Source organism: Methylobacterium sp. J-068 (genome assembly GCF_022829445.1).
Taxonomy (GTDB): Bacteria; Pseudomonadota; Alphaproteobacteria; order Rhizobiales; family Beijerinckiaceae; genus Methylobacterium.
Genome location: NZ_JAKSXY010000122.1, coordinates 335,769 through 391,458, shown reverse-complemented (window position 1 = coordinate 391,458; position 55,690 = coordinate 335,769). Strand labels below are relative to the sequence as shown.

The 55,690-nt window shown below is 68.7% G+C and carries 54 protein-coding genes (2 of these 54 only partly in view); 37 read left to right on the top strand and 17 right to left on the bottom strand.

The window, feature by feature from the left end; genetic code table 11:
* From MKK54_RS22125 to MKK54_RS22105, 5 genes are all read right to left on the bottom strand, one after another.
* Positions 1-216, bottom strand: partial view of a metallophosphoesterase family protein gene (locus tag MKK54_RS22125; protein WP_244014274.1) — the beginning only. 315 nt of this gene lie to the left of the window's left edge; the window shows 216 of its 531 coding nt (coding positions 1-216); its start codon is at positions 214-216; its stop codon lies beyond the left edge, outside the window.
* Positions 217-247: 31 nt separating this feature from the next.
* On the bottom strand, positions 248-1,348 hold the full coding sequence (locus MKK54_RS22120; RefSeq protein ID WP_244014271.1) for a TonB family protein: 1,101 nt from the start codon (positions 1,346-1,348) through the stop codon (positions 248-250).
* A 4-nt stretch (positions 1,349-1,352) separates the two neighbouring features.
* A complete protein-coding gene (gene tolR, locus MKK54_RS22115; protein WP_244014269.1) occupies positions 1,353-1,862 on the bottom strand; it encodes a protein TolR in 510 nt (169 codons plus the stop codon).
* Positions 1,863-1,986: 124 nt separating this feature from the next.
* A complete protein-coding gene (locus MKK54_RS22110; RefSeq protein WP_244014267.1) occupies positions 1,987-2,679 on the bottom strand; it encodes a MotA/TolQ/ExbB proton channel family protein in 693 nt (230 codons plus the stop codon).
* Positions 2,680-2,735: 56 nt separating this feature from the next.
* On the bottom strand, positions 2,736-3,167 hold the full coding sequence (locus tag MKK54_RS22105) for a Tat pathway signal protein (RefSeq protein ID WP_244014265.1): 432 nt from the start codon (positions 3,165-3,167) through the stop codon (positions 2,736-2,738).
* A 559-nt stretch (positions 3,168-3,726) separates the two neighbouring features.
* Here MKK54_RS22105 and MKK54_RS22100 point away from each other — a divergent pair.
* Positions 3,727-4,164 (top strand): Hsp20 family protein, encoded by a 438-nt coding sequence (locus MKK54_RS22100; protein WP_244014263.1) that lies wholly within the window; start codon positions 3,727-3,729, stop codon positions 4,162-4,164.
* A gap of 97 nt (positions 4,165-4,261) precedes the next feature.
* Complete coding sequence (locus MKK54_RS22095) at positions 4,262-4,546, top strand: DUF1150 family protein (RefSeq protein WP_244014261.1); 285 nt, start codon at positions 4,262-4,264, stop codon at positions 4,544-4,546.
* On the opposite strand, the gene MKK54_RS22090 is transcribed toward MKK54_RS22095, so the two are convergent.
* On the bottom strand, positions 4,533-5,330 hold the full coding sequence (locus MKK54_RS22090) for an alpha/beta hydrolase (RefSeq protein ID WP_244014259.1): 798 nt from the start codon (positions 5,328-5,330) through the stop codon (positions 4,533-4,535). The two genes, MKK54_RS22095 and MKK54_RS22090, sit on opposite strands and share 14 nt — an antisense overlap.
* 183 nt (positions 5,331-5,513) lie before the next feature.
* On the opposite strand from MKK54_RS22090, the gene MKK54_RS22085 reads away from it, so the two are divergent.
* Complete coding sequence (locus tag MKK54_RS22085) at positions 5,514-6,746, top strand: glycosyltransferase family 4 protein (protein ID WP_244014256.1); 1,233 nt, start codon at positions 5,514-5,516, stop codon at positions 6,744-6,746.
* A gap of 214 nt (positions 6,747-6,960) precedes the next feature.
* Positions 6,961-7,482, top strand: coding sequence for a translation initiation factor IF-3 (gene infC, locus MKK54_RS22080; protein ID WP_238280755.1), 522 nt, complete (start codon positions 6,961-6,963; stop codon positions 7,480-7,482).
* A 235-nt stretch (positions 7,483-7,717) separates the two neighbouring features.
* Here the strand turns inward: infC and MKK54_RS22075 are convergent, their stop codons facing one another.
* Together MKK54_RS22075 and MKK54_RS22070 are read right to left on the bottom strand one after the other, a co-directional pair.
* Positions 7,718-10,048, bottom strand: coding sequence for a glycogen debranching N-terminal domain-containing protein (locus MKK54_RS22075; protein WP_244014254.1), 2,331 nt, complete (start codon positions 10,046-10,048; stop codon positions 7,718-7,720).
* 149 nt (positions 10,049-10,197) lie between these two features.
* Positions 10,198-11,331: a glycosyltransferase family 4 protein gene (locus MKK54_RS22070; RefSeq protein WP_244014252.1), complete on the bottom strand. Its 1,134-nt coding sequence runs from the start codon at positions 11,329-11,331 to the stop codon at positions 10,198-10,200.
* 410 nt (positions 11,332-11,741) lie between these two features.
* Between MKK54_RS22070 and MKK54_RS22065 the strand changes: the two genes are divergently transcribed.
* From MKK54_RS22065 to MKK54_RS21960, 22 genes are all read left to right on the top strand, one after another.
* A complete protein-coding gene (locus MKK54_RS22065; RefSeq protein ID WP_244014249.1) occupies positions 11,742-12,107 on the top strand; it encodes an NADH-quinone oxidoreductase subunit A in 366 nt (121 codons plus the stop codon).
* A 60-nt stretch (positions 12,108-12,167) separates the two neighbouring features.
* Positions 12,168-12,755, top strand: coding sequence for a NuoB/complex I 20 kDa subunit family protein (locus MKK54_RS22060; protein ID WP_238280751.1), 588 nt, complete (start codon positions 12,168-12,170; stop codon positions 12,753-12,755).
* A gap of 15 nt (positions 12,756-12,770) precedes the next feature.
* The gene (locus tag MKK54_RS22055; RefSeq protein WP_244014247.1) at positions 12,771-13,418 is read left to right on the top strand and encodes an NADH-quinone oxidoreductase subunit C; all 648 of its coding nucleotides are present in this window, start codon (positions 12,771-12,773) and stop codon (positions 13,416-13,418) included.
* Between the two features lie 16 nt (positions 13,419-13,434).
* Positions 13,435-14,625 carry an NADH-quinone oxidoreductase subunit D gene (locus MKK54_RS22050; protein ID WP_244014244.1) on the top strand — a complete coding sequence of 397 codons (1,191 nt, stop codon included), beginning with the start codon at positions 13,435-13,437 and terminating at the stop codon, positions 14,623-14,625.
* Between the two features lie 19 nt (positions 14,626-14,644).
* Positions 14,645-15,700, top strand: a complete 1,056-nt coding sequence (nuoE, locus tag MKK54_RS22045; protein ID WP_409564224.1) for an NADH-quinone oxidoreductase subunit NuoE — start codon at positions 14,645-14,647, stop codon at positions 15,698-15,700.
* Position 15,701: 1 nt separating this feature from the next.
* Positions 15,702-17,003, top strand: a complete 1,302-nt coding sequence (gene nuoF, locus MKK54_RS22040) for an NADH-quinone oxidoreductase subunit NuoF (RefSeq protein ID WP_244014242.1) — start codon at positions 15,702-15,704, stop codon at positions 17,001-17,003.
* Between the two features lie 4 nt (positions 17,004-17,007).
* On the top strand, positions 17,008-17,520 hold the full coding sequence (locus MKK54_RS22035; protein WP_244014239.1) for a hypothetical protein: 513 nt from the start codon (positions 17,008-17,010) through the stop codon (positions 17,518-17,520).
* Between the two features lie 2 nt (positions 17,521-17,522).
* A complete protein-coding gene (gene nuoG / locus MKK54_RS22030) occupies positions 17,523-19,604 on the top strand; it encodes an NADH-quinone oxidoreductase subunit NuoG (RefSeq protein ID WP_244014237.1) in 2,082 nt (693 codons plus the stop codon).
* Between the two features lie 12 nt (positions 19,605-19,616).
* Positions 19,617-20,639 carry an NADH-quinone oxidoreductase subunit NuoH gene (gene nuoH / locus MKK54_RS22025; protein WP_244014234.1) on the top strand — a complete coding sequence of 341 codons (1,023 nt, stop codon included), beginning with the start codon at positions 19,617-19,619 and terminating at the stop codon, positions 20,637-20,639.
* Between the two features lie 24 nt (positions 20,640-20,663).
* A complete protein-coding gene (gene nuoI / locus MKK54_RS22020; RefSeq protein ID WP_056434372.1) occupies positions 20,664-21,152 on the top strand; it encodes an NADH-quinone oxidoreductase subunit NuoI in 489 nt (162 codons plus the stop codon).
* Positions 21,153-21,339: 187 nt separating this feature from the next.
* Positions 21,340-21,960: an NADH-quinone oxidoreductase subunit J gene (locus tag MKK54_RS22015; RefSeq protein ID WP_244014232.1), complete on the top strand. Its 621-nt coding sequence runs from the start codon at positions 21,340-21,342 to the stop codon at positions 21,958-21,960.
* Positions 21,961-21,985: 25 nt separating this feature from the next.
* Positions 21,986-22,291, top strand: coding sequence for an NADH-quinone oxidoreductase subunit NuoK (gene nuoK / locus MKK54_RS22010; RefSeq protein WP_238280743.1), 306 nt, complete (start codon positions 21,986-21,988; stop codon positions 22,289-22,291).
* A gap of 146 nt (positions 22,292-22,437) precedes the next feature.
* A complete protein-coding gene (nuoL, locus tag MKK54_RS22005) occupies positions 22,438-24,534 on the top strand; it encodes an NADH-quinone oxidoreductase subunit L (RefSeq protein WP_244014229.1) in 2,097 nt (698 codons plus the stop codon).
* A 31-nt stretch (positions 24,535-24,565) separates the two neighbouring features.
* Positions 24,566-26,089, top strand: coding sequence for an NADH-quinone oxidoreductase subunit M (locus MKK54_RS22000; protein WP_244014227.1), 1,524 nt, complete (start codon positions 24,566-24,568; stop codon positions 26,087-26,089).
* A gap of 13 nt (positions 26,090-26,102) precedes the next feature.
* Positions 26,103-27,545 carry an NADH-quinone oxidoreductase subunit NuoN gene (gene nuoN, locus MKK54_RS21995; protein ID WP_244014225.1) on the top strand — a complete coding sequence of 481 codons (1,443 nt, stop codon included), beginning with the start codon at positions 26,103-26,105 and terminating at the stop codon, positions 27,543-27,545.
* 4 nt (positions 27,546-27,549) lie between these two features.
* Positions 27,550-28,329, top strand: a complete 780-nt coding sequence (locus MKK54_RS21990; protein ID WP_244014223.1) for a biotin--[acetyl-CoA-carboxylase] ligase — start codon at positions 27,550-27,552, stop codon at positions 28,327-28,329.
* Positions 28,330-28,342: 13 nt separating this feature from the next.
* Complete coding sequence (locus MKK54_RS21985; RefSeq protein ID WP_244014221.1) at positions 28,343-30,016, top strand: ribonuclease J; 1,674 nt, start codon at positions 28,343-28,345, stop codon at positions 30,014-30,016.
* A 69-nt stretch (positions 30,017-30,085) separates the two neighbouring features.
* Positions 30,086-30,490 carry a methylmalonyl-CoA epimerase gene (mce, locus tag MKK54_RS21980; protein ID WP_244014219.1) on the top strand — a complete coding sequence of 135 codons (405 nt, stop codon included), beginning with the start codon at positions 30,086-30,088 and terminating at the stop codon, positions 30,488-30,490.
* A gap of 6 nt (positions 30,491-30,496) precedes the next feature.
* Positions 30,497-30,832: a DUF1467 family protein gene (locus MKK54_RS21975; protein ID WP_244014217.1), complete on the top strand. Its 336-nt coding sequence runs from the start codon at positions 30,497-30,499 to the stop codon at positions 30,830-30,832.
* Between the two features lie 409 nt (positions 30,833-31,241).
* On the top strand, positions 31,242-32,567 hold the full coding sequence (proS, locus tag MKK54_RS21970) for a proline--tRNA ligase (RefSeq protein ID WP_244014215.1): 1,326 nt from the start codon (positions 31,242-31,244) through the stop codon (positions 32,565-32,567).
* A 7-nt stretch (positions 32,568-32,574) separates the two neighbouring features.
* Positions 32,575-33,879: a lipoprotein-releasing ABC transporter permease subunit gene (locus MKK54_RS21965; protein ID WP_244014213.1), complete on the top strand. Its 1,305-nt coding sequence runs from the start codon at positions 32,575-32,577 to the stop codon at positions 33,877-33,879.
* 13 nt (positions 33,880-33,892) lie between these two features.
* Entirely contained in the window at positions 33,893-34,606 is a 714-nt protein-coding gene (locus MKK54_RS21960) for an ABC transporter ATP-binding protein (RefSeq protein ID WP_244014211.1), read from the top strand.
* Between the two features lie 27 nt (positions 34,607-34,633).
* On the opposite strand, the gene MKK54_RS21955 is transcribed toward MKK54_RS21960, so the two are convergent.
* Complete coding sequence (locus MKK54_RS21955; protein WP_244014209.1) at positions 34,634-35,884, bottom strand: glycosyltransferase; 1,251 nt, start codon at positions 35,882-35,884, stop codon at positions 34,634-34,636.
* A 552-nt stretch (positions 35,885-36,436) separates the two neighbouring features.
* On the opposite strand from MKK54_RS21955, the gene dnaE reads away from it, so the two are divergent.
* Positions 36,437-39,934: a DNA polymerase III subunit alpha gene (dnaE, locus tag MKK54_RS21950; protein WP_244014207.1), complete on the top strand. Its 3,498-nt coding sequence runs from the start codon at positions 36,437-36,439 to the stop codon at positions 39,932-39,934.
* A 6-nt stretch (positions 39,935-39,940) separates the two neighbouring features.
* On the opposite strand, the gene MKK54_RS21945 is transcribed toward dnaE, so the two are convergent.
* The 3 genes from MKK54_RS21945 to MKK54_RS21935 form a co-directional block, all read right to left on the bottom strand.
* On the bottom strand, positions 39,941-41,026 hold the full coding sequence (locus MKK54_RS21945) for a type I restriction endonuclease (RefSeq protein ID WP_409564223.1): 1,086 nt from the start codon (positions 41,024-41,026) through the stop codon (positions 39,941-39,943).
* 215 nt (positions 41,027-41,241) lie between these two features.
* Positions 41,242-41,934 (bottom strand): gamma-glutamylcyclotransferase, encoded by a 693-nt coding sequence (locus MKK54_RS21940; RefSeq protein WP_244014205.1) that lies wholly within the window; start codon positions 41,932-41,934, stop codon positions 41,242-41,244.
* A 46-nt stretch (positions 41,935-41,980) separates the two neighbouring features.
* Complete coding sequence (locus tag MKK54_RS21935) at positions 41,981-42,439, bottom strand: hypothetical protein (protein ID WP_244014202.1); 459 nt, start codon at positions 42,437-42,439, stop codon at positions 41,981-41,983.
* 126 nt (positions 42,440-42,565) lie between these two features.
* On the opposite strand from MKK54_RS21935, the gene recO reads away from it, so the two are divergent.
* From recO to MKK54_RS21915, 4 genes are all read left to right on the top strand, one after another.
* On the top strand, positions 42,566-43,306 hold the full coding sequence (recO, locus tag MKK54_RS21930) for a DNA repair protein RecO (RefSeq protein ID WP_244014200.1): 741 nt from the start codon (positions 42,566-42,568) through the stop codon (positions 43,304-43,306).
* A 53-nt stretch (positions 43,307-43,359) separates the two neighbouring features.
* A complete protein-coding gene (gene parC, locus MKK54_RS21925) occupies positions 43,360-45,609 on the top strand; it encodes a DNA topoisomerase IV subunit A (protein ID WP_244014198.1) in 2,250 nt (749 codons plus the stop codon).
* Positions 45,610-45,713: 104 nt separating this feature from the next.
* Positions 45,714-46,400, top strand: a complete 687-nt coding sequence (locus MKK54_RS21920) for a hypothetical protein (RefSeq protein ID WP_244014195.1) — start codon at positions 45,714-45,716, stop codon at positions 46,398-46,400.
* 305 nt (positions 46,401-46,705) lie between these two features.
* Positions 46,706-46,945 (top strand): 30S ribosomal protein S17, encoded by a 240-nt coding sequence (locus MKK54_RS21915; RefSeq protein ID WP_244014661.1) that lies wholly within the window; start codon positions 46,706-46,708, stop codon positions 46,943-46,945.
* A 57-nt stretch (positions 46,946-47,002) separates the two neighbouring features.
* Here MKK54_RS21915 and infA read toward each other — a convergent pair whose 3' ends face one another.
* Together infA and MKK54_RS21905 are read right to left on the bottom strand one after the other, a co-directional pair.
* Positions 47,003-47,275, bottom strand: a complete 273-nt coding sequence (gene infA / locus MKK54_RS21910; RefSeq protein ID WP_056178999.1) for a translation initiation factor IF-1 — start codon at positions 47,273-47,275, stop codon at positions 47,003-47,005.
* A gap of 244 nt (positions 47,276-47,519) precedes the next feature.
* Positions 47,520-48,674 carry a branched-chain amino acid ABC transporter substrate-binding protein gene (locus MKK54_RS21905; protein ID WP_409564222.1) on the bottom strand — a complete coding sequence of 385 codons (1,155 nt, stop codon included), beginning with the start codon at positions 48,672-48,674 and terminating at the stop codon, positions 47,520-47,522.
* Positions 48,675-48,839: 165 nt separating this feature from the next.
* Here MKK54_RS21905 and MKK54_RS21900 point away from each other — a divergent pair, with 165 nt between their 5' ends.
* Genes MKK54_RS21900 through MKK54_RS21885 form a run of 4 tightly spaced genes read left to right on the top strand, consistent with a single transcriptional unit; the run spans position 48,840 to position 51,479 of the window.
* The gene (locus MKK54_RS21900) at positions 48,840-49,163 is read left to right on the top strand and encodes an XdhC family protein (protein ID WP_244014193.1); all 324 of its coding nucleotides are present in this window, start codon (positions 48,840-48,842) and stop codon (positions 49,161-49,163) included.
* A gap of 9 nt (positions 49,164-49,172) precedes the next feature.
* Positions 49,173-49,874, top strand: a complete 702-nt coding sequence (locus MKK54_RS21895) for an XdhC family protein (protein ID WP_244014191.1) — start codon at positions 49,173-49,175, stop codon at positions 49,872-49,874.
* The gene (locus MKK54_RS21890) at positions 49,871-50,899 is read left to right on the top strand and encodes a molybdopterin-binding protein (protein ID WP_244014189.1); all 1,029 of its coding nucleotides are present in this window, start codon (positions 49,871-49,873) and stop codon (positions 50,897-50,899) included. Before MKK54_RS21895 ends, MKK54_RS21890 begins: the two co-directional genes overlap by 4 nt.
* The gene (locus tag MKK54_RS21885) at positions 50,892-51,479 is read left to right on the top strand and encodes an NTP transferase domain-containing protein (RefSeq protein ID WP_244014187.1); all 588 of its coding nucleotides are present in this window, start codon (positions 50,892-50,894) and stop codon (positions 51,477-51,479) included. Before MKK54_RS21890 ends, MKK54_RS21885 begins: the two co-directional genes overlap by 8 nt.
* 46 nt (positions 51,480-51,525) lie before the next feature.
* Here the strand turns inward: MKK54_RS21885 and MKK54_RS21880 are convergent, their stop codons facing one another.
* Together MKK54_RS21880 and MKK54_RS21875 are read right to left on the bottom strand one after the other, a co-directional pair.
* The gene (locus MKK54_RS21880) at positions 51,526-51,696 is read right to left on the bottom strand and encodes a DUF2256 domain-containing protein (protein ID WP_244014185.1); all 171 of its coding nucleotides are present in this window, start codon (positions 51,694-51,696) and stop codon (positions 51,526-51,528) included.
* Between the two features lie 153 nt (positions 51,697-51,849).
* Entirely contained in the window at positions 51,850-52,716 is an 867-nt protein-coding gene (locus tag MKK54_RS21875; protein WP_244014183.1) for a formyltransferase family protein, read from the bottom strand.
* A 112-nt stretch (positions 52,717-52,828) separates the two neighbouring features.
* On the opposite strand from MKK54_RS21875, the gene MKK54_RS21870 reads away from it, so the two are divergent.
* Together MKK54_RS21870 and MKK54_RS21865 are read left to right on the top strand one after the other, a co-directional pair.
* Entirely contained in the window at positions 52,829-53,563 is a 735-nt protein-coding gene (locus tag MKK54_RS21870) for an SDR family NAD(P)-dependent oxidoreductase (RefSeq protein WP_244014180.1), read from the top strand.
* A gap of 6 nt (positions 53,564-53,569) precedes the next feature.
* Positions 53,570-55,183: a cryptochrome/photolyase family protein gene (locus MKK54_RS21865; RefSeq protein WP_244014657.1), complete on the top strand. Its 1,614-nt coding sequence runs from the start codon at positions 53,570-53,572 to the stop codon at positions 55,181-55,183.
* Here MKK54_RS21865 and bcsS read toward each other — a convergent pair.
* Positions 55,161-55,690 carry the 3' portion of a cellulose biosynthesis protein BcsS gene (bcsS, locus tag MKK54_RS21860; protein ID WP_244014178.1) on the bottom strand. The gene runs 196 nt beyond the window's last position, so only the last 530 of its 726 coding nucleotides appear in the window; its start codon lies off the right edge, out of view — the gene reads right to left on this strand; its stop codon occupies positions 55,161-55,163. The genes MKK54_RS21865 and bcsS overlap by 23 nt on opposite strands.

Genomic DNA, 55,690 nt, shown 5'->3' with positions numbered 1-55,690 from the left:
CCCCGGTAACACCGCCAGGATCTCGGCGATGCGGGCGTCCGAGGGGCCGAGCGCGAAGTCGCCGAGATGCCAGACCTCGTCCTCGGGGGCCACGACGGCGGTCCAGGCGGCGATCAGCGCGGCATCGTGCGCGGCGAGATCCGGATAGGGCCGCTTGTCGATCCGCAGGATGCGCGGATCGCCGAAATGCGTGTCGCTGGTGAACCACACGGCCATGGGACCGATCCTGCGCCGAAGATTCGGCCGATCAGCGGCCGGGGCTGAAGCGCAGGGGCACCGTGACGGCGAGGCTGTTCAGGTTGACCCCCGCCGGTGCGGCGGGCAGCGAGCCGCGCACGGTGGCGAGCGCCGCGCTGTCGATGGCGCCGATGCCGCTGCTGCTGGCGAGCCCGGAACTCATGACCTGCCCGGAGCGGGACACGGTGAAGCGCACGACCGCGACGCCGCCGCTGGTGCCGGCCGCCGCGTTGGCGTTCATCCGGCCGCGAATGGTGGCGCTCAGCATGCCCTGCCACGCCCGCAGCGCGTTCGGATCGTTGCCGCCGGCAGCCGAACCCGCGCTGCTCTGGCGCGACGCGGAGGCCGAGTTCTGGCGGGCCTGGCCCTCGCTGGCGGCCGCCGCCGCGCGGCGCGCGGCCTCCCGGGCGGCCTTGGCCTTGGCCTCCTTGGCCGCCTCGCGCCTTGCCTCGGCGATCGCCTCGCGGCGCTCCTCCTGCTCGGCTTTCAGGCGCGCTTCGCGGTCGGCCTTGCGCTTGGCCTCGCGCTTGGCCTCGAGGATCTTGGCGGGATCGGGCTTCGGCTTCTCCACCTCCACGGGCTTGGGGGCCTCCGCGACGGTGGGCGGGGGCGGCGCCAGGGGCAGCGCCTCCGGCGCGGTCGATGTGATGACCTGGTCCTCGGGCGGCGGTTCGGTCACGGCCTCCACCGGTGGCGTCACCGGCGCGTCCGGCGGTTCGGCCATGGTGGTGGCCTCGGGGGCGACCGGGGTCGCGTCCGGCGGCGGCGGCACGGTGGCCTCGGGGGGAGCCACCTCCGTGGTCTCGAGCGGCTTCGTCACCGGCTCGGCTTCCGGCGTCTCGACCGGCTTCGCCTCGGGCGGGGCCGGGGCCGAGGCGGCGGTCTCCGACGGGGCCTGCGTGTTGGCCTCGGTCATCTGCGGGGCGAGGTCGATCGTCACGATGTTCTCGCCGGGGGGCGTCGCCGGCGCGGCGCCGAACAGCGTCATGCCGACGAGGGCCGCGACGTGCAGCGCGAGGGCGACGAGGAAGGCGTAGGCGAGGCCGGACGGTCCGCGCCGCTCCGGATCACCGGTCGTCGCCAGCACCGTGACAGGATGATGGGCGTTCATGGGCTTACCGCGGCGTTCCGCCGGCAGGGGCGGAGGCAGGGCTTGGCGACGCGGCGGCCGGTGCGGCGGGCGAGGCGCCTCCGGGCGACTGGGCGATCAGCGAGACCTTGGTGAATCCGGCCTGGCCGACGATGCCCATCACTTCCATGATCCGGCCATAGGGCACGTCGCGGTCGCCGCGCACCAGCATCACCTGATTCGGATCCTGGGCCGCCAGCGCCCGCAGGCGCGGCAGGATCGCGTCCGGCAGCAATTCCTCCTTGGCGAGGAAGGGCTTGCCGTCCTTGTCGATGGAGATCTCCAGGGGCTTCTGGGCCTGCGCCACCTTCTGCGCCGTGGTCTTGGGCAGTTGCACCGGCACGCCCGTGGTCATCAGGGGGGCGGCCACCATGAAGATGATCAGCAGCACGAGCATCACGTCGACCATCGGGGTCACGTTGATCTCGGACATCGGCGCCGCGTCGAGGCCGTCCTCGTCATCGCCGCCGCCGGCGCGGATCGAACCCATTGCCATCGTGGAGCGGCCCTCCGGGGCCAGGACGGGCGGCCTCCAGGCCGGCCCGTCGAACAGGTTGCTGTCGCGTGATCGGCGCCTGCCCGGCGCCGGGAGAGGATGCGGCCCTCGGGCCGGACGGCGCCTACTCGGCGGCGGCCGCGTGCCCGTGGACGCTCCGGTCGCGGGCGAGCCGGTTGCCCAGGACGCCGATGGACGAGACGAAGCTCGACTGGACCCGGCCCACGTCGTTGATGAGCTTGTTGTAGGCCATCACCGCCGGGATCGCGACGATGAGGCCGATGGCCGTCGCGAACAGCGCCTCGGCGATGCCCGGCGCGACCACGGCGAGCGAGGTGTCCTGGCTCTTCGCGATGGACGAGAACGAGTTCATGATGCCCCACACCGTGCCGAACAGACCGATGAACGGCGCCGTCGAGCCTGCGGTGGCGAGCAGCGGAAGGCCGGTCTGCAGGCGCTTCACCCGAGACGTCAGGGCCGCCCGCATGGCGCGCTCGATGCGGTCGCGGCGCTCGGCGCGGGTCTCCGAGGAATCCTGGTCGCGCCAGGCCTCGACCGCGGCGCCGGTGATCTGGGCATCGATGCCGCCGCCGGAGGCTTCGAGCGCGCCGCCGGAACGGACCAGGGTATCGAAGGCCCTGGCCTGGCGCTTGGCGGCGGCGATCCGCACGATCTTCTCGAACACCACGGTCCAGCACGCGATCGAGGCGATCACGAGCAGGATCATCACGCCCTTCACGATCGGGTCGGCCTGGAGGAACAGGCCGATGAAGGAGAAGTCGTGGGCGACTTCGGCCGGCGCGGAGGTCGGATCCATGGCGATCTCTTTCGAGTGAGCGGTGGCGGAACGAGGGGCGGGGTGAGGTGCGCCGGTCAGCGCACGAAGGTGGCGGAGGTCTTGCTCTCCGTCTCGATGCGCTCGAGGCACGATTCGCGGCTGGCCTCGCCGCCCTCGCAGGCGAGCACGTCGTTGAGGAGGACGCGGCCGATCTTCGGGCAGGCGAGGGCGGGGAAGTCGAAGAGGCGCACCATCGTCTTGCGGTCCTGCACCGGACCGAGTTCCACGGCGAGGCGCTTCTGGGCGACGCCCTCGGTATCGAAGGCGAAGAGATCGACCTTCAGGGACTTCAGGGCCGGGCCCCGGCTGTTGTCCACGAGGAGGTAGGTCCGGCAGGCGTCGCCGGCCGGCTCGAGGCGGTTGAGTTCGAGCTTGAGCACGGGGGCCTTGCCCTCCGTAGCGGCGTCCTTGCCGTCCTGCGCCAAGGCTCCACCGAGACCGGCCAGGAGCGCGAGACCGGCGAACATCGCCGTCGCGCCCGGTCTGACGGGCGTCCGTCCGGCCTCGCGGCGAGAGCCCGCGTCGATCTGGTTTGTCCGCAAGTCCCGTTGCCCGATCACGCCGTGCACTCCACGCCTGTTGCTGTCACTATTCGCGACGCCCGAGAGGCGCACGTCGCGCGCGCGCCATGACCCGGGCTCGTCCAACGCCAGAGGACGCGGTTCGAAAACCACGATCCGGGCGGCGCTTCATGCGCGGTCGACATATCCGAGGTGGCAACCGCAGATCAAGGTCAGGCCCGAATATCAGAGGAATTCCAAACTGTTACTCCGGTCACTGCTTCGGCCAAGCTTCGGCTTGCCGAAAGTGCCCGTCCGAAAGTTCCGAAAAACCCCAATGCGACAAGGCCTCCCGGGCGACCGCGCCGTCTCGACCCGCCATGCCCGACCCTTGATGCGCTCCGACCGCGCCTCCATATCGCTGAGACCGGCGGGCGACCGTCGGGAGGGGTGCTGCGCAGGCGGGCCCCGATCACCGAAGTGCCTCGCTCTCTCGTTTCGGGCTTCGCTGGAAGGACATGCGTTCGTGACGACCCGGCCCTCTCCGTTCGGACACCCGTTCCTTCTCGGCTTCGACGAGATCGAACAGGCCCTCGACCGTGTGTCGAAGGCCGCCAGTGACGGGTATCCGCCCTACAACATCGAGCGGCTGGCGCGGACCGAGCACGCGCCGGAGCGCCTTCGCATCACCCTCGCGGTCGCCGGGTTCACGCGCGACCAGCTCGACGTGATGCTGGAGGAGAGCCAGCTCGTGGTCCGGGGGCGGCAGATCGACGACAAGTCGCGCCAGTTCCTCCATCGCGGCATCGCCGCGCGCCAGTTCCAGCGGGCCTTCCTGCTCGCGGACGGAATGGAGGTGATGGGCGCCGACCTCTCGAACGGCCTCCTCTCCATCGACCTGACCCGGCCCGAGCCGGACCGGATCGTACGCAAGATCGCCATCGCATCCCGGGACGAGGCCTGAATCCGGGACTCCGCGACACCAGAGGGTTTCACGCCTTCTTCCAGAACCGCCGGGATCGGGTTCCGGCGTACCGCTCTGCCACCAAGGAGGGCAGTCCATGACCGACTTCGACATCAATCCGCTGACCCAGGCCGATCTCGACCCGGCCGAGTTCGACACCTCCGATCTCGCGGCGCTGGGCGAAGGCCACATCGCCTATGTGCGGGCCATCCGCTCGGACGAGGTGAAGCGCATCTTCCCGCAGGCGCCCGATCTGTCCCCCGGCCTCGACCTGTTCGCGCTGCTCTCGGCCAGCGGCGCGCCGATCCTGCTGGCGGATTCCCGTGACGCGATCGTGGCCAACGCGCTGGCCAACGACCTCTACACGGTCAGCCTGCACTGACCCCCATCGCCGCCACCGCCGAGAGCAGCCGCGCCAGATCCTGCGGCCGTGACAGGCGGTGGTCGCCATCCGCGATCAGGGTGAGGATCGTGCCGGCGCTCGGCAGGCGCTTCACCACCTCGAGGGCGTGCGTGTAGGGCACGTCCGGGTCATCCATGCCCTGGAGGATGTGGACCGGGCAGCCCGGATCGAGATCCGCGTCGAGCAGGGTGTGCGCACGGCCATCCGCGATCAGCGCGCGGGTGATCGGCACCGGGTTCGGATCGTACTGGCTCGGCCGCATCCAGGCGCCGTCCCGCTCGATCATCGCGCGGATCTCCGGCGTGAAGCGCGCCCACATCAGGCTTTCGGTGAAGTCGAGGGCCGGCGCGATCAGCACCAGCCCCGTGGGCGGCGCCAGCTTCTCCCGCATCAGGGCCCTGGCGACGAGGCAGGCGATCCAGCCCCCCATCGACGATCCGACGAGGATCGGGCGCTCCGGCGCATGGGCGGCCAGGACCGCGCGCGCATCGGCGAGCCAGGTGGAGATCGTGGCCTCGGCAAAATCGCCGCCCGACTCGCCGTGCCCGGTATAGTCGAAGCGCACGAGGGTCCGCCCGTGGCGCTCGGCCCACGCATCCAGGGCCATGGCCTTCGTCGCGCCCATGTCGGAGCGGAAACCGCCGAGCCAGACCAGGGGCGGCCCTCGATCCGCGCCCGGCCGCAGGCGCACCGCGATCCGTCGCAGATCCCGTCCGCTGCCGACCTCGATGAAGATCGGCGCTCCACCCTCGGCAGAAGCCATTCGTTAACCCTCGCGTCGCGTTGCATCGAACTTGAGGGGACGGCTTCGCATTTCGTTTACCCGGCCGTAAAGCGCGGCGTTCAAGCTCACGGCCATGACCGACACCGCAGACGGACATCGCAACGACGCTGACGGCACTCCGGACCTCGACCTCGGGTGGCGCACCGTCTCGGGTCGCGCATCATGAACGGCGAAGGACGCGGCGGCTTTCCGAGCGAGCGCACGCCGCTCGCCGGCACCACCATCCTGCAGATCATCCCCGAACTCGATGCGGGCGGGGCCGAGCGCACCACCGTCGACATCGCCGCCGCCCTCGCGGCTGCCGGGGCGCGGGCCCTGGTGGCCACGGCCGGCGGGCGCCTGGTCGGCGAGTTGCAGGCCAAGGGCGGAATCTGGCTGCCCTTTCCCGCCGCTTCGAAGAATCCGCTCGCCATGGCGCTGAACGTCGGCCGTCTGGCGCGCCTGTGCCGACGCGAGGGCGTGCAGATCGTCCATGCCCGCTCCCGCGCACCCGCCTGGGTGGCGCTGGGCGCGGCCCGCCGGCTCAGGCTGCCCTTCGTCACCACCTATCACGGCAGCTATTCGGGCCGCACCGGCGTGAAGGTGCTGTACAATTCCGTGATGGCGCGCGGCGACGTGGTCATCGCCAACTCGCACTACACCGCCGACCTGATCCGCAGCCTGCATCCCGAACAGGCGGGGGACCGGGTCCGGGTGATCCATCGCGGCACCGATCTCGGCCTGTTCACGCCCGGGGCGGTGCTGCCGGCGCGGGTCGAGGCTCTGCGCCGGGCCTGGGGCGTCGCGCCCCACGAGCGCGTGGTGCTGCTGGCCGCTCGCCTCACGGGCTGGAAGGGCCAGCGGGTGCTCATCGAATCCGCCGCGCTGATGCGGGACCAGGGCGTGACCGACGTCGCCATCGTGCTCGCGGGGGATCCGCAGGGCCGCGTCGCCTACGAGCGGGAACTCGACGCGCTGGTCGCCGCGCGCGGCCTCCAGGGCATCGTCCACCGGGTCGGCCACTGCGCCGACATGCCGGCGGCCTTCCGGGCCGCCTCCGTGGTGGCGGTGCCCTCCGTCGAGCCCGAGGCCTTCGGCCGCTCGGCGGTGGAGGCGCAGGCACTCGGCACGCCGGTCGTGGTCTCCGACCTCGGCGCCGTGCCCGAGACGGTCTTGGCGCCGCCGGAAGTGCCGGCCGCCCAGCGCACCGGCTGGCGCGTGCCCCCCGGCGACGCCGCCGCGCTGGCAGGAGCGCTCACGGAGGCCCTCGCCCTCGGGGCCAGCGCCCGCGATGCCATGACACGGCGCGGACGCGCGCACGTGGAAGCCCATTTCTCGCTCGAGGGCATGGTCGGCGACACCCTCGCGGTCTATGCCGACCTCATCGCGGGCCGGGCCCCGATCGCCCGTGGTTGACGGATGCTCTCTCGTCTGGCGCGGTGCCGGACCGTGTCGAATGAACCAAACCCCGTCAACCGTGTTGACTTGAGCGAGAGTTCAGCCAAGGTGTCGCACCGAATTTCGCGAGCGATGGGTGGCCAGAATCAGCCTCGGATGGGGTTTGGGTTCGTGGGCTGCCGTTTCGTCGTTTCATCAGGAGATCAAAGCCATTCGTAGACCAATGAGAGCTATGCCGGCCCCGCAGAAGGACGGGCCGCGCGCCAACCGGGATATCCGTGGCGTTCGCGAAGTGCAGCTCATCGACGACACCGGTCAGAACCGTGGCGTCGTCGCCTTCTTCGACGCCATCGCCATGGCCGAGGAAGCCGGCCTCGACCTCGTCGAGATCGCACCGAACTCCGTTCCTCCCGTCTGCAAGCTCCTTGATTACGGCCGCTTCCGCTTCAACGAGCAGAAGAAGCAGAACGAAGCGCGCAAGAAGCAGAAGACGGTCGAGGTCAAGGAGATCAAGCTCCGACCCGGCATCGACAAGCACGACTACGATACCAAGATGAAGGCCGTGATCCGGTTCTTCGAGGAGGGCGACAAGGTCAAGGTGACCCTGCGCTTCCGCGGCCGCGAGATGGCGCACCAGGATATCGGCCTGCGCCTGCTGGAGCGGGTGAAGAACGAGACCCAGGAGATCGCGAAGGTGGAGAGCGAGCCGATGCTCGAAGGCCGCCAGATGATCATGATCCTGGCGCCGCGCTGACGCCGGGGTTTTTCTCCGGAGCCCATCGGATCTCGAGCGCCGCCTTCCTTCGGGAGGGCGGCGTTTTTCGTTGATCGGCGGCGTCGCGGGACGTCGTCGATTCCGTGACGTGCCCCTCCTCCCCGTGTGAGGAGGGGCCGGGGTGCGGTTCGGGGTGACCCTCGACGCTTCGGAAGGCTGCCGGCGCCCCTCCGACCCCTGGCCCTTCCCCGCGAGGGGGAGGGGAGACTGCGCCTTACTTCAGCAGCGAGATCTGCGCGTCGCCGGTGCGACGCAGGACGTTCACGGTGACATCCTCGCCATAGCGCTGCAGGCGAAGGTCCACGCGCGAGGCGCCGATCTTCAGGTTGAAGATCGAGACGCCGTCGAGGAAGGGCGGCAGGGTCGGGTTGCGGAAGCGGACCCGGTTGCGATCGTGGTCGATCTCCAGGCCGAGACAGGCGGCGAGGAAGGCGAAGGGGGCGGCCGCCGCCCAGGCCTGCGGCGAGCAGGCCACCGGATAGGAAACGGGCCCGCGCTGGTGCCGGCGCATGAAGCCGCAGAACAGTTCCGGCAACCGCTTCTGGTCCTGGTAGAGGGCCGTGTCGAACATGCCCTGGAAGATCCGCGAGGCTTCCGGCTTCAGGTCGTAGCGCGCCAGGCCGAGGGCGATCAGCGCGTTGTCGTGCGGCCAGATCGAGCCGTTGTGGTACGACATCGGGTTGTAGCGGGCCTCGCCGCGCGCGATCGTGCGCACGCCCCAGCCGTTGAAGCCGTCCTTCGACAGGAGGTTGGCGGCGACACTCGCGGCCCGCTCGGGCAGGGCGATGCCGGTGAAGAGCGCGTGCCCGGCGTTGGACGAGCGCACGGCGCACTGGCGCTTCTCGCCGTCGAGGGCGAGGGCATAGGTGCCGATGTCGTCGCACCAGAACGCCTTGTCGAAATTCTCGCGCAGCGCGCGCGCCTCCTGGCCGAGGCGCTGGGCGAGGTCGTCGTGCCCGAGCAGCGCGGCGAGCTTGGCCGCGCCGTTCTTGGCGGCATAGACGTAGCCCTGGACCTCGCAGAGGGCGATCGGCCCCTTGGCGAGGTTGCCGTCCGTGTGGAAGATCGAGTCGTGGCTGTCCTTCCAGCCCTGGTTCTCCAGGCCCTTGTCGGTGTCGCGGGCGTATTCCACGAAGCCGTCGCCGTCGCGGTCGCCGTACCGGTTCATCCATTCGAGCGCGAGTTCGAGGGCCGGCCAGATCGCCGCGATGGTGTCCCGGTCGCCGGTGACGGCGTAATATTCCCAGGCCAGCATGACGAAGAGCGGCGTGCCGTCGATGGTGCCGTAATAGTGCCGGAACGGCACTTCGCCGAGCATCGCCATCTCGCCGCGCCGGGTCTCGTGCAGCACCTTGCCGGGCTGGGCGTCGGCGGCGGGGTCCACGGCCTTGGCCTGCGTCGAGGCGAGGTAGCGCAGCACGCCTTTGCCGAAATTCGGGTCGATCCAGAGCGCCATCATCGCGGTGATGATGCCGTCGCGCCCGAAGACCGTGGAGTACCAGGGGATGCCGGCGAAGGGGTAGATGCCCTCCGGCGTGCGGCTCGCCAGCATGTAGAGGTCGGCCGTGGCGCGGCAGGCGGCCTCGTTGAACTGGTCGTTCGACGAGATGATCGTGGTGATGCCGGCGGTGAGCTGGCGCAGGTCGCGGCGTGAATCACGGTAGGCGCGCGCGAAGATCACGCCCTCGGCAAGGCCTTTGGGATGGCGCGGCGAGGCCGAACTGCCGGCGGCACGCGACAGGCCGGCCGCCGCGTCCTCGCCGACGCGCTCGGCCGCCGGGGCGCTGGTGAAGGCCCGGTGCGATTCGAAGACGACGCGCAGGAACAGTGAGGCCCGCCCGCCCGGCGGCAGCGAGACCAGGAACTCGGCACGGCCCGGCTCGATGTGCTTCGGCTTCGGGCCGAAATGCAGGCTCGTGGTGCGCACCACCTCGTCGAGGCCGGCATAGCGGAACTGGACTTCGGTTTCGCTCGCCACCTGCACGCTGCGCTTGCCCCGCACCGGGCGGTCCATGCCGCGCACCTCGAACAGATCGCGAAAATCCGCGTCGAAGGTCACGGCCACCTTCAGGTGCCAGTGGCGCGAATCGTAGTTGCGCAGACCGATCCGGTCGTAGCAGGCGCCCCGGAACAGGAACTTGGTGCGCTCGATGGCGATCAGTTCGCGCGGGATCGTGGTCTCGTCATGCGCGTCGATGCGGATGTCGGGCGTCGTCATGTCGACGCTGAGCGCGCCGTTGTCGTCCTGCATCACCGACGAGAGCAGCAGCGGGCGCTGATCCTCGATGGTGACGTGCAGGCGCGAGAGGTAGCGCGTATCCTGGAAGTACAGGCCCTCGGGGCCGGGCAGCACGCCGATGTCGCCGTAGCTGTCGAGCACCGCGAAGGCCTCGCCGTACTTCAGCGAACGCAGGGGGCGCTCGACGAGCGAGGTCTGCGCCTCGATGTGATATTGCGGCAGAACTTCGTCGGCGTCCTGAAAGCCCTGGGGAATCCGCGTCCCGGTCGCGGTTTCGGAGGTCGCCTTGAGAGTGTCCGCTGCCATGCCTGCGCGTCTCCGAAAGTGGGGGTCGAATCAAAAGGGCCGCCGGTCGCAAGGTGCGGCGCGGCGGCCCTCAGAGGCAGAGGTAGTGCGGCAATCTTGCGGCGCCAGCCTTCACCGGCCCCGCGCGGGAGCGATGCCGGGCGGCTCGGCTAGGCCGGCATCGCGGCGACGGAGATCGAGGGCAGCGACGAGCCGTTGAGTTCGCCGTAATGCTGGGAGAAGGCGCCGGCATGGGGCAGCTTTATCACGTCGGCCGAGCCGGCGAGCAGGCGCTCGTAGGCAGCGACGTACTTGCGGACCATGCACTCGGCGGTGAACTGCGACTCGAAGTGCTTGCGCACGCCGGCCCGGCTCATCGTCTTGACCGTGTGCACGGCCTCGACCGCATCGTCCATCGAGTCGCAGAGAACGCCCGACACGCCGTCGGCGATGACCTCCGGCACGGAGCCGTTGCGGAAGGCGATCACCGGCGTGCCGGCCGACATCGCCTCGATCATGACGAGGCCGAAGGGCTCCGGCCAATCGATCGGGAAGGCGAGCGCCAGCGCGTTGCCGAGGAAGTCCTTCTTCTGCTCCTCGTTGATCTCGCCGATGAACTCGATCAGGGGGTGGTGGATCATCGGCTCGATGACCTCGTCCCAGTAATCCTGGTCGGCCTTGTCGACCTTGGCGGCGATCTTCAGCTTCACGCCCGAGCGGATCGCCATCTCGATGGCGCGGTCGGGGCGCTTCTCCGGGGAGATGCGGCCGAGGAAGGCAAGGTAGCCGCCCTTGGATTCCGGGTAGAACGGACAGTTCTGCGCCGGCAGGCCGTGGTGGATGGTCGAGAGCCAGTTCACGGTCTCGGGCATCGGGTCGCGCTGGTTGTCGGAGATCGACACCAGGGGCATGCCCGTGAACGTGCGGTAGACCGGCATGAAGTCCGGCACGTCGAGGCGCCCGTGCATCGTCGTGAGGCACTTGTGGTTCAAGTCCTCGAACATCGGATATTGCAGCAGGTCGATGTGGAAGTGCAGGACGTCGAATTCGTGCGCCCGCTTGTGCACGTGGTGCAGCATGGCGAGGTGGCTCGCGGTGTGGTCGCGGTAGCCGAGGAGGCGCAGGCCCTCCGGCGTGCAGGCCGCCAGCTTGGCCGAGGTCTCGGAATCGCCGCTCGCGAACAGCGTGACGTCGTGGCCCTGGCGGACGAGTTCTTCCGTGATCCAGGACACCACGCGCTCGGTGCCGCCGTAGAACTTCGGGGGTACAGCCTCCGAAAGCGGAGCAATCTGAGCAATGCGCACGAAGCGTCTCCTGTGAGGTCGAATGTTGCGCCGACCTAACGCGATCCGGCCTGAGTGGGACATGAACGAAACGGACGGCCAAGGTTATGGTTCCCGCGCCCGGGCGGCCGCCAGCCCCGCCTGACAGATGGTCCGAGATGTCCCCGCTATCCTTCGGTTCCGGCCGCATGCGTGCCCGTGGCGGGCCGGGTCCGCACGCCATGGGACCCCCTGCGCGGATCGGTCGTGTTGCACGGAACGCATGCGGAACTACCTGAGTGCCACACCGGATTTGTGCGACGCACGACGCCCTTGTTTCGCCTCGGGGGGTCGTCTAAGCCTCGCGCCAGCGCAGTCTGGTATTGGAGCAATTCCACGTGGCCTGCGGCGCCCAGGGCGGCGTGGCCGCCCGCGAACACGAGAGGTCCCGCATGACCGGCCTGATGGCAGATTACCTGCCGCTCATCGTCTTTATCGGCGTGTCGCTGTTCATAGCCGTGGCGCTGCTCGTGGCGCCCTTCCTCGTGGCCTACAACAGCCCCGATCCGGAGAAGCTCTCGGCCTACGAGTGCGGCTTCAACGCCTTCGACGACGCGCGCATGAAGTTCGACGTGCGCTTCTACCTCGTGGCGATCCTGTTCATCATCTTCGACCTCGAAGTCGCCTTCCTGTTCCCGTGGGCGATCAGCTTCGGCGAGCTCGGCTGGTTCGGCATGTGGTCGATGATGGCCTTCCTCGGCGTTCTGACCGTCGGCTTCGTCTACGAGTGGCGCAAGGGCGCCCTCGAATGGGATTAGCGCTCCCGAATCGCGCGTCCCACGCAGCCTACCCGTCCGAAGCCTGATCCCGAGAAACCGATGGCCTTCAGCCCCGACCTCTCCCGCGCCCCGGCGATCGCGCCGGCCCCCAAGGGGATCATCGATCCCAACACGGGCCTGCCGGTCGGCGCCAACGACCCGACCTTCCTGTCGATCAACAGCGAGCTCGCGGATCGCGGCTTCCTCGTCACCTCGACGGACGATCTCATCAACTGGGCCCGCACCGGCTCGCTGATGTGGATGACCTTCGGCCTGGCCTGCTGCGCCGTCGAGATGATGCAGATGTCGATGCCGCGCTACGATTGCGAGCGCTTCGGCTTCGCGCCGCGCGGCTCGCCGCGCCAGTCCGACGTCATGATCGTCGCCGGCACGCTCACCAACAAGATGGCACCGGCCCTGCGCAAGGTCTACGACCAGATGCCGGAGCCGCGCTACGTCATCTCCATGGGCTCCTGCGCCAATGGCGGCGGCTACTACCACTATTCCTACTCGGTGGTGCGCGGCTGCGACCGGGTGGTGCCCGTCGACATCTACGTTCCGGGCTGCCCGCCGACCGCCGAGGCGCTGCTCTACGGCGTGCTCCTGCTCCAGAAGAAGATCCGCCGCACCGGCACGATCGAGCGCTGAGGGAGGACGCACGGCATGACCAACGGCATCAGCATCCTCGCCCACACCGCGCCCGAATCCGGCATCGACGCCCTGCAGCGGATCAGCGATCACGTGGCCGGGGCGCTGGGTCCCGCCATCGTCTCGCGCGGCATCGCCTTCGGCGAACTCACCCTCGTGGTGCAGGCCAGCGACATCGTCTACGCGATGACCTACCTGCGCGACGACCCGGCCTGCGCCTTCCGCTGCTTCATCGACATCTGCGGGGCCGACTATCCGGCCCGCGAGAAGCGCTTCGACGTCGTCTACCACCTGCTCTCGCTGCGCCATAACAGCCGCATCCGCGTGAAGGTGCAGACCGACGACCAGACCCCGGTCCCCTCCGTGATCGAGGTGTTTCCGGCCGCGAACTGGTTCGAGCGCGAGACCTACGACCTCTACGGCATCCTGTTTTCCGGCCATCCCGATCTCCGCCGCCTCCTGACGGATTACGGCTTCGAGGGGCATCCGCTCCGAAAGGACTTCCCGCTCACGGGCTTCGTCGAGGTCCGCTACGACCAGGACGAGGCGCGCGTGGTCTACGAGCCCGTGAAGCTCACCCAGGAATTCCGGAACTTCGATTTCCTCTCGCCCTGGGAGGGCACCGAATACGTGCTCCCCGGCGACGAGAAGACATCGGCATAAGGCGCGGAGCGAGGCCATGACCGAGCACAACATCCGCAACTTCGCGATCAATTTCGGGCCCCAGCACCCGGCCGCGCACGGCGTGCTGCGCCTCGTGCTGGAACTCGACGGCGAGATCGTCGAGCGCGTCGATCCGCATATCGGCCTCCTGCATCGCGGCACCGAGAAGCTGATCGAACACAAGACCTATCTGCAGGCGACGCCGTACTTCGACCGGCTCGATTACGTCTCGCCGATGAACCAGGAGCACGCCTTCTGCCTCGGCATCGAGAAGCTCCTTGGGCTTCATGTGCCGCGCCGCGCCCAGCTCATCCGGGTGCTGTTCTGCGAGATCGGCCGCATCCTCTCCCACCTCCTCAACGTCACGACGCAGGCGATGGACGTCGGCGCCCTCACCCCCCCACTCTGGGGCTTCGAGGAGCGCGAGAAGCTGATGATCTTCTACGAGCGCGCGTCCGGCGCGCGTCTTCACGCCAATTACTTCCGGCCCGGCGGCGTCCACCAGGACCTGCCGCCCGCGCTGATCGACGACATCGAGGCGTTCTGCGACCCCTTCCTGCAGGTGGTCGACGACCTCGACAACCTCGTCATGGGCAACCGCATCTTCAAGCAGCGCAACGTCGACATCGGCATCGTCACGGTCGACGAGGCCATGGCCTGGGGCTTCTCGGGCGTGATGGTGCGTGGCTCCGGCATCCCGTGGGACCTGCGCAAGTCGCAGCCGTACGAGTGCTACGAGGAGATGGAATTCGACGTCCCCGTGGGGAAGAACGGCGATACCTACGATCGCCAGGTGATCCGCATGGAAGAGATGCGGGAATCCGTGAAGATCATGAAGCAGTGCTGCGCCAAGCTGCGCGAGCCTGCCGGCCAGGGCCCGATCGCCGCCACCGACGGCAAGATCGCGCCCCCGCCGCGCCGCGAGATGAAGCGCTCGATGGAAGCGCTGATCCACCACTTCAAGCTCTACACCGAGGGTTTTCACGTGCCGGCCGGCGAGGTCTACGCGGCCGTCGAGGCGCCCAAGGGCGAATTCGGCGTCTATCTCGTCTCCGACGGCACCAACAAGCCCTACCGCTGCAAGATCCGCGCGCCCGGCTTCGCCCATCTCCAGGCGATGGATTGGATGTGCCGCGGCCACATGCTGGCCGACGTGTCCTGCGTGCTCGGCACGCTGGACATCGTGTTCGGCGAAGTGGACCGGTGAGGATCAAGGTTCAGAACTGATGGCCAACCGCAGACTCGCCCCCGCCGCCGAGCAGCCCGCCGCCTTCGCGTTCTCGCCCGAGAACGCCGACTGGGCCAAGGGCCAGATCGAGAAATACCCGGAGGGGCGTCAGGCCTCGGCCGTGATCCCGCTGCTGTGGAAGGCGCAGGAGCAGAATGGCGGTTGGCTGCCGCAGAAGGCCATCGAGGCGGTGGCCGACGAACTCGGCATGCCGCATATCCGCGTGCTCGAAGTCGCGACCTTCTACACGATGTTCGCCCTGGAGCCGGTGGGCCGGTTCTGGATCCAGCTCTGCGGCACGGTGCCATGCGATTCCTGCGGCGCGCGCGAGCTGAAGGACTACCTGCACTGCCGCCTCGGCGCGCCGGGCCATGTCAGCGCCGACGGCAACTTCTCCTGGCTCGAGGTCGAGTGCCTGGGCGCGTGCTGCAACGCGCCGATGGCGCAGATCAACCAGGATTACTACGAGGACCTGACGCCGGACCTGCTGGGCACGCTCATGGACGATCTGGCCGCCGGGCGCCCCGTGAAGGTGGGCTCCCAGGTCGGTCGTACCTCGTCGGAGCCGCTGGGAGGCGCCGAGACCCTGACCGACGCCACCCTGTTCGACGGTTCGCGCGTCGGCGCCTGGCGCAAGCGCTTCGAGGAGAAGGACGAGGAGAACGAGGCCGGCAAGGCGGAAGCCGCCTCGTCCGAGCAGCGCGCGGCCTCCGAGCCGAAGCCCGGCCGTCCGGATTCCGGCCGCGCGGCGGAGAAATCCGTCACCGACGCCCCCGCCCAGCGGGCCGCCGCCGGCGAAACGCCGGTGAAGGCAAGCGACAAGGCGGATGCCGCCGACACGAAGGAGTCGACGGCGCAGGGCGGAAGGCCCGGTCCCGCGCAGCCCGAGACCATCGCGAAGGCCGAGGCGGCCGGCGCCGAGGCGGGGACGCAATCCGACCTGCCGCGCAGCGAACCGCCGCCGCAGCCCGCCGCTTCGGGCGCCAGCGCCGACGCGCCCGCCGACGCGAAGAAGTCCGCCCCGAACAATCCCGCCCCGAAGAAGGGGAACTGACATGCTCGCCGATCAGGATCGAATCTTCACGAACCTCTACGGCCTGCACTCGCCGGGCCTCGAAGCGGCCAAGCAGCGCGGCGCCTGGGATGGCACCAAGTTCCTGCTGGAGATGGGTCGCGACTGGATCATCGAGGAAATGAAGCGGTCGGGCCTGCGCGGGCGCGGCGGCGCCGGCTTCCCCACCGGCCTCAAGTGGTCGTTCATGCCCAAGAAGTCCGATGGGCGCCCGCATTACCTCGTCGTCAACGCCGACGAGTCCGAGCCGGGCACCTGCAAGGACCGGGAGATCATGCGGCACGATCCGCATCTCCTGATCGAGGGTTGCATGCTCGCCTCCTTCGCGATGGCGGCGCATGCCTGCTACATCTACATCCGCGGCGAGTACGTGGCCGAGAAGCACGCGCTCCAGCGTGCGGTGGACGAGGCCTACGCCGCGAAGCTCGTCGGTCAGGACAACGTCCACGGCTATCCCTTCGACATCTACGTCCACCACGGCGCGGGCGCCTATATCTGCGGCGAGGAGACGGCGCTGCTGGAAAGCCTCGAGGGCAAGAAGGGCATGCCGCGCCTGAAGCCCCCGTTCCCGGCCAATATGGGCCTCTACGGCTGCCCGACGACGGTGAACAACGTCGAGTCGATCGCGGTGGCGGGCACCATCCTGCGCCGGGGCGGCGCCTGGTTCGCGGGGCTCGGCGGCAAGAACAACACTGGCACCAAGCTGTTCTGCGTCTCGGGCCACGTCAACAAGCCGTGCAACGTCGAGGAAGAGCTCGGCATCACCTTCCGCGAACTCGTCGACAAGCATTGCGGCGGCATGCGCGGCGGCTGGGACAACCTGCTCTGCTCGATCCCCGGTGGCTCCTCGGTGCCCCTGGTGCCGGCCGAGCAGATCATCGACGCCAAGATGGACTTCGACACGCTGAAGAACCTTGGCTCCGGCCTCGGCACAGCGGCGGTAATCGTCCTCGACCGGTCCACCGACATCGTCTCGGCCATCGCCCGCATCGCCTATTTCTACAAGCACGAATCCTGCGGCCAGTGCACGCCCTGCCGCGAGGGGACGGGCTGGATGTGGCGCGTGATGCTGCGCATGGCGGAAGGGCGCGCCCAGCGCCGCGAGATCGACATGCTCCTCGACGTGACGAAGCAGATCGAGGGCCACACCATCTGTGCCCTCGGCGATGCGGCGGCCTGGCCGATTCAAGGGCTGATCCGGCATTTCCGCCCCGAGATCGAGCGCCGCATCGACCGCTACAGCGCCAACCCGCATTCCGATGCGGTGCGAATCGCTGCGGAGTAGAGGCATGGCCCGGCATCGCGGATCAGGCGTGGCGGTCTCCATCGCGTTCGGCGTCAGGACGGTCGCGATCGCTCTGGCGTCGTTTGTCGTCCTTGATCCGCTCGCGGCGGGCGCATGCGATTTGCGGCTTGTGTTCGCTTCCTGGCCTGATGTGCAACCGCTTGGGCAAGACATAAAATTTCGATCTCCTGGCGGTTCTACGCTCACGATATCGAGGCTCGCGATCGAGCAGGCCGTAGGCGGACGGGATTGCATCGCGAAGGTCCGTGTGGAAGCTGATTCCGACTTGCCTGCATCGCGTTTATCTACAGCAAGAGAGATTCATCGACTTGCTGACGATCAGAATTTTGCTCGTGAATACGCCTTAGATAAAGTGAAGAAGGTCTGTGATCCTGTGCGAGTCGAAGTCGACGACAACATAGGATCGAGTGATAAACGGCAATTCATGCCGCACTACTTCTTTGCAAGATCGGACGGCTCTTTCGAGAGCATCTCTTTCACGGTTTGCGGACCCTGAGCATGACAAAAATCGTCGTCGACGGCACCGAGGTCGATGTTCCGGCGGACTACACGCTGCTCCAGGCGTGCGAGATCGCGGGCGCGGAAATTCCGCGTTTCTGCTTCCACGAGCGGCTGTCCATCGCGGGCAATTGCCGGATGTGTCTCGTCGAACTCAAGGGCGCGCCGAAGCCCGTGGCCTCCTGTGCCTACGCGGTCAAGGATTGCCGGCCCGGCCCGAACGGAGAGCCGCCGGAGGTGCTGACGCGTTCGGGCCAGACCAAAAAGGCCCGCGAGGGGGTGATGGAGTTCCTCCTCATCAACCATCCGCTCGATTGCCCGATCTGCGACCAGGGCGGCCATTGCGACCTGCAGGATCAGGCGATGGCCTATGGCGTCGACTCGACCCGCTACGGCGAGAACAAGCGCGCCGTGGAAGAGAAGTACATCGGCCCGCTGGTGCGGACCGCCATGAACCGCTGCATCCATTGCACCCGCTGCGTCCGCTTCCTCGCGGAAGTGGCCGGCGTGCCGGATCTCGGCGCCATCGGGCGCGGCGAGGACATGGAGATCACGAGCTACCTCGAATCGGCCATGGGCTCGGAGTTGCAGGGCAACGTCGCCGATCTCTGCCCCGTGGGGGCGCTGGTCCATAAGCCGCAGAGCTACGAGGTTCGTCCCTGGGAGCTGTCGAAGACCGAATCCGTCGACGTGATGGATGCGGTCGGCTGTGCCATCCGGGTCGATGCCCGTGGCCGCGAGGTCATGCAGATCGAGCCGCGCGTACACGAGGGCATCAACGAGGAGTGGATCTCCGACAAGACCCGCCATGCCGTCGACGGCCTACGCACGCAGCGTCTCGACCGGCCGTACCTGCGCGAGAACGGCCGCCTGCGCCCGGCCTCCTGGGGTGAGGCCTTCGCCGCGATCGCCGCTCGGGTGAAGGGCACCGACCCGAAGCGCATCGGCGCGGTCGTCGGCGATCTCGCCGGCGTCGAGGAAACCTACGCCCTCAAGGCGCTGATGACCTCCCTCGGGGTGACGAACCTCGATTGCCGCCAGGCCGGCGAGGCGCTCGATCCGGCCTGGGGCCGGGCCGCCTACACGCTCGGCACCACCATCGCGGGGATCGAGGAGGCGGATGCGATCCTGCTCGTCGGCACGAACCCGCGCCTCGAAGCATCGCTCCTCAACGTGCGCATCCGCAAGCGCTGGCGCATGGGGCCCCTCGCGGTCGGCCTCATCGGCGAGCCCGTCGATCTCACCTATCCCCACACCTATCTGGGTGCCGGCCCCGAGACCCTGGCCGATCTCGCCTCGGGCCAGCACAGCTTCGCCGAGGCGCTGAAGGCCGCCAGCCGTCCGCTGATCATCGTCGGCACCGGCGCGCTCGCCCGGCCCGACGGCGCGGCGATCCTGGCGGCGGCTGCCCGCCTCGCCAGGGATATTGGCGCGGTCACGCCCGATTGGAACGGCTTCGGCATACTCCAGAACGCGGCCGCGCGCGTCGGCGCGCTCGATCTCGGCTTCGTGCCGGGGGAGGGCGGCCTCGACTTCGCCGGTATCGCGCAGGCCGGCGCCCTCGACGTGGTGTTCAACCTCGGTGCCGACGAGGTCGAGATCGGCGCGGGGGCTTTCGTGATCTACCAGGGCACCCACGGCGATCGCGGCGCCACACGCGCCGACGTCGTGCTGCCGGGCGCGGCCTACACCGAGAAGAGCGCCACGTTCGTCAATCTCGAGGGCCGGGCGCAGGTCACCAACCGCGCCGGCTTCCCGCCGGGCGACGCCCGCGAGGATTGGGCGATCCTGCGCGCCCTCTCCGACGTGCTCGGAAAGCGCCTGCCGTTCGATTCCCTCGGTGCGCTGCGCCGCGCGCTCTACGCCGAGCATCCGCACTTTGCCGCTCTCGACGCCGTGGCGCCGAGCGACGCGGTGGCGAGCGTCGAGACTCTGACCGGCCTCGCCGGTGAGCCGACCCGCACCGGCTTCGCCTCGGCGGTGCCGGACTTCTACCTCAGCAACGCGATCGCCCGCGCCTCGCGCGTGCTCGCCGAGTGTTCGAGCCTCGCCCGGGTGCGCGGCCTCGAAGCGGCCGAATAGGGATTTCCTGCCATGACCTTCTGGGAAATCCTCGGCACCGTCCTGCTGCTGGTGCTCAAGAGCTTCGTGCTCCTGGCGCTGCTCCTCGTCTTCATCGCCTACGCGCTTCTGGCCGATCGCAAGATCTGGGCGGCGGTGCAGCTGCGGCGCGGGCCCAACGTGGTCGGGCCCTGGGGCCTGTTCCAGTCCTTCGCCGATCTGCTGAAGTTCGTCCTGAAGGAGCCGATCATCCCGGCGGGCGCCAACAAGGCGCTGTTCCTGCTGGCGCCCCTGGTCTTCGCCACCCTGGCGCTGGCCGCCTGGGCGGTGATCCCGCTCGCCGAGGGCTGGGCCATCGCCGACATCAATGTCGGCATCACCTACATCTTCGCGATCTCGTCGCTCGGCGTGTACGGCGTGCTGATGGGCGGCTGGGCCTCGAACTCCAAGTACGCCTTCCTGGGCGCGCTCCGCTCGGCCGCGCAGATGATCTCCTACGAGGTCTCCCTCGGCTTCGTCATCATCTGCGTCCTGCTCTGCGCCGGCTCGCTCAACCTCTCGCGCATCGTCATGGCGCAGGACACCAGCCTCGGCATCCTGGGCTGGTACTGGCTCTGGCTGTTCCCGATGTTCGTGGTGTTCTTCATCTCGGCGCTGGCCGAGACGAACCGCCCGCCCTTCGATCTGCCGGAGGCCGAATCCGAGCTCGTCGCCGGCTACATGGTCGAGTATTCCTCGACGCCGTACCTGCTGTTCATGCTCGGCGAGTACGTGGCCATCATGACCATGTGTGCGCTCGGTACGGTGCTGTTCCTCGGCGGCTGGCTCTCGCCGATCCCGTTCGCGCCCTTCACCTGGGTGCCGGGCCTGATCTGGTTCGCCCTCAAGGCCAGCTTCCTGTTCTTCATGATCGCCATGGTGAAGGCCATGGTGCCGCGCTACCGCTACGACCAGCTCATGCGCCTCGGCTGGAAGGTCTTCCTGCCGCTCTCGCTCGTCTCGGTCGTCGTCGTCGCCTTCGTCCTCAAGCTCACCGGCCTCGCGCCGGGTGCCTGACAACCGCTCACGGAGATCCGGGCCATGAAGCTCGATCAGGTCGCCAAGGGTCTGCTCCTGAAGGAGTTCGTGTCGGGGTTCGCCCTCGCCATGCGCTACTTCTTCAAGCCCAAGGCCACGATCAACTACCCCTTCGAGATGGGCCATCGCGGTCCACGCTTCCGAGGAGAACATGCGCTGCGCCGCTATCCCAACGGCGAGGAGCGCTGCATCGCGTGCAAGCTGTGCGAGGCGATCTGCCCGGCCCAGGCCATCACCATCGAGGCAGGTCCGCGCCGGAACGACGGCACGCGCCGCACCACGCGCTACGACCTCGACATGGTCAAATGCATCTATTGCGGCATGTGCCAGGAGGCCTGCCCGGTCGACGCCATCGTCGAGGGGCCGAACTTCGAGTTCTCGGTCGAGACCCGCGAGGAGCTTCTCTACGACAAGGAGAAGCTCCTGCTGAACGGCGACCGCTGGGAGCGCGAGATCGCCCGCAACCTCGCGGTGGACGCGCCCTACCGCTGAGGGGCCCGCCCCCGGCACCCCGGGGGCGGATGAGACAGTGCGCCGATTCCGTGCCCACGGAGCCGGCGCGGGCTCGCCGAGGCGGTTGTGCGCCGCAGGGGCGGGTTCTATAGACGGGCGGCCGATGGGCCGTGGCACAATTTCGGCAGAAGGGGCCGTCCTCGGGACGGCTGATCTCTAGAATCGCATGAGCGCAGCCGCTGCCTTCTTCTACCTGTTCGCAGGTGTGACCATCGCCTCGGGCTTCATGGTGATCGCCTCGCGCAATCCCGTGGCCTCCGTGCTGTTCCTCATTCTGGCCTTCGTGAACGCCGCCGGGCTGTTCGTGATGATGGGCGCCGAGTTCCTCGCGATGATCCTGGTCGTCGTCTACGTGGGCGCCGTCGCCGTGCTGTTCCTCTTCGTCGTGATGATGCTCGACGTGGATTTCGCGCAGCTGCGCCAGGGCTTCCAGCAATACCTGCCCATCGGCGCGCTGATCGGCGCGGTCTTCCTGATCGAGCTCCTGCTCGTCGTCGGCTCCTGGACCATCGATCCCGGTCTGATCCAGGCGCCGCTCAATCCGATCGCGGGCGCCGAGGCCGTCACCAACACCCAGGCGCTCGGCCGGGTGCTGTACACGGACTACGTCTTCTTCTTCCAGCTCGCCGGCCTGATCCTGCTCGTCGCGATGATCGGCGCCATCGTGCTGACCCTGCGCGACCGCCCCGGCGTGAAGCGCCAGAACATCGCGGTGCAGAACGCGCGCACGCAAGCGCTGGCGGTGGAGACCCGCAAGGTGCCCTCGCGCCAGGGCGTCGAAGTCTGATGGCGGATAACGGGAGCCACATCCGATGATCGGCCTGAGCCATTACCTGACGGTCGCCGCGATCCTGTTCACGCTCGGCGTGCTCGGCATCTTCGTGAACCGCAAGAACGTCATCGTCATCCTGATGTCCATCGAGCTGATCCTGCTCGCCGTGAACATCAACCTCGTCGCCTTCTCCACCCACCTCAACGACATCACCGGCCAGGTCTTCGCCCTGTTCGTGCTGACCGTGGCGGCGGCGGAAGCGGCCATCGGACTCGCCATCCTCGTCGTGTTCTTCCGAAACCGCGGTTCGATCGCGGTCGAGGACGTCAGCATGATGAAGGGCTGAGCGGGACCGCGTCAGAACCCGATTTGACGCTCGGCAGCGCGCTCCGCGCGGTGCCGCTGCGGTGACACGAACCCACAGGGTGCCGTCCCGGCTCCCGCGCCACGCGCGGGTGCGGGCCGCACCCCCGGAGGCCGGACAAGCCAGCGATGTATCACGCGATCGTCTTCCTCCCGCTCGTCGGCGCCCTGCTCGCCGGCCTCTTCGGCCGCCAGCTCGGTCCGAAGCTCAGCGAGGGCATCACCACCGGCCTGCTCGCCTTCTCGGCGCTCCTGTCCTGGGGCGCCTTTCTCGAAGTGCCCGGCACCGAGCACGCGACGCGGGTCCAGGTCGCCACCTGGTTCACGGCCGGCGACCTCGTGGTCGACTGGGCCTTCCGCATCGACACCCTGACGGTGATCATGCTGGTGGTCGTGACGTCGGTCTCGACCCTCGTTCACCTCTACTCCATCGGCTACATGGAAGAGGACCCGCACCGGCCGCGCTTCTTCGCCTACCTGTCGCTCTTCACCTTCGCCATGCTGATGCTGGTGACGGCCGACAACCTCGTGCAGATGTTCTTCGGTTGGGAGGGCGTCGGCCTCGCGAGCTACCTGCTGATCGGGTTCTGGTACGAGAAGCCCTCGGCAAACGCCGCCGCCATGAAGGCCTTCATCGTCAACCGAGTCGGTGATTTCGGGTTCTCGCTCGGCATCTTCCTGGTCTTCGTGCTCACGGGCTCGATCGCCTTCGACGGCATCTTTTCCCGCGCGCCCGAGATCAAGGACGCGACCTTCCACTTCCTCGGCTACGACTGGAGCGCCCTGACGCTCGCCTGCCTGCTGCTGTTCATGGGCGCCATGGGCAAGTCGGCGCAGTTCCTGCTGCACACCTGGCTCCCCGACGCGATGGAGGGGCCGACCCCCGTCTCGGCGCTGATCCACGCCGCCACCATGGTGACGGCCGGCGTGTTCATGGTCGCGCGCCTGTCGCCGCTGTTCGAGCTCGCGCCCAACGCCCTCATCGTGGTCACGGTCATCGGCGGCATCACGGCGTTCTTCGCGGCCACGATCGGCCTCGTGCAGAACGACATCAAGCGCGTGATCGCCTACTCGACCTGCTCGCAGCTCGGCTACATGTTCGTGGCGCTCGGCGTCGGCGCCTACTCGGCCGCCGTGTTCCACCTCTTCACGCACGCCTTCTTCAAGGCGCTTCTGTTCCTCGGCGCCGGCTCGGTCATCCACGCGATGCACCACGAGCAGGACATGCGGAACATGGGAAATCTCCGCCGCTACATCCCCTTCACCTCCGCGATGATGACCATCGGCACCCTGGCGCTGATCGGTTTCCCGTTCACGGCGGGCTACTACTCCAAGGACGCGATCATCGAGGCGGCCTACGCCTCGACCCGGCCCGGGCACACGCTGGCCTTCATCTGCACCGTCGTCGCCGCGCTGATGACTTCGTTCTATTCCTGGCGCCTGTTCTTCATGACCTTCGAGGGGCCGGCCCGCTGGGCGGGCCACGGCGGCGCGCACCATGACGACCACCACGCGGTGGCGCATGCCGGATCGTCGGCGCAGGCGGACGGCGCGCCGGGCCACCACGAGGGCGTCGCCCACGACGACAAGGGTCACGACGTCGAGCCGGCCTCGCACAGCGCCATCGAACACCACGACCATGCGCACACGCCGCACGAAAGTCCGCTGGTGATGACGATCCCGCTGGGGCTGCTCGCCTTCGGTGCGCTCTTCGCCGGCCTGATCTTCAAGAACCGCTTCATCGGCGAGGGCATGGACGGGTTCTGGGGTCATGCCCTCGGCCATGGCCCCGACAACCACATCATGCACGACATCCATTCGGTGCCGGCGCTCGTGTCCTACGCGCCCTTCATCATGATGCTGATCGGCTTCGTCCTGGCCTACTGGATGTATATCCGCCGGCCCGAACTGCCGGGCCAGCTCGCCGCGCAGCAGCCGAGCCTGTACCGGTTCCTCCTCAACAAGTGGTACTTCGACGAACTCTACGACCGGATCTTCGTCCGTCCGGCCAAGGATTTCGGCAAGTTCCTCTGGAAGGAGGCCGATGGCCGGGTCATCGACGGCATGGGCCCGGACGGCATCGCCACCCGCGTCCTCGACGTGACGCGCGGCGTGGTCCGCTTCCAGACCGGCTACGTCTATCACTACGCCTTCGTCATGCTCGTCGGCGTGGCCGCCCTCCTGAGCTGGTACATGCTGACCGGCCTGCCCAAGGTCGCGCATTGATGGCCGCTGTCACGTATCGGAGCGCCCGCTAATGTTCGGCCTCGGAATCCTCTCCGGCCTCCTCATCGTGCCGCTCTGCGGCGCGGCCTTCATCCTCACCCTCGGCGAGGAGAGCGAGGCCTCGAAGCGCAACGCCCGCTGGGCCGCGCTCGCGACGACCCTCGCCACCTTCCTGCTCTCGCTGGTGGCCTGGGGCCGCTACGACGCGACGACCGCGAGCTTCCAACTCGTCGAGAGCCATGCCTGGCTGAGCGAGACCACGCGGTTCAAGCTCGGCGTTGACGGCTTCTCGATGCCGCTGATCCTGCTGACCACCTTCCTGATGCCGTTCTGCATCGGCGCCTCGTGGCTCTCCGTCGATAAGCGGGTGAAGGAATACTACGTCGCCTTCCTGGTCCTAGAGACGACGATGATCGGCGTGTTCCAGGCCCTCGACCTGGTGCTGTTCTACCTGTTCTTCGAGGCCGGCCTGATCCCGATGTTCCTCATCATCGGCATCTGGGGCGGCAAGCGGCGCATCTACGCCAGCTTCAAGTTCTTCCTCTACACGCTGCTCGGCTCGGTGCTGATGCTGCTCGCCATCATGGCGATGTACTGGCACGCCGGCACCACCGACATCCCGACCCTGCTGCACACCCGCTTCCCCGTGGAGATGCAGACCTGGCTCTGGCTCGCCTTCTTCGCCTCCTTCGCGGTGAAGATGCCGATGTGGCCGGTCCATACCTGGCTGCCCGACGCGCACGTGGAGGCGCCCACGGCCGGCTCGGTGATCCTGGCGGGCATTCTCCTGAAGATGGGCGGCTACGGCTTCATCCGGATCTCGCTGCCGATGTTCCCGGATGCGTCGCACAGCTTCGCCCCGATGGTGTTCGCCCTCTCGGTGATCGCCATCATCTTCACCTCGCTGATCGCCCTGATGCAGACCGACATCAAGAAGCTGATCGCCTACTCGTCGGTGGCGCATATGGGCTTCGTGACGCTCGGCCTGTTCACCCTGAACGAGCAGGGCATCCAGGGCGCGCTGTTCCTGATGATCTCGCACGGCATCGTCTCGGGCGCGCTCTTCCTCTGCGTCGGCGTGGTCTACGACCGGATGCACACCCGCGAGATCGCGGCCTATGGCGGCCTCGTGAAGCGCATGCCGCTCTACGCGGCGGCCATGATGGTGTTCACCATGGCCAATGTGGGCCTGCCCGGCACCTCCGGTTTCGTCGGCGAGTTCCTGGCCATGATGGGGGCCTTCCGGGCCAACCCGACGGTGGCGTTCTTCTCGGTCTTCGGCATCATCCTCTCGGCCGGCTACGCCCTCTGGCTCTATGCCCGCGTGATCTACGGCAAGCTCGAGAAGCCCAGCCTCCAGGGGATCCTCGACCTCGATCTTCGCGAAAAGATCATCATCGCGCCGCTCGTCGCCCTGACGATTTATTACGGCGTCCACCCGGCCCCCGTGCTCGACACCTTCGCGCCTTCCACCGAGGCGCTGATGCAGAGCATGCGGACCGCGCTCTCGAACACGCAGACCGCGGCGGCCACCCTGCCGCCCGTGTCGCGCTGAAGGCTTTGACCCGATGAACGCCGCTCAGATCGTCCTGCCCGCGCTCGGGCCCGCCCTGCCGGAGCTGATCCTCAGCGTCGGCGTGCTGGTGCTGATCCTCTACGGTGCGTTCCGGGGTGAGCGCTCCGCCGAGGGCGTCAATGTCGGCGCGCTGATCCTTCTCGTGGTCGCGCTCTTCGCGGTGATGTCCCAGTCGGGTGCCCGGATCACCACGCTGAACGGCTCCTTCATCGTCGACAACTTCTCGAAGGTGATGAAGGCGCTGATCCTGATCGGCTCGGCGGCCACGATCCTGCTCTCGCGCGACTACTTCCAGCGCGCCCGCATCGACCGGTTCGAATTCCCGATCCTGCTCGTGCTCTGCACCATCGGCATGATGGTGATGGCCTCGGCCAACGACCTGATCTCGCTCTATCTCGGCCTCGAACTGCAGTCGCTCGCTGCCTACGTCATCGCGGCCTTCCACCGCGACGATCTGAAATCGACGGAAGCCGGGCTGAAGTACTTCGTCCTCGGCGCGCTCTCCTCGGGCATGCTGCTCTACGGCGCCTCCCTGGTCTACGGCTTCACCGGCACGGTCTCGTTCCCCGGCATCGTCGCGGCCCTCGACGGCACGGCGGGCTTCGGCATCGTGCTGGGCATCGTGTTCGTGGCGGCCGGCGTCGCCTTCAAGCTCGCCGCCGTCCCGTTCCACATGTGGACGCCGGACGTCTACGAGGGTTCGCCGACCCCGGTGACGGCCTTCTTCGCCTCGGCGCCGAAGATGGCCGCCATGGCGATGACGGTGCGCCTCTTCATCGGCGCCTTCCCGGACGTCACCGCGATCTGGCAGCAGATCATCGTGTTCGTGGCGATCGCCTCGATGGCCCTCGGCTCGTTCGCGGCCATCGGCCAGCGCTCGATCAAGCGCCTGATGGCCTATTCTTCCATCGGCAATGTCGGCTACGCCCTGGTCGGTCTCGCCGCCGGCTCGCAGGAGGGCATCCGCGGCGTGGTGGTCTACATGATCATCTACCTCGCGATGACGCTCGGCGCCTTCGCGGTGCTGCTGTCGCTGCGTCGCGGCGGGCAGATGTTCGAGACCGTCGACGATCTCTCCGGCCTCTCGCGCACCCATCCCGTCCTGGCGTTCTGTCTCGCCGCGATGATGTTCTCGCTCGCCGGCATCCCGCCGCTGGCCGGGTTCTTCGCCAAGTACTACGTCTTCGCCGCCGCCATCAAAGCCGACCTCGTGGCGCTCGCGGTGATCGGCGTCGTCACCAGCGTGGTCGGCGCGTTCTACTATCTCCGCCTCGTCAAGGTGATGTATTTCGACGAGCCGGTGGCCGCCTACGAGCCGATGGCGCCGGGTCTGCGCATCGTCCTGGGGCTCGCGAGCGTGGTGGTCGTGCTGTTCTGGATCGTGCCGGCCCCGCTCGTCGGTGCGGCGGGGGCCGCCGCCAAATCGCTGTTCTAGGACCTTGAGCGGCTACGGCCTCGGCGTCCGGGCGCGGGAGCAGGGTCACCGCCTCCACGTGCATGACCGCCTCGGCTCCACCAACACCGAGGCGCTGGAGAGCTTTCGCGCCGGTGAGTCCGGCCCCCTCTGGGTGGTCGCCCACCGGCAGGAGGCGGGGCGCGGCCGCCGGGGCAATGCCTGGGCCTCCGAGCCCGGCAACCTCACCGCCAGCCTGCTCTGGCCGGTGGACGACGTAGAGCCCGGCCGGGTCCCGACCCTGGGCTTCGTCGCCGGGGTCGCCCTGTCGGAGGCGCTCAAGGCGGCCGGCGTCTCGGGGGTCCACCTGAAATGGCCCAACGACGTGCTGGCCTCGGGCGCCAAGCTCGCGGGCCTGCTTCTCGAGGCGGAGGCGCGGCCGGGTGGGCGCCGGGCCGTGGTCATGGGGTTCGGCGTCAACGTCGCGGTGACCCCACAGGGCTTGCCTTATCCCGCCACGTGCCTCAGGCAGATGCGGTACGACACGCGCGCCGAGGATCTGTTCGTCCACCTGACGGATACGATCGTCGACGCCGCGCGACTCTGGGATTGTGGCCGTGGATTCGAGAGGATCCGCGAGCGCTGGATCGCCGACGCTGCCGGGATCGGCGCGCGGGTCTCGGTGCGGACGGGCGACACTCTCGTACAGGGAATTTTCGAGACGATCGACGGGGCCGGACGGCTCGTGGTCCGATCGGAGGATGGAACGCGACGGACCGTGACGGCGGGCGAGGTGCATCTGGGAACGGCCGCGACGGCGGCTTGAGGTTTGACGAACAATGACGACAGGGCAAGACGAACTCGTCTTCGTGCCGCTCGGCGGCGTGGGCGAGATCGGCATGAACGCGGCGCTCTACGGCTTCGGGCCGCCCAAGCGGCGCAAGTGGATCATGGTCGATTGCGGAATGGGCTTCGCCGGCGAGGAAGGTTTCCCCGGCATCGACCTGATGTTTCCCGATCTGAGCTTCATCGAGGAGCGCAAGGACGACCTCCTCGCCATCTTCATCACCCACGCGCACGAGGACCATATCGGCGCGATCGGTGAGTTGTGGCCCAAGCTCAAGGCGCCGGTCTACGCCACGCGCTTCGCCAAGAACCTGCTGGAGGCCCGCCGCCTCAGCGAGCCGGGCGCGCCCAAGGTCATCCTCAAGGAGATCCAGGCCGGGCGCCGCGTTCAGGTCGGCCCGTTCGAGATCGAGTACGTGCCCGTCTCGCACTCGATCCCGGAATCGAACGCCGTCGCCATCCGCACGCCGCACGGCCTCCTGCTCCATACCGGCGACTGGAAGCTCGATCCGACCCCGATCCTCGGCGACGTGACCTCGGAGACCGCCTTCCGGGCGCTCGGCGACGAGGGCATCCTGGCGATGATCAGCGACTCGACCAACGTCGTGCGCGAAGGCCGCTCTCCGAGCGAGGCCGAGGTCGCCGCGACCTTGCGCGAACTCATCGCCGACGCGCCCCACCGCGTCGCGGTGACGACCTTCGCCTCGAACGTCGCCCGCATGCGCGCGGTCGCCGAAGCGGCCCAGGCCTGCGGCCGCGAGGTCATCGCGGTCGGCCGCGCCATGGACCGGGTCATCGCGGTCGCCCGCGAGTGCGGCTTCCTCGACGGATTGCCGGAATTCCGCTCGTCGGACAGCTACGGCTACCTGCCGCGCGACAAGGTGGTGGCGCTGCTCACCGGCTCGCAGGGCGAGGAGCGCGCCGCGCTCGCTCGCGTCTCGCGCGACGACCATCCCGACATCACGCTCGCCGCCGGCGACCGCGTCATCTTCTCCTCGCGCGCCATCCCGGGCAACGAGCGGGCGGTGGGCGCGATCATCAACGACCTGATCAATGCCGGCATCGAGGTGGTCACGGACCGGACCAAGCTCGTCCACGTTTCGGGCCATCCCCGGCGCGACGAGATGGCGGAGATGTATGCCTGGACCCGGCCGCAGACGGCGATCCCCGTCCACGGCGAGGCCCTCCATCTCGACGAGCACGCGCGCTTTGCCCGCGCCCAGGGCGTGCCGAACATCGTCAAGGCCCGCAACGGCAGCGTCGTGCGCCTCGCGCCCGGCACGCCGGAGATCGTGGACCACGTCAAGGCCGGGCGCCTGTTCAAGGACGGCAACGTCCTGATCGACGCCAAGGACCGGGCCATCCCGGAGCGCCGCAAGCTCTCGCAGGCCGGCCTCGTCTCGGTGGCGATCGCGATCGACGTGCAGGGCGAAATCCTGGGCGAGCCCGCCATCGACATCATCGGCCTGCCCAATCGCGGCCGGACCGGCCAGCCGATGCTGGATGTCGTCGTCGACTCGGTCTCGCGCACCCTCTCGGGCCTCTCGAAGCCCAAGCGCAAGGACGCGGAGGCCGTCGAGAAGGCCGTCGACCGGGCGATCCGCTCGGCGGTGAACGAGGTCTGGGGCAAGAAGCCCGCCTGCCACGTGCAGGTGGTGGAGGTGTGAGCCTCCGGACCCTCCCCCCGCGCGGGGGGAGGGTGGGTCGGTACGGTTTCGGAACGGAGGGAGCACACCATGATCGGACGCCTCAACCATGTCGCCATCGCGGTGCGCGATCTCGACGCCGCCTGCGCCATCTACCGCGATACGCTCGGCGCCACGCTCACCGAGCCGCTGCCGCAACCCGAGCATGGGGTCACGGTGGTGTTCGTGAATCTGCCCAACAGCAAGGTCGAACTGATGTCGCCGCTGGGCGAGGGGTCGCCGATCGAGAGCTTCGTCGAGCGCAACCCGAACGGCGGCGTGCACCACGTCTGCTACGAGGTCGACGACATCCTGGTCGCCCGCGACAAGCTGAAGGCGCAGGGCGCGCGCGTGCTCGGCTCCGGCGAACCGAAGATCGGCGCGCACGGCAAGCCGGTGCTGTTTCTGCATCCGAAGGATTTCCTCGGCACGCTGGTCGAGCTGGAGCAGGTCTAAGCCGCCATGGGAGCGTTCCTCCAGACCCTGGCCGCCTCCACGCCGCGCACCCTCGCGGTGATCGCCGGGGTGCTGGCCGGCGTCGTCGTCCTCGCCGTGAATCTGTTCAAGCTCACGGTGTTCGGATCGCTGGCCCTGTACTTCGTGGTCTGGTGGACCCTGCTCTTCGTCATCCTGCCCCTGCGCAATCAGGTTGAGAACGATCCGTCGTTGATCGTACCGGGGCAGGATCCGGGTGCACCCGCCGCGCCGCGCCTGCGCGAGAAGGCGATCCTGACCACGCTTCTCTCGAGCGTGGTCTTCCTCGCTGCGATTCAGGTCTTCGAGCTGGCGGGCCTGTAAGACAAAGGCACGCGCGCGGGAGCACGGCACGGAGCCGGACATAAAAAAAGCAAGGCCTAAGCCTTGCTTTTGTGAAGATGGTATTTGCTCAGCCTCGATTGTCTCACGCATTTCTGACGGCGTGGCGGCTGAAATTCCTCCCGAGACTCGGACCGTGCGGCACCGCTGCTTGGGCGGCGCGACCATCACGGAGGCGCTTATAGGAATAAGAATTCCCATTGTCACCTCCTTCGTGAAACATTCCTGCGCTTTTCTACCGGAACGGCGGGTGTCTTCCGGATCGCGCCGCGTAAGGGGGCGCCATTGCGCGGATCGGTGTCACCCGGCCGCGCTTGTATTTTCCCGATGCAATGTGTTGTGTGCCCCGGCGTGCCGCCGACCCGCTGGCACGCCGTTTCCAGGGCCTTCCATGCGTCTCTCCCGCTACTTCCTGCCGACCTTGCGCGAGACGCCCAAGGAGGCCGAGATCGTCTCCCATCGCCTGATGCTGCGCGCCGGGCTCGTGCGCCAGGAGGCCGCCGGCATCTACGCCTGGCTGCCGCTGGGCCTGCGCGTGCTCAACAAGGTCTGCGCGGTGATCCGCGAGGAGCAGGACCGGGCCGGCGCCATCGAGATCCTGATGCCGTCGATCCAGTCGGCCGATCTCTGGCGCGAATCCGGCCGCTACGAGGCCTACGGCAAGGAGATGCTCCGCATCGCCGACCGCCACGACCGCGAGATGCTGTTCGGCCCCACCGCCGAGGAAGTCGTCACCGAGATCTTTCGCGGGAGCGTGAAATCCTACAAGGACCTGCCGAAGAACCTCTATCAGATCTCGTGGAAGTTCCGGGACGAGGTGCGGCCGCGCTTCGGCACCATGCGCTCGCGCGAGTTCCTGATGAAGGACGCCTATTCCTTCGACATCGATCAGGCGAGCGCCCGCCACGCCTATAACCGGATGTTCGTGGCTTACTTGCGCACCTTCGCGGGCCTCGGCCTCAAGGCGATCCCGATGCGGGCCGACACGGGGCCGATCGGCGGCGATCTCAGCCACGAATTCATCATCCTGGCCCAGACCGGCGAGAGCGAGGTCTACTGCGACCGCCAGTATCTCGACTTCGAGATTCCGCCGGTCACCACCGATTTCGACGACGTCGCCGGCCTCCAGGGCACCGTCGACCGCTGGACCTCGCTCTACGCCGCGACCTCCGAGATGCACGAGCCGGAAGCCTTCGCCGAGGTCGGCGAGGACAAGCGGATGGCCGCGCGCGGCATCGAGGTCGGGCACATCTTCTACTTCGGCACGAAGTATTCCGAGCCGATGGGCGCCAAGGTCACGGGACCGGACGGCGTCGAGCGGCCCGTCCATATGGGCTCCTACGGCATCGGCCCGAGCCGGCTTGTCGCCGCGATCATCGAGGCCTCCCATGACGAGGCCGGCATCGTCTGGCCGGATTCTGTGGCGCCCTTCGACGTGGCGCTGATCAACCTGAAGACCGGCGACGCCGCCACCGACGCGGCCTGCGCCGAGATCCAAGCCAACCTGGAGGCCGCCGGCCTCAGCGTGCTCTACGACGACCGCGACGAGCGCCCGGGCGCCAAGTTCGCCACCGCCGACCTCATCGGCCTGCCCTGGCAGGTCATCGTCGGGCCGCGCGGCCTCGCCGAGGGCAAGGTCGAGCTGAAGCGCCGGGCCGGCGGAGAGCGCGAGACCATCGCGCCGATCGACCTTCTCGCCCGCCTGAAGCGGATCTGAGGCGATCATGGCGGGGGCCCTGACGGACAGGCTCGCGGGACTTCGCGCACGGTTCCGGCGCGGGAGCACGCCGCCCTTCGCCGGGTTCGAGTGGATCATCGCGGGGCGCTACCTGCGGGCGCGGCGCCGGGGCGGCGGCGTCTCGGTGGTGGCGTTCTTCTCTCTGCTCGGCATCGCGCTGGGCGTGGCCACGCTGATCATCGTCCTCTCGGTGATGAACGGCTTCCGCACGGAACTGCTGTCGAAGATCGTCGGCATCAACGGCCACGTCTTCGTCTCGCCGATCGACAAGCTCTTCACCGACTATGCCGACCTCTCCGAGCGCCTGTCGAAGGTGGCCGGTGTCCGTGCCGCGATCCCCCTGGTGGAGGGGCAGGCCTTCGCATCCTCGCCCTACGGGGGGGCGGGCAGCGGCGTGCTGGTGCGCGGCATCCGGGGCGAGGACCTCGACAAGATCGGCGCGGTGGCCAGCAACATCAAGGGCGGCAGCCTCGAGGGCTTCGACGACGGCTCCGGCGTCGCCATCGGCCGGCGGCTCGCCGAATCCCTCGGCGTGCAGGCCGGCGACCAGATCAACCTGCTGACGCCGAAAGGCGCCTCGACCCCGTTCGGCACGGCGCCCCGCACCAAGGGCTACACCGTCAAGGCGGTCTTCGAGATCGGCATGACCGAGTTCGACTCGACCTTCGTGTTCATGCCGCTCACCGAGGCCCAGGCCTTCTTCAACCGCGACGGCGACGTCAGCCTGATCGAGGTCTATCTCGACAACGCCGAGACCGTGGCGGCGATGCGGCCCGACCTGGAGATGGCCGCCGAGCGCCCCGTGCTGCTCACCGACTGGCGCCAGCGCAACCGCACCTTCTTCGGCGCGCTGGAGGTGGAGCGGAACGTGATGTTCCTCATCCTCAGCCTCATCGTCGTGGTGGCGACCCTGAACATCATCTCGGGGCTGATCCTGCTGGTGCGCGACAAGTCGAGCGACATCGCGATCCTGCGCACCATGGGGGCGACGCCGGGCACGATCATGCGGGTGTTCCTCATCAACGGCGCGCTCATCGGCATCGTCGGCACCCTGAGCGGCCTCGCGCTCGGCATCCTCATCACGGTGAACATCAAGGGCATCCAGCGGGTGCTGTTCCCCTCCGCCTGGGACCCGACCGTGCGGTTCCTTGCCGAAATCCCGGCCGAGATGAACGCGAACGAGATCACCGTGGTGGTCGTCACCTCCATCGCCCTGTCGCTGATCGCGACGCTGTATCCCTCGTGGCGCGCCGCCCGGCTCGATCCGGTGCAGGCCCTGCGCTACGGCTGAGCCCAGGACCGCCATGACCACGAATGCCGAGGCGCCCGGCGCGCAGCCGGTCCCGGCCCTGTTCTTCGCCAAGGTGGAGCGCCGCTACGCGCAAGGGGCGGGCGCCCTCGAGATCCTGCGACAGGCCGACCTCGCGATCTGGCCCGGCGAACTTGTCGCCCTGGTGGCGCCCTCGGGCGCCGGCAAGAGCACGCTCCTGCACCTCGCCGGCCTGCTGGAGCGGCCCGACGGCGGCGAGATCTACATCGGCGGCACTCCCACCGCCGGGATGGCGGACGGGGAGCGCACGCGCCTGCGCCGCGAGGAGATGGGCTTCGTCTACCAGTTCCACCACCTGCTGCCCGAGTTCTCCGCCCTGGAGAACGTGGTAATGCCCCAGCTCATCCGGGGGCTCTCGAACCGCGAGGCGCGGGCGCGGGCGACCGAGCTCCTCGGCTTCCTCGGCTTGAAGGAGCGCCTCGTGCATCGGCCGGCCGAGTTGTCCGGCGGCGAGCAGCAGCGCGTCGCCATCGCCCGCGCGGTCGCCAATGGCCCGCGCCTGCTGCTGGCCGACGAGCCCACCGGCAATCTCGACCCGCACACGGCGGCCCACGTCTTCGGCATCCTGGTCGCGCTGGTGCGCGCCTCCGGGCTCGCCGCGCTGATCGCCACTCACAACATGGATCTCGCCGCCCGCATGGACCGGCGCGTCACCATCCGCGACGGCCTGATCGAGCAGCTGCCCTAAAGGCGCGGTCCCGGGCCGGAGCGGCCTTCAGCCCGCCATCATCGCCTCGATGCGGTCGCAGGCGGAGGACACGCCGTCCTCCCCGGCCATCCGCTCCCGCACCAGCCGGCAGCGCCGGGCGACCTCCGGCGAGGCCAGCAGCCGGTCGAGGCGTCGTGCCGCGCGCGCCGGCGTGAAGCGGCGCCGGCTCAAGGTCGCGCCGAGGCCGAGCCGCCGGACCCGCTCGCCCTCGTCGAAATGGTCGAAGGCCACGGGCACGATCAACTGGGGAATGCCGGCGGCGAGCGCCTGGGCCACGGTGCCGATGCCGCCGTGATGGATCAGGGCGGCGCTTCGCGGCAGGAGTGCGCTCAAGGGAGCGTAGGGCGCGTGGATCAGCCCCTCCGGCAGGGTCTGCGGCACCTGTCCGTCCTGCGGAGCGAGGAGAATGCCGCGCCGGCCCATGCGCCGGCACAGGGCCGTCGCGGTCTCGAAGAAGAACCGCCCCCGCCGCATGGCCGAGCCGTAGGTGAAGACCAGGGGAGCCGACCCCTGCGCCAGGAAGGCGGTGAGCGCCGGGCTCAGCGCCTCCGCGTCGCCGAGGCGGTCCACGATCGGGAAGCCCGTCTGCACGGCCTGCGGCAGCCAATCGGCCTGCGGGGCCGCGAACCAGTCCGGGAACATCAGCAGCACGCGGGACGGGCTGTTCCACCAGTGCCGGAGCCGGCGCACGGGGCCGAGGCCGAGGCGGGCGCGCAGGGCGTTCAGGCGGGGCAGGGCGGCGGGACCGATGACGTAGCGGTCCGCCCCGCGTCCGAGCCAGTGACGCATGCGGGACGGCATCAGCCGCCCGAGGCCGAGGCCCGGCAGGAGCGGCGCGGCGAGGCGGCTCTCCACCAGGAGCGGCATGGCGTGGACGGTGACGACGTTCAGGCCGAGCTTGTCCTGCGCGATCCGCGCGCCGAGGCTGAGGCTGGAGGCCACCACCAGGGTCTCGCGCAGGCGCCGGGATCGCTGCGCGAGCCAGGCGTAGGTCTGCTCGGTGAACTCCGGTAATTCGGAGAACAGGGTCCCGACCCCGCGCCTCGGATGCCAGAGGTCCGGCTCGCGCATCGCGCGCTCATAGGCCGCCCGCGTGCACAGGCCGTGAAAGGGCACGCCGGCGCGGCGCGCCATCGCCTCGAAGGGCGCCGGGGCCGCCAGCATCACGCCGTGGCCCCGACGGATCAGTTCCACGCCGAGGGCGAGGATGGGCAGGACATCTCCGTGCGAGCCCACGGCGACGAGGTGAATCTGCATCTGGACCGACGCGCTGCGTGGTGACCCCGAGGTCCAGGTGTATAATGCGCGTTTGAGGCGAAAATTATATCAATATGTGGTGATTTGTGAATTAAAAGGCGAATTCACCGCTCTTCGGGGGCGGGGCCTATATCATCCCGCGAGGCGTCGGCATTCGAAATTCGATCTCGGCCGCGCGCCGCCGCCGCGCGGCGATGGACACGAGCCCGTCGCGGTCGAGCCTCCGGGGGGGCCGTTCGGCGGCGTCTTCAGGAAACATCAACCCTATCAAGAGGCAGGTCCGTTCCGGTCTTTACATAGAACAAAACAAGAACAAAACTCGGCGCATCAACGAAAGGCGATGCTCATGTTCAAGCGGATGATCCTGACGGGCGCGGTCGAGTTCATGGCCTTCGGGCTCCTGGCGGTCTCCATCGCCGCCTGGGCCGTCGCACTGGGCCCGTTGCGATAGCGTTGCGGCGCGGGCACACCGGTGCGCCGGTCCACAGCCAAACGTGCCGGGCCTCCGGTTTCTAATGGATTGGAAACCCCGACTCGGGCTGGTGTGGTCTCATGGCGCGCATCCTTAAAGACCCGGCTTACGTCCACCTCCACGTCCATTCCTCGTTCTCGCTGCTCGAAGGCGCCCTGAAGGTCGGCGACATCGTCAAGGCGGCCGCGGCCGACCGGCAGCCGGCCCTGGCGCTCACCGACACCAACAACCTCTTCGGGGCCCTCGAATTCTCCGAGAAGGCCGCCGGCGCCGGCATCCAGCCCATCCCCGGTCTGCAACTCACCGTCGCCTTCGAGGCGCCCGACCCGATGGCCCGCGTCGGGCAGGGACAGGCCGGCACCGCCAACATCGTCGTGCTGGCCCAGGACGAGACCGGCTACGGCAACCTCCTGCGGCTGGCGAGCCGGGCCTATTTCGACGTGGCGCTCGGCGACGCCCCCCGCGTCGGCGTCGAGGCGCTCGTGGAATCCGGCGCCGGGCTGATCGCCCTTACGGGCGGCTCCACCGGCCCCCTCGACGGCGCCCTGCGGATGGGCCGGGCGGAGCTTGCCGCCAACCGCCTCGCGCAGCTGAAGCGCGCCTTCGGCGAGGACAATCTCTACGTCGAGATCCTGCGCCACGGTCTGGCCGACGAGCGCGTGGTCGAGCGCGAATTGCTGCGGCTCGCCGACGCCAACGGGCTCTCGGTGGTGGCCGCCAACGAGCCGTTCTTCGCGCGCGAGGGCGATTACGAGGCGCACGACGCGCTGCTGGCCATCGCGGACGGGCGCCTCGTCTCCGACGACCGCCGCCGCAAGCTCACCCCGCGCCACGGCTTCAAGACCCGGGCGGAGATGGCCGCGCTCTTCCACGACCTGCCGGACGCGCTGAACGCCACCGTCGAGGTCGCGATGCGCTGCGCCTACCGCGTGCGCACCCGCAAGCCCATCCTGCCGAACTTCGGCGTGGTGGCGGCCCTCGACGCCGCGGCACCGGAGGTCGAGGCGGCGCCCCCCCTCGACGAGCCGGCGGAGCTGCGCCGACAGGCGGAGGCCGGCCTCGAACTGCGTCTGGCCCGGCACGGCACCGCGCCGGGCATGACCGAGCAGGTCTACCGCGACCGTCTCGCCTTCGAGCTCGACGTTATCGTGGGCATGAAGTTTCCCGGCTACTTCCTCATCGTGTCGGACTTCATCAAGTGGGCCAAGGACCACGACATCCCGGTGGGGCCGGGCCGTGGCTCGGGCGCCGGCTCGCTGGTGGCGTGGTCGCTCCTCATCACCGATCTCGACCCGCTTCGCTTCGGCCTCCTGTTCGAGCGCTTCCTCAACCCCGAGCGCGTCTCGATGCCGGATTTCGACATCGACTTCTGCGTCGAGGGCCGCGAGCGCGTGATCAGTTACGTGCAGCAGCGCTACGGCGAGCGGCAGGTGGCGCAGATCATCACCTTCGGTACCCTGCTGGCGCGCGGCGTGCTGCGCGACGTCGGCCGGGTGCTCGAGATGCCCTACGGGCAGGTCGACAAGCTCACCAAGCTGGTGCCGCAGAACCCGGCCAATCCCGTCACCCTGGTCCAGGCCATCGAGGGCGAGCCCAAGCTCCAGCAGGCGATCGAGGAGGAGCCGATCGTGGCCCGCCTCATGGAGATCTCGAAGAAGCTGGAGGGCCTGCACCGCCACGCCTCGACCCACGCCGCCGGCGTGGTCATCGGCGACCGGCCGCTGGAACAGCTCGTGCCGCTCTACCGCGACCCGAAGACCGGGATGCGGGTGACCCAGTTCAACATGAAGTGGGTCGAGGCCGCCGGCCTCGTGAAGTTCGACTTCCTGGGCCTGAAGACCCTCACGCTGCTGCGCTGCTGCACCGACTTCCTGGCCAAGCGCGGCATCATCGTCGATCTGGCGAGCCTACCCCTCGACAACCGCGAGACCTACGAGCCGATGAAACGCGGCGAGACGGTCGGCGTGTTCCAGGTGGAATCCGCCGGCATGCGCAAGGCGCTCGTCGAGATGCAGGCCGACCGCTTCGAGGACATCATCGCCCTGGTGGCGCTCTACCGCCCGGGCCCGATGGCCAACATCCCGGTCTATTGCGAGCGCAAGCTCGGGCGCGATGCCGGCAACGAGGCGAGCTGGTATCCCCACGCCAAGCTGGAGCCGATCCTGAAGGAGACCTTCGGCATCATCGTCTACCAGGAACAGGTGATGGAGGTCGCCAAGGTCCTGGCCGGCTACTCGCTCGGCGAGGCCGACATGCTCCGCCGCGCCATGGGCAAGAAGATCAAGGCCGAGATGGACGCCCAGCGCGAGCGCTTCGTGAAGGGGTGCGTCGAGCGCGACCTGACCAAGGCCAAGGCCGACGAGATCTTCGACCTGCTCGCCAAGTTCGCCGATTACGGCTTCAACAAGAGCCACGCCGCCGCCTACGCCCTGCTGACCTACCAGACCGCCTACCTCAAGGCGAACCATCCGGTGGAATTCCTGGCCGCCGCGATGCAGCTCGACATCGACGTCACCGACAAGCTCGCCGAGTTCCGCCAGGACGCGCAGCGCCTCAAGATCGTCGTCGAGCCGCCCTCGATCAACACCTCGGGCGTCGGCTTCGAGGTGCGCGAGGGCCGGATCCACTACGCGCTCGCGGCGATCAAGGGCGTCGGCCGGGGCGCCGTCGAGGCGCTGATCGAGGCGCGGGCGGATCGTCCGTTCAAGGACCTCGCCTGCCTCGCGCGCCGGCTCAACCCGCGCATGCTGAACAAGCGCACCCTGGAGAATCTCGTGGCGGCCGGCGCCATGGACACCATCGAGCCAGACCGGGCGCGGGCCTGCGCCGCCATCGAGCCGATGATGAAGCTCGCGCAAGGAGCGGCGGAGGCGGCCAGCACCGGCATCGACGACATGTTCGGCGGGATCACGTCGACCGACGTCACCCTGCGGGTGCCGGCCTACGACCCTTGGCCGATGGCCGACAAGCTCAAGAAGGAATACGAGGCCATCGGCTTCTTCCTCTCGGGGCACCCCCTCGACGAGTACGGCGATCTGCTCGGCAAGCTCCGGGTGCAGACCTGGGCGGAGTTCTGCCGCGCGGTCCGGGCCGGCACCACCAGCGTCGGCCGCGTCGCCGCCTCCGTCCTCGACCGCTCGGAGCGCCGGACCAAGACCGGCAACAAGCTCGGCATCGTCATCCTGTCCGACCAGACCGGGCATTTCGAGGCGATCATCTTCTCGGAGGGCCTCGGCCAGTATCGCGAGATCCTCGAGCCCGGCCGGCCGCTCGTGCTCCAGCTTCAGGCCAACCTGGAGGGCGAGGACGTGCGCGCCCGGATCATGACCGCCGAACCCCTCGACGTGGCGGTGGCCCGCCACCAGAAGGGCATGCGCGTCTACCTCAAGGATGAGCGCCCGATCGCCTCCGTGCAGCAGCGCCTCCAGGTGCGCGGCGAGGGCGAGGTCTCGCTCATCCTCCTCCTCGACGGCGCGCGCGAGGTCGAGGTCAAGCTGCCGGGCCGGTATCAGGCGACCCCGCAGATCGCCGGTGCGCTGCGGGCGGTGCCGGGGGTGGTGCAAGTGGAGGTGAATTGAGCAAAATTACGATGCCACCGCAGTTTCACTCTTGACCGCATTGCCTTCGGCGTAAAGCCGCGCTGTGGCCCGCAGGCGATCAGTGAATTCGTAGATCTGATCGAGGCTGTCGATCTTGACACGCTCCTCTTTCTCTCCGTCGAAGAGACCAAGGTATTTTATCGAGCGGTTGAAGTGCAGGCGTGCCAACGGCTTACGATTATTGTTGTCTGCTAGAATACCGCAGTAACTTTTCTGGTCGCGCATGACGACTCTGTGAGGTTTCAGTACCTCGCGAACGATGGCGCGGACGATCATGAAACCTTCACGCTCCTCCTCCGTCGTTACAATTTCATCCTCATCGACAACAGCAGTCTCAAGTACAGGGTCGATAATTTCTGTTTCCGCTAAGGCGGTAGACAGGCGTGATTGGACGGAGTCTCGAATGATTTCGCGGAAGGCCGATTTGACCATCGGCGTAAACTGTTCACGGACGGCGGCTGTAAAGCGCCCAGTCTGAACGGGGGTAATTAGGAGGCGCACGAATTCTTCACTCGGCGTCTCCATCTGGGCAATGATTTCTTTTTTAATGGCGGAGGTATACTTTAAGCGATGAGCCGATTGAAGAATGCCATCGATGCTGAACTCGCTTTTCGAAAATTTTCGCAGTTCGGCTATGAATTGAGATTGAATGTCAGCAAGATCGAAAGTGAAAAAAGGCCGATCATCCAGCTTATTTGGAGATTCTAAATCTGTATGAAAATGAAATGTCCGACCATTTGTCAAGATTGCAAATTTTGCTGATGTGACTGAGAAATATCGATAAAGTTGGGCCAAGTGAATTTTGTCGAGATTGGTTGTGATCGGCTTGCATTCGATTAGGATACGAATTTCATTATCAACTTTTATTACGTAATCGACTTTTTCTCCCTTTTTGCCGACGACGTCTGCTGTAAATTCTGGGACAATCTCGTTAGGGTTGAAGACATCGTAGTCAAGGGCGGCTAGGAACGGGAGAATAATTGCTGTCTTGACTGCTTCTTCCGTCAGCATGGCGCTGGAATGGGATTTTATCCGATCCGCAAGGGTTCGAAGCTTTTCTTCGATGCTCACGATTATGCCCCTTCAGCGCTCAATATTTTATCATTGCTCGCAGAAGTTGCTTTGGCTTGCAAGCGCTAATTGTGCGGCCGAGCGTGGAGAAGCGTTTGCTTGAGCGCACCTGATGCACACGGCCGCTGTAAAGCAGAGCGCTTCCAAATTTCTTTCCACGATCGCTGGAGATTCGAGGCTCCTATGCGTGTGACGCAAGCGAGAAAGCGTGTGCTTCACGCAGCTCCCAGGCTGGCCACAAGCCGCTCGGCCACCAGACCTTGCAGTCTCAGCAGGTGCGGGCAGTGGATGCCCTCGGCGAGGCAGGCCGCCACGGTGCGGAAGAGGTATTCCGCGCTGGGGCCGAGATGGCCGGCGCCGGTGGCGATCCGGTCGGCGATGGCCTCGTCCGAGATCGGGCCGGTGTAGCGGTCGCTCGAAGGGTTCACCAGGAAGGTCAGGGCCTGGATCGGACCGGCGGCGGTCTCCACCGCCACCCAGCGGCCGAGATAGCCGTTGCCGCGCATCTCGCGGCGCCAGACCGGCAGCAGCGTCTCGGCGGCCTCCGGCCCTGTGAGCCGGAAGGCGACGCCCTCGCAGGAGCCGCCCGCGTCCAGGGCCAGCACGAGGCCGGGCCGGTCGACGCTGCCGCGAAACCGCCGTTGCAGGAGGCAGAAGCGGCGGTGATAGCCGTGGACCGTGCCGAGGCGGCGCTCCGAATAGGCGAATTCCGGCTGCCAGATCAGCGAGCCGTAGCCGAACACCCAGAGCCCCTCCGCCGGCATCGGCCGGGCCGCCATCGCGGCGGCGAGGCCCGGCGCCAGCTCCGCGTCGGTCATCAGCTTCAGCGCGGTGGCATCGTCGGCCACCGGATGCGGGTGTGCGCGGGCGATGAGGTCGAGGCTCAGGGCGAGGGGGGTGTCCGGCATGGCGCCACCGAACCATCGCGGCGGCGGTGGTGCAAGACGGGGCGCCTCAGGTCCCGCCGCCCGTCGGGCCAGTGCCGCCTGTCGGATTCTTGCCGGCAACCGGCGTATCGAGTTCCGGCAGCGGGTCCGTGCGGTGGCCCTCGCAGACCTCGTTGTCCTCGTCGACGACGGTGAGGACGCCCTTGGTGTCCTGAATGATCACCTTCGGCCGCTCCGCCTTGCCGAAGGTGCGGCCCTTCATCCGACTCGACACGCAGTAGAGCGTACGCCCCTCGTCCACGAACGGCTTCGAGACCCGGCTGTGCTCGAACCGCACCGGGATCAGCGAGATCGCGCCGAACACGGTCTGGCGCGCGGCGAGGGCGGCGAGGCGCTCGTTCAGGGAAGCGGTGGGGGAGGGCGCCGGCCTCGACCCGCGCGGCGTGCAGCCGGCGAGGCCGAGCGCCGCGAGCGTCATCAGGAGGGCCGGGCGAACGCCGTGCCGGCAACGGGGAGGGGATGACATGGCGGGCCTCGATTCGAACTCCGCCGAGCCTACGGATTTTCCCGTTCCGCGCGAGTGTTTCGGCGCCTGCAATCGGCGCCATCCCGCCGCGTTTTCAACGCGCGAGCGGCCCCGTAAGACGGGCTCATGCAATGGACCGACGAAGGCCTGGTGCTCGGCCTGCGCAGACAGGGCGAAACCAGCGTCATCCTCGAACTGATGACCCGCGCGCATGGCCGCCATCTCGGCCTCGTGCATGGCGGGCGCTCGCGCCGGATGCAGCCCGTGCTGCAACCCGGAAACCGGGTCCAGGCGACGTGGCGGGCGCGCCTCGACGAGAGCCTGGGGGCCTTCGCGGTCGAGCCCGTCGCCTCGTCGGCCGCCCGCCTGATGGGCTCGGGGCTGGCGCTCTACGGCGTGAGCCATCTCGCGGGCCTGCTGCGCCTGCTGCCCGAGCGCGATCCGCATCCCGAACTCTTCGAAGCGGCCGGCCTCCTTGTCGCGCACCTGCACGATCCCGACATCGCCCCGCCCCTGATGGTGCGGTTCGAACTCGCGATCCTCTCCGAACTCGGCTTCGGGCTCGATCTCTCGGCCTGCGCCGCCACGGGGGGCAACGATGCGCTCATCTACGTCTCGCCCCGCAGCGGCCGGGCGGTCAGCGCCTCGGCGGGCGAGCCGTATCGCGACAGACTGCTGGCGCTGCCCGACTTCCTGCGCGCCCGCGAGCCCGGGGCCGCCCTGCCGATGACACCCGACGCGCGGGACGTTACCGAGGGGTTTACCTTGACGGGGTATTTCCTCGACCAGCACATCTGGGGGCCGCGTGCCATCCCGGTCCCGGAGGAGCGCACGCGCTTCGTTGCATTGGGTACGCGGACCGCCTAGATCTCGTTCGTGTTTTGTTCTGATTTGGGTCGGGTGCGGCCCGGGAGTTCGCCATGGGCCAGCCCTTCGAGCCGCCATCGAATCCCGATGGCATCGAGAGCGTCGAACTGAAGACCGCGCTGGAGGATCGCTACCTCGCCTATGCGCTCTCGACGATCATGCACCGGGCGCTGCCCGATGCCCGCGACGGCCTGAAGCCGGTCCATCGCCGCATCCTGTTCGCGATGCGCCTGCTGAAGCTCGACCCGAGTTCGGCCTTCAAGAAGTGCGCCCGCATCGTCGGCGACGTCATCGGCAAGTATCACCCGCATGGCGACACGGCGGCCTACGACGCGCTGGTGCGCATGGCGCAGGACTTCGCGCAACGCTATCCGCTGGTCGACGGCCAGGGCAATTTCGGCAACATCGACGGCGATAACGCCGCCGCCCAGCGCTACACCGAGGCCCGGATGACGGAGGTGGCGCGCCTCCTCCTTGAGGGGCTCGACGACGATTCGGTGGATTTCCGCCCGAACTACGACGGGCAGGAGGAGGAGCCGGTGGTGCTCCCCGCCGCCTTCCCGAACCTGCTGGCCAACGGCTCCCAGGGCATCGCGGTCGGCATGGCGACCTCGATCCCGCCCCACAACGCGGCCGAACTCTGTGACGCGGCGCTCTACCTCATCACCCACCCGGAGGCGACCTCCGCCCAGCTCCTCACCTTCGTGAAGGGGCCGGACTTCCCCACCGGCGGCATTCTCATCGACGGCGCGGACGCGATCACCGAGGCCTATCGGACCGGGCGCGGCGGTTTTCGCGTGCGCGCGCGCTGGGCCAAGGAGGATCTCGGGCGCGGCACCTGGACCATCGTCGTCACCGAGATCCCCTACGGCGTGCAGAAGGCGCGCCTGATCGAGAAGCTCGCGGAACTGCTGCAGGAGCGTAAGCTCCCGCTTCTGGCCGACGTGCGCGACGAATCGGCCGAGGACGTGCGCATCGTGCTGGAGCCGCGCGCCCGCAACGTCGATCCCGTGGTCCTGATGGAATCGCTGTTCCGGCTGACCGAACTCGAGTCCCGCATCTCGCTCAACATGAACGTGCTGGTGGGCGGGCTCGTGCCCCGCGTCATCGGGCTGGCCGAGGCCTTGCGCGAGTGGCTCGACCATCGCCGCGTCGTGCTCCAGCGCCGCTCGCGCAACCGCTTGGCCCAGATCGAGCGGCGCCTCGAGATCCTCGGCGGCCTGCTCATCGTCTATCTCGACCTCGACGAGGTCATCCGCATCATCCGCGAGGAGGACGAGCCGAAGCCCGCCCTGATGAAGCGCTTCGAGCTGACGGAGGTGCAGGCCAACGCCATCCTCGACACGCGCCTGCGCTCCCTGCGCAAGCTCGAGGAGATGGAGATGAAGCGCGAGCTCGACGCGCTGACGCAGGAGAAGGCCGGGATCGAGGGCCTGCTCGGCTCCGACAAGCTGCAATGGGCCGACATCACCAAGCAGATCCGCGCCGTGAAGAAGACCTTCGGCCCCGAGACCAAGATCGGCGCCCGGCGCACCACCCTGGAGAACCCCCCCGACACCGCCGGCATCGACTTCACCGCCGCCATGGTGGAGCGCGAGCCGATCACCGTCATCGTCTCGAACAAGGGTTGGATCCGCGCCCTCAAGGGGCACGTCGCCGACCTCTCGGGCATCGCCTTCAAGGGCGATGACGGCCTGAAGCTGTCGTTTCCCAGCGAGACCACGGCCAAGATCCTGGTGCTGGCCTCGAACGGCAAGGTCTTCACCCTGGAGGCGGCCAAGCTGCCGGGCGGGCGCGGCTTCGGCGATCCGATCCGCCTGATGGTGGATTTCGACGACGGCACCGAGATCGTCGCCGCCATGCCCTACCAGCCGGGCACCAGGGTGCTGGTCGCCGCCTCGGACGGGCGTGGTTTCCTGGCGCCCGCCGATGCGCTCGTGGCCAATACCCGCAAGGGCAAGGGCATCATGGGCCTCGACGAGCCCGCCACTGCGGCCGTGCTGGTGCCTGGCACCGGAGACCATGTCGCGGTGTGCAGCGCCGACCGGCTGATGCTGGTCTTTCCCTTGAGCGAATTGCCCGAGATGGTGCGCGGCAAGGGCGTGCGCCTGCAGCGCTGCCGCCAGACCACACTCCTCGACGCGCATATCTTCACCCTGGCCGAGGGCCTGCCCTGGCGCGAGACCGGCGGCGAGGCACGGCTCGCCAACGCGGGCATTCTGGAGAAGTGGATGGGCCACCGCTCCGACGCGGGCGCCCTGATGACCCGGAGCTTCCCGAAATTCGAGCGGTTCGGAAAATGACGGTGTGGCGCTAAATCCCTGGTTGCGATTTTCTTTTGCTGCACCCACAAAAGCGAGGGGTTTCATATATAGGAAGGCGCGCGTTCGATCCGAGGGCTCCGTCTTTGCCGCGTTTTCTGAAGTACGTGCCGACCTCGGGAAGTCGCGGGCTCGAGTTGCCGATCTTCGTCCATGAGATCAAACCGTTCGATCGTGATCCGGTGGCACGATGCAAGGTGTGGCACGATCGGGTTCAGCCGGTCATCGCGCGCGACCGGAGACGCGCCGATGTCGCCTGGAACTGGCCGAACATCATTCGACCCATGACCATGGCCGTGGGGGTCCGGCGGGGAGGACGTCTGTTCCAGATGACGATCGGTGACGAGCAGAGACCCGCCGCGATGATCTCGCTTCTCACGAAGGAGCGATGGTTCGCCGACCGCCGACAGCCGGCGACATATCTCTGGTTTCTGAGCCGGGCTCCGACCGAGACCCTGACCTTCCGCGACCGGGACAACGCCGCCTTCACACCGCGTCAGGTCGGGCAAGCCGCGTTCGACGTCGCGCTGACGATCGCCCTCGAAAGCGCCGGACAGGGGCGGTTGTGGCTCCACGCCGATCCGATCGGTGGCGATAAACTTTTAAGGTGGTACAGTCAGATGACCGGGATGCGGACGATCGACCCGGGCGACTATCCCAAGTTACCTGGGGATGCCGTCAGAGGAGACCGCAACAACGACGGTCGATATCTTTACCTTGACGAGAAGGGCGCCGAGCGAACGCACCGCGCCCTGTCGTCGTATCGAGATTGACGAGTTCCATGCCAACTCCCCACGCAGCACTGGTTGCCGTCGCCGCGGGCCTCGCGGGCATCGATCCGGAATCCGAGGAGGCCGTCGAGGCGTTCTACACCGAGACCTTGCCGCATTACGGCGCCGACAAGCGCGAGCTGATCATGGATTGGCTCGCCGCGACGGTGACTGAGCCGTCGCCCGAGGACATCGCGGACCTCGTCCGCGCGGTTCATCCCGAGGACGCACGCCGGACAAAACGGGACGCGGTCGCGTCCGCCGAGCACGGTCGTTCGCCGAATCGGTCGGGCGAGACGCGTCGGGTCCTGCAGGGTGTGGTCGTGAACGACCTGGGTGAGAAGACGGTCGTCGTGAAAGTCGAGCGGCGGTTCACCGACCCCGTCATGAAGAAGACCGTCCGCAGAATGACGACCTATCGCGCGCATGACGCCGCCAACGCCGCGCGGATCGGGCAGACGGTCCGGATCGAGAAAACGACATCCGACTCGCGGACCTGGGAACTGGTCGACGACGGCGACGAGGCGGTACCGGGCGTTCGTATCTGACGGGAGGCGGCGGGCGCCCTGGCGCCGATCGCCACCTCACCGCAATCTTGCGCGCCTTTAACGGCGGCGGAACTGGCCGCGCATCGGCGGGCGGGGGCCGGAGGAGCGCTCGTCCTTGTGCCGGAACACGAGGCGGCCCTTTTCCAGGTCGTAGGGCGACATCTCGACGGTGACGCGGTCGCCGGCCAGAGTCTTGATGCGGTTCTTCTTCATCTTGCCGGCCGTGTAGGCCACGATCTCGTGGCCCTGGTCGAGCTGCACGCGGTAGCGCGCGTCCGGCAGGATCTCGATCACGAGACCGTCGAACTGCATCAACTCTTCTTTCGCCATCCACACTCTCCAGCCGGACGGCCTGAAAAGGGGCGACCCGGGACACAAAACGAAGCCGTTCGGCAAAACGCGGCGGGCGGCGGGTCCGATCCCATCGGATGCGCAACACCGGCGAGCGTTGCCCCGACATAATGTTCATGCCGTCCGGACGCAAGCTTTTCCCGAAATCGCACGAGGATCGGGCCGGGAAAACCGGCGGAACATTTTCGAGCGCGCCGATCTCACCGCCTTGCCGGCCGGCGCATCACGGCGGGACGTCGTTCCCCGCATAGTCGAGGCGCCCGTCCGGGGTCCGTTTCCAGACTTGCAGGATCACGGCCGGACGGCGCGGATCGGCGCGCAGGTCGCCCTTCGCATCGTAGGCGATGTCCCCGAGCACGGTCCGAACCGGTCGGCCCTGGCGCAGAAAGGCCGCCACCGCCCTGGCCTCCGTGGACTTCGCGCCTTCTACGCCCTGGCGCAGGACCTCCACCGCCGCATAGCCCTGCGCCGCCACCGCGTCGGCCTCGGGGGTGCGGGGCGCCTTGGCACCCTTCACGTCGGGCAGGCGGCGCGGCTCCGGGGCCAGGGTCATCACCGTGCCCTCCGCGCCCGGCCCGGCCCCTTGCGGAAAGGCCGGGTCCAGGAGCCCGTCGCTGCCCACCAGGGCCACGTTCATGCCGGCCTCGCGTAGGCCGCGCAGGAGCACGGCGGCCTCCGCAGCGAGGCCGCCGAAATACACCACGTCGACGCGCGCCCGTTTCAGGCGCGCGACCAGCGCGGAGGCTTCCCGCTCACCGCGCGCCAGGGTCTCGAACGCGGCCTCCGGCTGGCCCTTCGCCTTCAGGACGCGGGCGACATCCTCCGCGAGGCCGCGCCCGAACGGGCTCTTGTCGTGGACGAGGCCGATGCGCTGGCCGGCGTGACGCGTGGCGAGATAGGCGCCGGCCAGCGCGCCCTGCTCGCCGTCGTTCGGCACCGTGCGGAAGACGTTCCAGGCCCCTTTGGCCGTCAGGGCGGGAAAGCCGCTCCCCGTCAGCACCGCGACGATGCCGGCCTCCTCGTAGGCCGGCAGGGCGAGGCCGGCGGCCCAGGCGTTGAAGGGGCCGACCACCAGCCCGACGCGCTCGGCCGCGAAGCGCCGGGCGACGCTCACCGCCTGCTTGCCGTCCCCCGCATCGTCCGCCGCCACGAGGACGAGGCGCTGACCGTTGACGCCGCCGGCCCTGTTCAGGTCGGCGACGGCCTGCTCGGCCCCGAGGCGCAAGCCCTGGCCGAAGGCGGCGTCCGGTCCGCTGAGCGGCGCCGAGAGCCCGATCCAGACCTGGGCCTCGGCGCGGCCGGAAGCGAGAGCGAAAGCGGCGAGGCCGAGTGCGAGATGCGTGAGCCGGAAGCGGCGCATTGGGGGCGGCATGTCCATCGGTGGGTCGTCCACCGCAGGATAGGGCCAGCAGGTCGGTGCGGGAAGTCACGCCGCAGGCGGATGACGCGCGCCGCCGCATTGCCCCGCCGTCCAGGGAGCTTAAGTCCGGCGAGACGGTTCACCCGAGGCGGGACATCATTCCCGCCGGAGTTCGCCAGCCCTATGCTCTCCACCGACCACGACATCCTCGCCGCCGCGGAGGCGTGGACCCGCGAGGGTCGCGGCGTCGCGCTCGCCACCGTCATCGAGACCTGGGGCTCGGCCCCGCGCCCGGTCGGGAGCCACCTCGTGGTGGATGGCGAGGGCAACTTCCTCGGCTCGGTCTCGGGGGGCTGCGTCGAGGGCGCGGTGATCACGGAGGGGATGGAGGCCATCGCCGACGGGCGCGCGCGCGTGATCGCGTTCGGCGTCGCCGACGAGACGGCCTGGCGCGTCGGCCTGTCCTGTGGCGGCCGCATCCGCGTGTTCGTCGAGCCCGTGACCTGAGGCGCGGACATGCAACGCGACCATCTGGCGATCCTCAATGCCGAGCGTGCCGCCCGCCGTGCCGCGATCCTGGTGACGGATCTCGACGGTGGCGCCCAGCGCGTGGTGCGCGAGGCCGAGATCGCCGCCGATCCCCTGTCCGAGCTGCTGGGCCGGCACCTCGCGTCCGGCAGGAGCGGCCTCGCCGAGGTGGAGGGCCGCTCGGTCTTCCTCACCGTGCAGGCGCCGCCCGTGCGCCTCGTGCTGATCGGGGCCGTCCACATCAGCCAGGCCCTGTGCCCGATGGCCCGTGCCCTCGACCTGTCCATCGCGGTCATCGATCCGCGCACCGCCTTCGCCACGCCCGAGCGCTTCCCGGGCATCGACCTCGTGGCGGAATGGCCCGATGAGGCACTCGGGGGGGCGGTCCCGGCCCTCGACCGCTACTGCGCCGTGGCCGCCCTGACCCACGACCCGAAGATCGACGACCCGGCGCTGATCGCGGCACTGAGGGCGGAGTGCTTCTATGTCGGCGCCCTCGGCTCGCGAAAGACCCATGCGGGGCGCGTGGCGCGGCTGGCGCAGGCGGGCCTCGGCGCGGCGCAGACCGGCCGCATCGCCGCCCCGATCGGCCTGAACATCGGGGCCGTCAGTCCGGCCGAGATCGCGGTCTCGATCCTGGCCCAGATCGTCGCCGCGCAGCGCGCGCCCCGCGCCGGGGCGGCCGCGTGAAGTTCGGCGCGGTTCCGACCCGTGAGGCCGCGGGTCTGATCGCCGCCCACACGGTGCGGGCGCACGACGTGACCCTGAAGAAGGGCCGGGTGATCCCGGCCGAGGACGCGGCGCGCCTCGATGCGGCGGGCCTGTCCGAACTCGTCACCGTCACGCTGGAGCCCGGAGATGTCGGCGAGGATGCGGCGGCCGAGCGCCTCGCCGCGCATCTGGCCGGCCCGCATCTCACCCGCGAGCCGCCCTTCACCGGGCGCTGCAACCTCCACGCGGCGGCGGCCGGCCTGCTGCGGATCGACCGCGAGATCATCGACGCAGTCAACGGCATCGACGAGGCGATCACGGTGGCGACGCTCGCACCCTACAAGCCGGTGGTGGCCGGCGAGATGGTCGCCACGGTCAAGATCATCCCCTACGCGGTCGGGGGCCAAGCCCTGGAGCGCGCCTGCCGCGCCGCGCCCGAGGCCGCGCTCCACGTCGCGCCCTATCGCCTGACCCGGATCGGGGTGGTCTCGACCCTGCTGCCGGGCCTGAAGCCGGCGACCATCGAGAAGACGCTCGCCAACCTGCGCGCTCGCCTCCGCCCCACGGGGGCGGCCCTCGTCACCGATGCGCGGGTGCCGCACCGGGCCGCCGAGGTCGCGGCGGCGATCCGCGCGGCGATCGCGGAGGATCGCGCCGAACTCGTCGTGGTGTTCGGCGCGTCGGCCATCGCGGACCGCCGCGACGTGATCCCGAGCGCCATCGAGGCGGCGGGTGGTCGGGTGGCGCATCTCGGCATGCCGGTGGATCCGGGCAACCTCCTGCTCGTCGGCGCGGTGGACGACGTGCCCGTCATCGGCGCGCCGGGCTGCGCCCGTTCGCCCAAGGAGAACGGCTTCGACTGGGTGCTGCACCGCCTGCTGGCCGGGCTCGCCGTCACCCGCGCCGACATCGTCGCCCTCGGGGTCGGCGGCCTCCTGATGGAGATCGTCTCGCGGCCCCAGCCTCGCTCGGGCGGCGATCCGGTGGACGATGACGATGCCTGATCTCGGCCTGATCCTGCTCGCCGCCGGGCGCGGCACCCGGTTCGGGCAGGCCCCGAAGCTCCTGCAACCGCTGGACGGCCGGCCCCTCGTGCGTCACGCGGCGGAAGCCGCGCTCGTCTCCGGTCTCGGCCCCGTGGTCGCGGTCCTCGGCGCGCATGCCGAGCGCGTCGGGGCCGCCCTCGACGGCCTCGATCTCGTCCGAGTCACGAACCCGGCCCATGCCGACGGCCTCTCGACCTCGCTCCGGGCCGGCCTCGCGGCCCTGCCGGCGCACCTGGACGGCGTCCTCGTGCTCCTCGGCGACATGCCGCGCGTCACGGCACGCCACCTCACGATCCTGGCGGATGCGTTTTCGAGGGCGGACCCGGCCCCCTCGGCCATCGTCCCGGTCCATGGCGGCCAGCGCGGAAACCCGGTCCTGCTCAACCGCCGGCGCCTCGGCGACGCGCTGGCCGGACTGACCGGCGACCAGGGCGCCGGCCGTCTCCTCGCGGGCCGACGCGATGTCGTGGAATTGCCGCTGGACGTGGGCGTGACGCAGGACGTCGACACCCCCGCCGGCCTCGCGGCCCTGGAATAGGCCTCATCCCGGTCGATCCCTTCGGGATGGCGGATCAGGGCTTCGCTCAGCCCGCCTTGCCCGGCGCGGAGCCGCGCTTCGCCTCCGCCCGGCAGCGGTCGGAGCAGTAGCGCACCTCCTCCCAGACCCGTTCCCACTTCTTGCGCCACGCGAACGGCTTGCCGCACTGGGCGCAGATCTTGGTCGGCAGGTCGGTCTTCTTGCGCATCCGCGCCATGGCGTCGTCATTCCTGGGAGCGCTGGGAAAAGGGGTGCCTCGACGCGTTTTCGCATCTCGCCGAGCGTGACGGTGACCGGCGCGCGTGCGTGGTCGACACCGCCACTGCCCGCCTTCGCAATCGATGATGACGTCATCGCCCCCGCCGGCTTTCTAACGCCCGAGATGCCCGATCTCCGTCGCCGGCACCGGGCTCCAGCGGTTGAGCTGGATGTAGCCGTCGCGGGCCGCGATCACGATGTGGCGACGGTGGCGGTGGACGACGGCGCCGGGCGTGTGGCGGTGCGCCTCGCGCCAGCCCTCGGCTTCCGCGACGTAGACCCGGGTCTCGCCGACCCGCGCCAGGGTCTCGATGGTGCCGAAGGCCCGCACCCGGCGCAGGATGGCGTCGACCTCGGCCCGGAAATCCAGGGTGCGGTCCGCATCCGTCACGCGCGGCCAATAGGAGCCGGTCCCTTGCGGCGCGGCCGCCGCCCAGAGCGCCGGCAGCGTGCGGGCGACGGGCCCGGCGGCGATGCGGCGTGCCGCCATCTGGCACTTGGCCAGCAGGGTCTCGTGCGATTCACGCTCGGTGAGCGGAAAGCGCTCCTGGGCCAGGATGTCGCCGGTGTCGAAGCCCTCCTCGCCCAGCACGTGGGCGGTGACGCCCCATTCGGGTTGCGCGTCGCTGATCGCCTTGAACAGCGGGTAGGGGCCGCGCCCCATCGGCAGGGGGGAGGGGTGGAAGTTGACGCCGTAGGCCGCCTTGCCCCGCCAGCCCCGCACGAGCCAGGGATAGCCGGCGACGACCAGGGCCCAGCCGGTGCCGTGCGCCTCCGCCAGGGCCTCGAGATCGGGCGCCTTCAGGCGCGAGATCTGCATCGGGATGCGATGCGTCCGCGCGCTCGCCAGCACGACGTCGTTGTGATCGTAGATCCCGTCGCAGGGCCGGGTGAACAGTTTGATCGGCGTCCAGCCCGCCCCGACCAGGGCCTCGAACACGCCGCCGAGGAAGTCGATTCCCGCAAAGGCGAACTTCATGACGCTCCTGACCGGCCTGCGACGCCACGGTGCGGGCGAACCCGCGCTGAGGCGGCTCCCCGCCGGCCGCCAGCGCCTTACTTAATCGATCACGAGCGGAATGGGAGCGGGCATGAAGCGGGTCATCGTCTACGGCGGAACGGGCGGCATCGGCGCGGCCACGGCGCGCGCCCTGCGGCAACGGGGCTACGCCCTGCACCTCGCGGCCCGCGATGCCGGCCGGCTGGACGCGCTGGCCTCCGAACTCGGCGAGACCACCGTCACCGCCGGCGATGTCCTCGATCCCGATTTCTTCGCCGCCGTGACGGATCAGGCGGGCGAGGACCTCGCCGGCCTCGTCTACGCGGTCGGCACCATCAACCTGCGCCCGCTCGCCAAGCTGACGGCCCGGGATGCCGAGACCGACTTCCGCATCAACGCGCTCGGCGCCTTCCTGGCGGTCCAGGCCGCCGCCAAGGGTCTCAAGGCGGGGGCCGGCGACGCGGGGGCCGGGGTGGTCCTGTTCTCCACGGTGGCGGTGGCGCAGGGCTTCGCCCACCACGCCTCGGTCGCCATGGCCAAGGGCGCGGTGGAGGGGCTCGCCCTGTCGCTCGCCGCCGAACTCAGCCCGCAGATCCGGGTCAACGTGGTGGCCCCGTCCCTGACCCGGACGCCGCTCGCCGCCGCGATCACCGGCAGCGAGACCCTGGCCTCCGGCATCGCGGCCATGCACGCGCTCCAGCGCCTCGGGACCCCCGAGGACATCGCGGGCCTCACCGGTTTCCTCGTCTCGGAGGAGGCGGCCTGGATCACCGGGCAGGTCATCGGCGTCGATGGCGGGCGCTCGGCCCTGCGCACCAAGGGCTGAGCCCCCATCCGCACGCTCCGCTTCGTGCTCGGCGACCAGCTCACCCGCCGGATCGCCGCCCTCACCGACCTCGACCCGGACCACGACATCGTCCTGATGGTCGAGGTGCGCGCCGAGGCGACCTATGTCCGCCACCACAAGCAGAAGATCGCCTTCCTGTTCTCGGCCATGCGCCACTTCGCGGCCGAACTGGAGGCGGAGGGGATCGGGGTCGATTACGTCCGTCTCGACGAGGCCGGCAATACCGGGACGTTCACGGGCGAACTCATGCGGGCGGTCGCCCGTCACGCGCCCGACCGCGTCGTCGTCACCGAGCCCGGCGAGTGGCGGGTCTGGTCGATGATGCAGGATTGGCGCGACGATTGTCCGGTGCCGGTGGAGATCCGCGACGACAACCGCTTCCTCTGCCCCCGCGCCGATTTCGCGGCCTGGGCCGGGGACCGCCGGGCCCTGCGCATGGAGACGTTCTATCGCGGCATGCGCCGCCGCACCGGCCTGCTCATGGACGGGGCCGAGCCCGCCGGCGGCCGCTGGAACTTCGACTCCGAGAACCGCAAGGCCCTGCCGAGGGGCCATGTCCCGCCGGAGCGGATCGGGTTCGCGCCGGACGCGATCACGCGCGAGGTCCTGGCGCTCGTCGAGGCCGAGTTCGCCGATCATTTCGGCGACACCGAGGCCTTCGCCTGGCCGGTCACCCGCACCGAGGCGCTCGCGGCCTTCCGGCACTTCCTCGCGGTCGGGCTGCCGTCCTTCGGGGATTACCAGGACGCCATGCGCGCCGGCGCGCCCTTCCTGTATCACGCGCTGATCGCGCCGGCCCTCAACGCGGGCCTGCTCACCGCCGGCGAGGTCTGCCGGGCGGCGGAGCGCGCCTATCGCGCGGGCGCCGCGCCGCTCCCCTGCGTCGAGGGTTTCATCCGGCAGGTCCTGGGCTGGCGCGAATACGTGCGCGGGCTCTACTGGGCCCGGATGCCGGACTACGCGGCCTCGAACGCGCTCGGCGCCACCCGTGACCTGCCGTGGTTCTACTGGTCCGGCAAGACCGACATGAACTGCTTGGCGCAGTGCATCGCCGACACCCGCACCCACGCCTATGCGCACCACATCCAGCGCCTGATGGTGACGGGCAATTTCGCTCTGCTGGCCGGACTCGCGCCGAGCCAGGTCGAGGAATGGTACCTCGTGGTCTACGCCGATGCCTACGAGTGGGTGGAACTGCCCAACGTCCACGGCATGGTGCTCTGGGCGGATGGCGGCGTGATGGGCTCGAAGCCCTACGCGGCCTCCGGCGCCTATATCGACCGGATGTCCGATTACTGCCGGACCTGCGCCTACGACGTCAGTCAGAAGATCGGCGCGGGGGCCTGCCCCTTCAACGTGCTCTACTGGAACTTCCTGATCACGCATGCCGAGCGGCTGTCCGGCAATCCGCGCCTGGCGATGCCCTACCGGAACCTCGACCGCATGGATGCGGGCCGGCGGGCCGAGATCCGGGCGCAGGCGGCCCGCATCCTCGATGGGCTCGACGCACCGGTCCCGCTCCAGGGCGACCTCGCCTTGAGCGCGCCGGCCGGACGCCGGGCGACCACGGCGCCCGCTACCACGGCGTCCAGGCCGTGAGCCCGACATAGGGGCCGGCATCCCGCCGGTCGCTGGAGACCTGAAGCCCCGCCGAGAGGCGCAGGCTGAAGCGACCGAGGGCGAGATCCGTCGCGTGCAGGCCGACATTCCATTTCCGGTAGCCGGTCTCGTCCCGGTACAGAGCGCCCTCGGGTCCGAGATAGGCGCCCCAGAGCCGGTAGCCCCAGGCGAGCCGGCTCCAGGCGCTGGTGCGGGTGGTGCCGAGGACCAGCGTAGCGGTCAGGAGCGTCTCGTCGCTCGGTCGCGCCCAGACCTCCCCGTGCAGGCGCAGGCCGAATCGGGCGGGCAGGATCCGGGCGCAGCCGCAGCCCGTCGTCTCCATCTCCACCGATCCTTCCGGTCCGAGATAGGCGGCCACGACGCCCCAATCCGCGAACCACTGATAGCCGAACACCACGGCGCCGATGGCGGTCGAGCGGGTGAGGGTGGCTTCCCGGCGCCGCCCGCCGCCGAGGTTCGCCAGGGCGACGAAGCCCTCGCGGTCGA

Bases quoted from the DNA above. Each gene is read 5' to 3' on its own strand.
- MKK54_RS22015 (WP_244014232.1), top strand. From the start codon at position 21,340: ATGAGCGCAGCCGCTGCCTTCTTCTACCTGTTCGCAGGTGTGACCATC.
- MKK54_RS22095 (WP_244014261.1), top strand. From the start codon at position 4,262: ATGACCGACTTCGACATCAATCCGCTGACCCAGGCCGATCTCGACCCG.
- MKK54_RS21870 (WP_244014180.1), top strand. From the start codon at position 52,829: ATGAAGCGGGTCATCGTCTACGGCGGAACGGGCGGCATCGGCGCGGCC.
- MKK54_RS21895 (WP_244014191.1), top strand. From the start codon at position 49,173: ATGCAACGCGACCATCTGGCGATCCTCAATGCCGAGCGTGCCGCCCGC.
- MKK54_RS21900 (WP_244014193.1), top strand. From the start codon at position 48,840: ATGCTCTCCACCGACCACGACATCCTCGCCGCCGCGGAGGCGTGGACC.
- MKK54_RS22075 (WP_244014254.1), bottom strand. From the start codon at position 10,048: ATGGCAGCGGACACTCTCAAGGCGACCTCCGAAACCGCGACCGGGACG.
- proS (WP_244014215.1), top strand. From the start codon at position 31,242: ATGCGTCTCTCCCGCTACTTCCTGCCGACCTTGCGCGAGACGCCCAAG.
- nuoE (WP_409564224.1), top strand. From the start codon at position 14,645: ATGGCCAACCGCAGACTCGCCCCCGCCGCCGAGCAGCCCGCCGCCTTC.
- infA (WP_056178999.1), bottom strand. From the start codon at position 47,275: ATGGCGAAAGAAGAGTTGATGCAGTTCGACGGTCTCGTGATCGAGATC.
- MKK54_RS22110 (WP_244014267.1), bottom strand. From the start codon at position 2,679: ATGGATCCGACCTCCGCGCCGGCCGAAGTCGCCCACGACTTCTCCTTC.
- MKK54_RS22060 (WP_238280751.1), top strand. From the start codon at position 12,168: ATGGCCTTCAGCCCCGACCTCTCCCGCGCCCCGGCGATCGCGCCGGCC.
- MKK54_RS22035 (WP_244014239.1), top strand. From the start codon at position 17,008: ATGGCCCGGCATCGCGGATCAGGCGTGGCGGTCTCCATCGCGTTCGGC.
- infC (WP_238280755.1), top strand. From the start codon at position 6,961: ATGCCGGCCCCGCAGAAGGACGGGCCGCGCGCCAACCGGGATATCCGT.
- nuoN (WP_244014225.1), top strand. From the start codon at position 26,103: ATGAACGCCGCTCAGATCGTCCTGCCCGCGCTCGGGCCCGCCCTGCCG.
- nuoK (WP_238280743.1), top strand. From the start codon at position 21,986: ATGATCGGCCTGAGCCATTACCTGACGGTCGCCGCGATCCTGTTCACG.
- MKK54_RS22000 (WP_244014227.1), top strand. From the start codon at position 24,566: ATGTTCGGCCTCGGAATCCTCTCCGGCCTCCTCATCGTGCCGCTCTGC.
- MKK54_RS21875 (WP_244014183.1), bottom strand. From the start codon at position 52,716: ATGAAGTTCGCCTTTGCGGGAATCGACTTCCTCGGCGGCGTGTTCGAG.
- MKK54_RS21975 (WP_244014217.1), top strand. From the start codon at position 30,497: ATGGGAGCGTTCCTCCAGACCCTGGCCGCCTCCACGCCGCGCACCCTC.
- nuoG (WP_244014237.1), top strand. From the start codon at position 17,523: ATGACAAAAATCGTCGTCGACGGCACCGAGGTCGATGTTCCGGCGGAC.
- dnaE (WP_244014207.1), top strand. From the start codon at position 36,437: ATGGCGCGCATCCTTAAAGACCCGGCTTACGTCCACCTCCACGTCCAT.
- MKK54_RS22085 (WP_244014256.1), top strand. From the start codon at position 5,514: ATGAACGGCGAAGGACGCGGCGGCTTTCCGAGCGAGCGCACGCCGCTC.
- MKK54_RS21985 (WP_244014221.1), top strand. From the start codon at position 28,343: ATGACGACAGGGCAAGACGAACTCGTCTTCGTGCCGCTCGGCGGCGTG.
- tolR (WP_244014269.1), bottom strand. From the start codon at position 1,862: ATGGCAATGGGTTCGATCCGCGCCGGCGGCGGCGATGACGAGGACGGC.
- mce (WP_244014219.1), top strand. From the start codon at position 30,086: ATGATCGGACGCCTCAACCATGTCGCCATCGCGGTGCGCGATCTCGAC.
- MKK54_RS22120 (WP_244014271.1), bottom strand. From the start codon at position 1,348: ATGAACGCCCATCATCCTGTCACGGTGCTGGCGACGACCGGTGATCCG.
- MKK54_RS21885 (WP_244014187.1), top strand. From the start codon at position 50,892: ATGCCTGATCTCGGCCTGATCCTGCTCGCCGCCGGGCGCGGCACCCGG.
- MKK54_RS21940 (WP_244014205.1), bottom strand. From the start codon at position 41,934: ATGCCGGACACCCCCCTCGCCCTGAGCCTCGACCTCATCGCCCGCGCA.
- MKK54_RS22050 (WP_244014244.1), top strand. From the start codon at position 13,435: ATGACCGAGCACAACATCCGCAACTTCGCGATCAATTTCGGGCCCCAG.
- nuoL (WP_244014229.1), top strand. From the start codon at position 22,438: ATGTATCACGCGATCGTCTTCCTCCCGCTCGTCGGCGCCCTGCTCGCC.
- MKK54_RS21935 (WP_244014202.1), bottom strand. From the start codon at position 42,439: ATGTCATCCCCTCCCCGTTGCCGGCACGGCGTTCGCCCGGCCCTCCTG.
- recO (WP_244014200.1), top strand. From the start codon at position 42,566: ATGCAATGGACCGACGAAGGCCTGGTGCTCGGCCTGCGCAGACAGGGC.
- nuoH (WP_244014234.1), top strand. From the start codon at position 19,617: ATGACCTTCTGGGAAATCCTCGGCACCGTCCTGCTGCTGGTGCTCAAG.
- nuoI (WP_056434372.1), top strand. From the start codon at position 20,664: ATGAAGCTCGATCAGGTCGCCAAGGGTCTGCTCCTGAAGGAGTTCGTG.
- MKK54_RS22105 (WP_244014265.1), bottom strand. From the start codon at position 3,167: ATGTTCGCCGGTCTCGCGCTCCTGGCCGGTCTCGGTGGAGCCTTGGCG.
- MKK54_RS21955 (WP_244014209.1), bottom strand. From the start codon at position 35,884: ATGCAGATTCACCTCGTCGCCGTGGGCTCGCACGGAGATGTCCTGCCC.
- nuoF (WP_244014242.1), top strand. From the start codon at position 15,702: ATGCTCGCCGATCAGGATCGAATCTTCACGAACCTCTACGGCCTGCAC.
- MKK54_RS21905 (WP_409564222.1), bottom strand. From the start codon at position 48,674: ATGGACATGCCGCCCCCAATGCGCCGCTTCCGGCTCACGCATCTCGCA.
- MKK54_RS22055 (WP_244014247.1), top strand. From the start codon at position 12,771: ATGACCAACGGCATCAGCATCCTCGCCCACACCGCGCCCGAATCCGGC.
- parC (WP_244014198.1), top strand. From the start codon at position 43,360: ATGGGCCAGCCCTTCGAGCCGCCATCGAATCCCGATGGCATCGAGAGC.
- MKK54_RS21965 (WP_244014213.1), top strand. From the start codon at position 32,575: ATGGCGGGGGCCCTGACGGACAGGCTCGCGGGACTTCGCGCACGGTTC.
- MKK54_RS21960 (WP_244014211.1), top strand. From the start codon at position 33,893: ATGACCACGAATGCCGAGGCGCCCGGCGCGCAGCCGGTCCCGGCCCTG.
- MKK54_RS22090 (WP_244014259.1), bottom strand. From the start codon at position 5,330: ATGGCTTCTGCCGAGGGTGGAGCGCCGATCTTCATCGAGGTCGGCAGC.
- MKK54_RS21880 (WP_244014185.1), bottom strand. From the start codon at position 51,696: ATGGCGCGGATGCGCAAGAAGACCGACCTGCCGACCAAGATCTGCGCC.
- MKK54_RS22065 (WP_244014249.1), top strand. From the start codon at position 11,742: ATGACCGGCCTGATGGCAGATTACCTGCCGCTCATCGTCTTTATCGGC.